Here is a 57,671-nt window from a genome sequence, read left to right as displayed (position 1 = left end):
CCATAAAAATCTCATATTCATTCCTCCCTGCATATGAAACAACTTTCAAGAATGCCTCGGCATTCTTGCTGCGAGGTGCACGTCATGCAATTGCATGACATACTTCTACTGCGCACCTCTGATATCTTAGATGCTCTCACATCTTCATGTGGTCCGCACCATCTCTTTCTTTTCTTCATGTACATTATAGGAACTGCATGTTAAATCAGTTTACAGAGAAATGCTAAATCTTTGTAAAATGTACTCGTTCAGAGCCAGGCAGAATTTTATAAAACAACTGTAAAATAATTACATTTTTAAAGTTGTTTTTAAAATTCTATCTGGCGGATACGCCACACATCACAACTGCTTTTTAGTTGGGACGTTGGGCTCTGGGCGAGTATCTGAATAATTTTAGTTGGGAGGCTGGCTCTGAATGAGCACCTGAACAATTTTAGTCTGGGCGTTGGCTCAAAGCGAGTACCTGAATGATTATTGTATCAAGAGCGTCTCAAATCCGGCTCTCTTAAGTCTTCTCTGTGCCGCCACTGCTTCGTCCAGCATATCATATTCTCCGGAAATCACCCGGTAATATTGTTTCCATTGATCTATATATGCCGGAAATCCACGGTCTTCCAGTGTTTCCTGCTGCCTCGCTGCATTGTTCCGGTTCCGGAACAGTCCGACCTGAATACGGTACTTCGTCTGTTCCACCAGCGTTTCCGGTTCTTTCAGAACTCCGGCATTTTCCAATGTATCCAGGACTCCTGTTGCAATTGCCTGTGCAATATCCTGAAAATTAGAATCAAATAATTCATTATCCGTATCTGAATTGATAAATCCAGCCTCTACAAGTACAGCTGGCATCCGTGTCCGCTTCAACACTACAAGATTCGGTCTTGCTTTCACCCCCAGATCTACAAACCCCACCGTCTCCAATTGTTCATTGATTTCCTGCGCCATCTGATATTTAAGTCCAGACAAATCATAGATCAGACTTTCCACTCCCATTACTTCATTATCTGTCGGATAAGAGTTTCGATGGATCGACAGGAAAAAATCCACTCCTGCCTGATTTGCCTCTACCGCCCGCTCATATGGGGACAAATACACATCTGTTGTCCTGGTGTAAAGTACCTCAATTCCATTTTCCTGAAGAATCTCTCCCACTGTAAGCGTCAGCCTTAATGTATCATCTTTTTCACGGCGCCCCCGATAAACTGCTCCAGGATCACTTCCCCCGTGACCACTATCTAACATCATAGAATATGGCATATTTATTCCTCAAAATCTTTTTATATTATAGTATGACTCAAAAATCAGATAGGTGATTTTTCTAAAATGTGGAAATGTACAGATTTCCAAAAAAATTTCTGCACAGATAAACTTTCACTAGCAATTTCCTTCGAATACTTTTATAGCGCTAAAAAAGGTCCACCGGACCTTTTTGTCGCATGCTTGGCAACAAAAAAACTGCTGCTTCGTCAGATTATCCTTCACAAAGCAACAGTTTTGTTTACTGATTATTTTTACTGATTATTTTTTGCTTATTTATTCTCAATTGCTGTAATCATATCTACTCTGGTCTGGTGTCTTCCGCCTTCGAATTCTGCATTTAACCACTCATCGATGATCATCTTTGCAAGCTCAATTCCGATTACACGGGCACCGAATGCCAGAATATTGGTATTGTTATGCTGTCTGGAAAGTTTTGCAGAATATGGCTCTGAGCAAACAACTGCACGAACACCTTTTACTTTATTTGCTGCCAAAGAGATTCCAACTCCTGTACCACAGATCAGGATACCAAGATCTACATCTCCTGCTGCAACAGCTCGTCCAACTTTCTCGCCGTACTCTGGATAATTACAGCTCTCATATGTATCTGTACCAAAGTTCACAACTTCATATCCTTTTCCTTCCAGGTACTCTACTACCTGATTCTTCATGTCTACTGCTGCATGATCATTACCAATTCCGATTTTCATGACGTTATAGCCTCCTCTTTTCATTGTCGTCTTTTCTTTGACGCCTTTTTATATTATAATAGATAAGATTTCTATTATCAACACAGGTACATCAATTAATACAGAAAGATAACATAAGATTTTTTACACAAGCTTACTTTTAAGCAAGTGCTTGACTTTAATCATCTTACAGCTCAGAAAGAAAGGAACTATTATGATACAATATATTGCCAGCGATGTAGACGGAACTTTACTTCATGGTCACGCAACCACTCTGAATCCAGAATTGTTTGACATTATCCGCCAGCTAAAAGAACATGGGATACATTTTATTGCAGCCAGCGGCCGCCAGTACAAAAATCTCCAACGTCTATTCGCCCCTGTGAAGGATGATATCTCCTATGTTGCAGAAAATGGATCTATGTGTGTACATGATGGCAAGATCGTCTCATTAGGACATATTGATACTGGTCTTATCTACGAAATCGCAGACGCTGCAAAAGAATATGGTCATTGCCACACTTTAATTTCTACAGCCCGAACCGGATATACCGACTCACAAGATTCTGACTACATCGATCATATCCGTAACGATGTTGGTTATGACATGGACGTTGTCCAAAATGTACGTGATATCAAAGAACCTTTTATCAAAATCGCCGTATGTGATTTTGACGGAACTGAAAAACGTCTTCGCGCCTATTTTCAAGAGCGTTTCGCTGATCGGATCAAGATTGTGACCTCTGGAAATATCTGGATTGATTTCATTGCACCGAATGCCAACAAGGGTTCTGCTCTTTCCAATATCGTATCTTCCCTTGGCATGGATCCAAAGAATGGTATCACATTCGGAGATCAGTACAATGATCTGGAAATGTTGCAGCTGTCCAACACAAGCTATGCCATGACGACTGCTGCCACCGGCGTTGCTGATTACGCAACACATACGACAGATTCTGTCGAGAAAACGTTGCGGGAATTTCTTCAAACACTATAAACAATGAATTTATCTAGAACAACCCTTTCACTGCCGGATACAATTTTCTGAACTGCTGATACCGTTCTTCGTATTTCGCTACAAGTTCTGGTTCCGGTTCAATTGTATCCACAACTTTTACAAGCTTTTCGGCAATCGTTTCTACATCTGGATATTCTCCACATCCAACTGCTGCCAGCATTGCACCGCCAAGTGCCGGACCTTCTTCGCTTTCAATCACATCTACTTTTAAGTTCATGACATTTGCAATAATTTTTCTCCACAGTGGGCTTTTTACACCACCACCGCAGATCTTTGTCCGGTCAATCTGAATACCAAGACTTCTTGCCACTTCCAGAGAATCGCGAAGCCCAAATGCTACGCCTTCCAACACTGCCTGTGTCATGTCTGCCCTTGTTGTGTCCATGGACATACCGATAAACATGGCTCTCGCGTCTGGGTCATTATGTGGAGATCGTTCTCCCATCAGATATGGAAGATAAAAAACTCTGTTTTCTCCAAGATTTTTTATGTCCGTCTGCTCTGCGGCATAATCTTTTGTTCCGAGAATTTCTTCATTCCACCACTTATTACAGGACGCCGCGCTCAGCATACAGCCCATCAAATGATAGTGTCCGTCTGCGTGCGCAAATGAATGAAGGGCATTATGCTTATCTACTCCGAATTTTTCACTGGAGATAAAGATTGTTCCTGATGTTCCAAGGGAAATGTTACATCTTCCGTTTCCGACCGTTCCTGTGCCGACTGCCGCTGCTGCGTTGTCTCCAGCACCTGCGATTACCTTTACATTTTCTGAAAATCTCAGTTCTTCTGCGATTTCCGGCCGTAAAGTTCCTACTACTTCGTAACTTTCATGCAATTTTGGCAACTGTTCTTCTGTAATACCACATATATCTAACATTTCTTTTGACCAACATCTGTTTTCCACATCCATGAGAAGCATTCCCGAAGCATCTGACATATCTGTACAAAACGAACCTGAAAGCCGGTAAGCCAGATAATCTTTTGGCAGCATAATCTTTGCGATTTTTTTATAATTTTCCGGTTCATTTTCCTTCATCCAGAGAATCTTTGGCGCTGTAAAGCCTGCAAATGCAATATTCGCTGTATACTCGGATAATTTATCCTTTCCGATGACCTGATTCAAATAGTCAGTCTCTTTTGCAGTTCTTCCGTCATTCCATAAAATTGCCGGACGAATTACCTGATCGTCTTTATCCAGTGCTACCAGCCCATGCATCTGTCCGCCAAAACTGATGCCAGCCACCTGACTCTTATCGCATTCAGATGTCAGTTCTTTTATTCCTTCCATTGACTGCGCAAACCAATCCTGTGGATTCTGTTCTGACCAGCCCGGGTATGGAAAATATAATGGATATTCTTTTGATACAATTTTCTGAATATTGCCGTTTTCATCCATCATTAACAATTTTACCGCTGAAGTTCCAAGATCAACGCCAATATATAACATCACTTTGCCTCCCTCGCATGTTGTTACATCTATCTTACCTCAATTTATAGAACCAAACAACCTTCTTTCTTTGCAAAACGATTGAGCAATTTCCTTTCAAATAATCTCCGCCCGACTTCCTCCGGCTTTTTCCTTTGTCACTATAATTTGTCTGTCAATTCTTTCCTTCAATTCTCCTACATGAGAAATAATTCCAACAAGTTTATTGCCTTCCGTCAATCCAGCCAGCGCTTTTATTGCCTGCTCCAGTGATTCTTCGTCCAACGAGCCAAAACCTTCGTCCACAAACATCGTATCTAGACGGATTCCTCCGGCTCTTGACTGAACTTCATCCGAAAGCCCTAGCGCTAATGAAAGCGAAGCTTTGAAAGACTCTCCTCCAGACAATGTCTTAACGCTTCGTCTTGTGCCATTATAATGATCAATGACATCTAGTTCCAGACCACTCTGGCTTCGATTATTTCCAGCCACAACACTTCTTGCGAGTTCATATTGTCCCTCCGACATAACCATAAATCTTACGTTTGCCCGCTGTAAAATCCGTTCAAAGTACGCCATCTGAACATAAGTTTCCAGCATGATCTTTTCTTTCCCGGAAATGTTTCCATTTGCCGTATTTGACAGTGCTTTCACCAGCGCCCATTTTTGTTCCAAAACTATGATATCTTTCGACTTCTGTTCAATATTCAAAAGAGCTTTTTGATTTGTCGCCAGTCGTAATTGAAGCTCTTTTAACATTCTTTCATAATCAGCTCTTTGTTCCACTAATGTTGTCTTTTTTTCCTGTTCGCGCTCCACAAAAAATTCTCCGAGATTCTCAAGCTGCTTGTTGCATTGCTCCAGTTTCCCTTCTAGCTTTCGCATATCGCCATTCCATTTTTGCAGATTTTTCTGAGCTGCTTCATATTCCGCCCGGCTGTTTCTTTTCACTGTCTGCAGGTTCTGAAGTTCTATCTCAGCCTGTTTCCAGTCTTCATACCTAAGATTCTGCTGTTGCTCTTCAAACTGTTTGTTTTCCATATCTATCTCTGCTTTTAAAGCTGCAATCTGACCAGATATTTTTTCTCGTTCCTCACGTTTCGTAGTAATCTGCTCTTGTATCTTCTGAATCTGATTTTGGAGTAATTGATATCTTTCAACCTTTTTCTTATTACTTTTCATTTGTTCTTGAAGTTTGTATTCTTCATCTGTGAGTCTTTTTTCTTGCTCCTCAATCTGCTTCTGATCCGCCGCCCGTTCTTTTTGAGCATTTACTTTTCCCAATAGTTCAGCCGCCTCCTGGCTGGAAGCCTCCATCTGATTCCTTGCCTGTTCCCATTTTCGCTTAACTTCTTCCAGTTCCTTCTGTGACGGGATATATTCCGTACCACAAGCTTTCTTAGGATGCTCTTTGGAGCCGCACACTGGGCACGCTTCTCCTTCTTTTAAATGCTTTGCCAGCACCCCTGCCTGTCCATCTAAAAATGTCTGATATGCGAGATCATACTCTGTCTTTCTTTCCTTTGCAATCTGAGCTTTATCCACATACTGCTCCTGAATCTCGGAAAGCTTTCCACAAAGTAAATGATACTTCTTTGTATTTTCCACAACCTGTTTTAGTTCTTCTTTTTCAGAATCTAATTTTTCCTTTCGAAACAGTAATTCCGTTTTCCGTTCCGGCTCATTTTCCAATTGTATTTTCTCACTTTCATCATCCTTCAGACGCTTTTGTAACTCTTCTCTTTCAATGTCCTGCGTTTGTAACCTTTCTTTCTCCTCTTTTAGAAATTTTTTTCTTTCTATTATTCTCTTTTTCTTTTCTTCTAGTTCTTGATAAATCGATATCTGTGTCTGAATTTGAGCAATTTTTACTTCCAGCTCCTCTCTATTTTCCTGCTTTTTCTTTTGTCCTTCCCACTCCTGTTGAATTTTTTCACCTTGTTCCTGCACCTTTATATAATCAGCTTCAGCCAATTCAAGCGTACGAATCGTCTGCTCTCTCGTCTGCGCTTTTTGTAAATGCTCTTGTATCTGCTCCAACTCTTTTTGTAGATTCTGAAGCTTGCAATTTATATTTTCCGCTTCTTCCTGATCTAATCCTATCAATTCTTTTATCGCAGCAATTGCTTCTTCCATAGGAAGTTTTGCAAAGTTGATCTCTTCTTTTCCCAACACTCCTTCTAAATATTGATTTACGCTTCTTCTTGCAAATTCCAGCTCATCCGAAAGTTTACCTGATTCCGCTTTCAATTTTTCCTGTAAAATCTGATAACCGCCTGTCTTAAAAATCTCCCGGAAAATTCCCTGTCTTTCTTTTGTATCTGCCAGTAATAATTTTTGAAAATCTCCCTGTGCAATCATCGCGATTTGAAGAAACTGATTTCGATTCAGACCTAAAATTTCAATAATTGCTTTATTCACTTCTTTTTGTTTTGTAACTACACGGCCATCCGGATATGTCAATTCGACCTCTGACCTCTGAAGTGTCATTCCTCCACCTTTTTTTGCCGGCCGTTCATACTCCGGATTTCTCCGGACTTTATATTCCTGCCCCCCATTTTCAAAAAGAAGTTCTACCTCTGTCGGAACCTGCGCATCTGCATATTTTGACCGAAGCATTGCCGGTTCCCGATTCTCACCACTGGCCGCACCATATAATGCATAGACAATACCATCAAAAATTGTCGTTTTACCTGCTCCTGTATCTCCGGTAATCAAATACAATCCACCTGTTCCAAGCCTTTCCATATCCAGTTCCTCGCAACCTGCATACGGTCCAAATGCAGATAGTTTTAATTTTTTCGGTCTCAATTCTTATCCTCCCAGATTTTTTCAATTAACGAATGAATCAATTGCTTCTGTTCTTCATTCATTTCCTGATTATTCTGTTTTTCATATAAATCTTCAAATATATCAAACGGTGTTTTTTCTTCTACTTCCTGCACATCCGCAAATGATTTCCTTCCACGCGTCCTTTGATTGTCATAATCCAATTTCATAAGATTCGGATAAATGACTTGTAATTTCCGTACCGCGTCTGGTATATCTTCTTCATCTGTCAATGTAATATGCATATAACAATTTCTGTCCAGACTGTCATAATAAGATTTTTCCGCCACTTCCATATAGCTTCCTTTTATCTCATACCAGTCATGTAAAGGATTCAATTCTTTTGTTCGAATAACTACATTTCCCTTTTGTTTCATTTCTACGATTGTCACAGACTTTTTGTGGTGAATCTCCGAAAAGGAATATTTTAACGGAGTTCCACAATATCGCACTGTCTCTCTGCTAATCTTCTGCGGTCCGTGAATATGGCCCAGTGCTACATAATCAAAATTTTCGAATACATTTACATCTACATTATCTGTTCCCCCCACAGAAATCTCTTCCGACTCACTTCTCTTCGCCCCAGTTACAAACTGATGTGTCACGATTACATTTCTTTCATCCGGATTTACTTTCATCTGCTCCACTGCAACGCGCAAAGCATCTGTATAGTTTTCCACCTGTTCCTCTTCAAAAAAATGCTTTACGTTTACTGGCTTTACAAATGGTAACAAATAAATATTAACCGGTCCCCATTCATCTGTCAGTACAATCGAATCTGTATTTCCAGAATATGCCGGTGCAACATACACACCACTTTCTCTCATCAATCGACCACCAAATGCAATTCTCTCCGCGCTGTCATGATTACCACTAATTATGAATGTCTGCACTTTTTTTCTTGATAACTGACACAAAAAATCATCAAATAACTGGATTGCCTCTATAGGCGGTATTGATTTATCGTAGACGTCTCCAGCAATGAAAACTGCCTCCGGCTTTTCTTCATCAACGACAGTAAGTATTTTCTTCAAAATATCTCTTTGATCTTCCAGCATCGAAAACTCATTCACACGTTTTCCCAGATGCAAGTCCGATATATGTATAAATTTCATGGCAGCCACACCTCATTCTTATTTTTAATCTCATGTGCTTTTATTATATCGATGTTTTTTTCTGTAATCAACCATTCTCTCTCCTGACTATATCACTCAAAATCTTTCCTGTGTAATAAATACAAAACCCCAGAGTCCTAAAACTCTGGGGCATATATCATATGTGATTTTCATCTTAATTTTTCATCTTAAACTTAATATAAATTTTTGATTATCTTTTCATATCTTCTTAAATGTCCGCAAAGCCTTATTTTATCAGCTTTACGGGCATTTCTCTTTTCGGCTGATACTTCCAAACAGCTACGTTTCATCACGTTTTCTCACGGTCAATCGTGGTAAATATCGTGGTAAAACTTTAAGCTATCATGCTTCTTAATTCTGCCTTGACGTTCTCTATGGACGCATGGGCGTACAGGTTCAGCGTGATACTGATGTTTGCGTGTCCCATGATATACTGTAAACTCTTAGGGTTCATGTTCCTGTTCGCAAGTCTGGTACAGAACGTATGACGCAGGATATGGGGCGTTATCTTTGGTAAGCTGTCCTCATGGCTCTTGTTATATTTCTTTCTCAGATTAGCGAAAGTAGAAGTATAATAGGCATTCGTCATAGGAAAGCCTTTCCCGTTCAGAAAGAGGAAACCACTGTACCCGTCTATCTCTGTCGGCTCTGCCTTTGCCTTGTTTGCCATGACACGCTCAAATGCCTGTTTCACTTCCTCACTCATGGGAACATCACGCACACCGCTTTTTGTCTTTGGTGTTTCGATATAATAGCCCGTTTCCTTGCTGGATAATAGCTGGTGGTCTACATGGATAACGCCGTTTTCAAAGTCTATATCCTGCCTTGTCAGTCCGCACAGTTCCGAGATACGAAGCCCTGTCTTTAACAGTATTACGATTGCGTCATAATACTTTTTATATACCCTGTCCCTGCTGGCAAAGGACAAGAGCCTTTCTTCCTGTTCCTCGGTCAATGCCTGCCGTGGTGTCCTGTCGTCCTCTATGACCTCATTCAGCTTGAAATCAAAGGGGTTCTTCCTCACGAGGTCGTCCGCTATGGCAATGCGGAATGACGCATTTAACGAGCGTTTATAATTGCTTATGGTCTGATAAGCATAGCCCTTGTCTTTCATGCGTAACGCCCATTCCTTAGCGTCTGAAAGGCGTATGCTGTCAATGCTCCTAGCCCCCAGTATATCGCCCTCTAATGTCCGCATGAGCTTTTTCCTGCCCTGTCTTGTGCTTTCCTTTACGTTGGCTCTCTGGGCGTTCTGTTTGGCGTATAGCTGGCACAGCGTCATTTTTCCGCCTGTTGTGTCGATACCGTCCTGTAAATCCCTTTGTATCTCCGTTTCTAATTCCCTTAGGGATTTCCCGTCCCTCTTGCCTTTAGGTACGAGGTCTGTCGGCACAAGTTTCCATGAATAGGCATACCTTGTCTTTCCTGCCTTGTCCACATATTTGTATAAGTATCTTCCGTCTGCTCGCTGGCTCTCTCCTGTCTTTAAGAGGCGACCTTTACTGTCCCGTCTTTTTTCCGACATTTCTTATCTGCTCCTTTCGTAAGAAAGAGCCTTGATATGACTTACTGAAATAATATCACATACAAGGCTCTTTTGCATTAGATTGCGTCTGTTTTATCCATAAATTTCTCAAACTGTTTTTTCTTAATCAAGATACGGTTGCCGTTCATCACATACCAGTCGCCGTGTCGGTTTTCTTCTACCAATCGGCGTAGCTTGTTCTGTCCGATTGTGAAGTATCTTGACGCTTCCTCAATGGTAAGGGTGTATTTTTCCCATACAGGAATATCAATCTTTTCGTTCATCATGCCACCCCCCTACCTGTTCTTTGTGTCATACTGGACGTAGGGTATCAATTCTGTCCTGTCTATCCGCTGTAAATGGGCGGTCAGCTTGCTGGAAAGGGAAGTGCTGTACCTTGCCTTATCTACCATATCCCCGACACGTTCCAGCCCACCTAAAGCGTCATGGGATTCGAGGAAGTAAAAGCCTTTGACAGCGGATATGACACCACCCTCTGTAAGCCACTGTTGCGTTTCTTCAAGGGAATTATGCGGTGTGGGTACATGGAGTTTTAAAAGTTCCACAGCCCCTAAAAAGCGTTGCCAGAAACGGCACGTTTTCCACCTGCTCTTGTTGCTCTCATTCCTGTTTGCTACGACAAAACGCAGGTTGTCCGCCAGCAGTCCGAAAGCCAGTTCCCCAATCTCCAGCGGTCTTGCCTGAAATGCCATAGCAAAGGCATGAGCCTTTTCATCACGCAGTTGCATTTCCGTCCGTTTCCAACTCCCGACTTCATCAAGCGTCCTGTTGTATTTGCCGCACACTTCCTTGTCCTTGTCATAAAAGCGGTAGGAAAGCCCCGATTTTCCAGCCCCGATATAGACGGTCTTTGCGGTGTCAAAATCATCAAACTTGCTCTCGTCAAAATGGTAGCCCTCACTGTTGGCGATAAATTCCTCTTTTTCACATTTCTTCTTTATCTGCTCTATGGTAAAGAACGGCGTTTCGTTCCTGTCGTCAATGGCAACGTCCAGCCTTGTGAAATGGTAGTTTCCAGCCCCATATCTCCTTTCACAGCGTCCGAACATATCCCCAAAGGTCAAGCCGTTGTTATCGAGGATACGGAAAATATCATCACACCCCCTGCCTGTCATCACGAGATAACAGCCCAGCCCTTGTGGGTTGTCCTCTGTCTTTTTTGCGTCGCCCGATACATAAATATCTCCGATTTCCCAACGCGCCTGATACGTCTTAAATTTGACCGTTGCAGGATAGACATTAAAAATATCGGTCGGCAAGCATAAAATGTGCCGTATCACATCTTCTGCCGTTGCCGTATCAAAGACAATGCTGATGTAATCAATCTTGACGGATAAATTTTCATGTGTTGCGATAGTGCATTACTCCTTTCGTACTCCCCGTTTTTTTGCGGGGTAAAAATCGTGTTTTGTCCTTTATTTATCACAGTTTCTAGGTACTATGACATGTATGCGCAGGGCGGTGTTACATATACGCCCTGTACGGAACGCCTACGGCGTTCCTTTTCTTCCTGCACCAGCCCCGTTCTTAACGCTCACGAGCCTTTGGGAGGCTCGTGGCTAAACGGGGCAGGCACAGGAAGAAACACCGTTTTCGGTCGGATAGTCCATGCCTATTCATGCTATCAAAGCGAAAATAACTCTTTTCTATGCCTACTCAAGCGTGTGATTGACCTCATTGTGCTTAATCACTATATCCTCCATGAGAATAACGCCGTTAGAATTACTTGTCAAGAACTTTTTCTTGACTTTTTCGGCTATAATAAGTATGATAGGCTTATAAAGGAACGAAAAAGCCGGGAAAGGAAAAGATATAAGAAGTTATGGAGCATGACACAAAGAAAATAAATTTTTTAGGGGAGAACATACAGACCATAAGAAAACACAGGAAAATGAAACAGCAGGAGCTTGCGGACGCCATCGGTATCAATATGCAGAGCCTTTCTAAGATTGAACGAGGGGTAAACTATCCCACCTTTGACACGCTGGAAAAGATAATGGACGTACTGGAAGTAACACCGAATGAATTGTTGTCGGGAGAATGGAAGTTTGTCCAACAGGCGGAAAAAGAGGTATGCAAGTTTTTACGGACGGAAGAACGCCTAAATGCAGAACTGAAACACGGACACTATGATAACTTCTTTGACAGTGAAGAAGAATGGCTAGAGTATGAGTTGGAGCAGTTGCGGAAATACATCACAGACTATATCAAGGGAGAGGACATACAAGCGTCCGACCTTTACCCTATCAAAACATTTATCCAGCACTTGAAATTTCAGAAAGTATTAGACCGTTATGATGATTTATACAGCATGGATATGTTCGGGGAAAGCACAGACGGACACAAGTACGGTACACCTTATCAGGTTGTAAAGAGGATAAATCCCAACTCAAAAGAAGATATGGAGCTGTTGCGGGAAGTCTTAAAGGACAGCCATTTTGACAACGGGGACGAGTAGCCTTTTTCCTCTTGCAAAAAGATACAGCAAACAAAAAGCCCAGATCAAGAGTGCAAGCACCACTTCTAAAGAAGTGGCAGGCTCTTGACAGGGCTTTTTCTTTTCTGTTTATGGCAGACAAGAGAAAAAAGGATAGCTATATTGTATAGTTTCTCTAATAATTTTAGAGCAATGAATTTATCACAGGTACTTCGTCTTTTCATTGTAAAAGTACAATCGTGGAAAGCACTAATATTGGCACTTTGATTTTGTGCATTATGCACAAAATATGATAGCAACAAAGAGGTCATATATAAAATAGAAACAAAAATAACTTGACATTTAATGAAATATATGTCATGTTGAGGTTAGTAAAAACAGTACGTGACATAAAACTATCAAAAAGTAAAAAAGAGAAAGGAGGTTTATCGAATGAGAGCAAAGAAGTTGAGAACGAAAGTAGTTGGTCTTGTAGCAGCAGTTATGGTTGTCGGCGCTCCACTTACAGCGTGGGCTATTGATGTAGCGGGTGGAGATTTGTACTACAATGGAGGGCAAACAGACACCATTGTATATTCCGAAATTGGGCGTAAAGCAGGTATTAGTCGCAACTACATGGTAAAGGCAACTGTAAAGGTCGGCGGAGATACATATACCAGTGGATTCAAGTCAAACTACGCTTACAAAGATGCAAAGAGAGTTTGGTGGGCGAACGAAACATCTTATTATATTATTATCCATATTAAGTAAAATAGTTCAAACACCTAGGGCGGGGCTATTTGTCCCGCCCTATTTTATACATTTCTTCAAAGAAAGGGGCGTATGTTATGAAAAAATTTTTAAAGATTTTTATTTTCCTTGAAGTCATACTCTTTGCATATATTTTTAATACTTCTATTTACAACATTTATGAAAAGAATAACATTGCTACTGAGAATTTAAAAGGGTATGTTTTAGAAGAAACATCGCCAGAAATTCTCGACAAATTTTATACAATATTTACAGAAGAATATTCTCAAAATAAATTAGAACTCATTAACAATACGCTCACTTCCACAGATAAATCTGTTTATGATTTATATTGCTATCCATTAAATGAGTTTACACAAAAACAGCCTATATCTTCCTCTATTTTGTTTCAATATCATGAATTGCAAAAGGAAGATTTTTTAGATAGTGTTGGTGTATTCTATACAGATTTACCAGCTAACGCAATTAAAGAGATAGCTTCTCAACTGTCCGTCGCAATAAATAACTTTGAAAATGACGCTATTCCGTATAGTATGGTATTAGAATTGAATCTTCTGAATTTTGTAATCTTATTTATTGTACTTCAAATCATATACTGTATTTATACGTCTTATAGTTTGAAAAAAATAGGTATTAAAAAAAGCATGGGCTTTTCTACTATACATATTTTAAAGGAGCAAATTACCAGTGTAATAAAATATTTTGCTGTAATATGTTTAGTATTACTGTTCTTGCTAAATTTATATTACGCATTAACAAACAGATATGATTTTTCTTATTTAGCAACAAGTGTACTGTTCTTTATTGGTGTTTTAGCTATAAATATACTTTGTGTTTTAATTACAAGTATTTTAATTAAGTTTGTTTCTTTAGAGGCAATGATAAAAAATAAGACTTTAAATAGCGGCACAAATATTGTAGTTCAGGCTATAAAAATAATTTTTTCGGTAATAATCGCTATCACTATTATTTCATTGCTGAATCAGGGGAACTCATTTAGACAAAGCCAACAAGCTGTTTTAGATTATAAGTATCTGGACGGATATTATACCGCTAATGGTTTTAATTCATCGGAGTATGATTATGCGTTAGCAAACACAGACATATTAGAAAAATATTCTGAACAAACATTAGAGATGTATAATCATAACCATTCACTACTATGTGATTTTAGGACAGACGGTGGTTTGCAGACATCACGCCCCTATTATGAACAACAGCTTGTTATTGCAAATAGAAATTATCTGAATGAATTTTCAAATATCCAGCTCAGTGGAAAACCATTGGGAGAAGATATATTTAGTGAACCAACAGTATTAGTTCCACATAAATATAAGAATGATGAAAATTCTATTAGCGAATATATTAAGCAAGAATATTTCCGATTGATGAATTACAATCAATTTTATGGAATACCGGGAGAAGAAAAAACTATTGATAAATTTAATGTTGTTTATATAGACGATGATTCTACGATAAAAGTCAATACAGAAAATGGTTTTTCGGATATGGCTAATCCTGTTATCATTGTTGATACGGGCAATTTTGCAGGACTTTACTATTTGGATTCTTTAAATACAAGGTGTTTATTTTTTCAAATGGAGTCAAGAGAAGATTTTTCTTCTTTGTTATCAGAATATGATTTAGAGCAATTAGTTACAGCTGGAACATTACTTACACCTTATTTAATGCAACTTGAAAATGTGACATTCGTTCTTAAAACACTCACTATGTTTACGATTGTCTTTATAGTGTCTTTACTGTTTATTTTGTATATTTCAAATTATGTGGACATTTTTGTAAATCGAAAGAGATATGCGGCAAAAGAGATTTTAGGATTCTCTCATTTTAGGACACTGAAAAATCGGTATATTTTTTGGGGAATCGAAATAATTATATCAGGCGTATTAACTGCTATAAATTATTATTTTGCTTGCCTTTTTGCGATTATACTTATTGACTACATATTCTGCGAATTGCTTTATAGAATTTATATCTCAAACGCTTTATATGAGATTGAAAAGGGGGCATAAGTATGTCATTGATTACATTAAAGAACGTCAAAAAAGAATATGGGAAAAATCAGGTTCTATTTGAAAATTTATCTTTAGAAATAGAAAAAGGCGAATTTGTGGGGCTTGTAGGGAAAAGCGGGGCAGGTAAAACGACACTTTTAAATATAATAGGATTGATTACTGATATATCCGAGGGAACAATCACTATTGATAGTCATAAAAATTTGTCCATGAACGGTAAAAATGCTATGATTTTGAGAAGATATACAATAGGCTATCTATTTCAAAATTATGGACTAATAGAAGATGAAAGCGTGTTGTGGAATTTAAAATTAGCTCTTGAATATAAAAAAGTAAAAAAAGAAGAAAAACTGAAACTAATCAATAAGTATTTAAAGCAATTTGAGCTAAGTGACATGCTTAACAAAAAAGTATATCAGTTAAGCGGTGGAGAGCAACAGCGAATTGCAATTATTAAATTGATTTTGCAAGGAAGTCAGATTATATTAGCTGATGAACCAACTTCTGGACTTGATAAAGAGAACGAATTGATAGTGATGAAACTTTTGAAAGAATTAAATGAAAAGGGCATTACTATAATCATGGTCACTCACAACATGAATTTGTGCGATTGTTTTTCCAGAGTTATAAATGTAGAAAACTTTAGATAGTTTGTTAAAGGGAGATACGCGGTTTTATTATACGTGCAATCTCCCTTTATATTTCGTCATATCAAGACTCATATTCAATTATGGTAAATTCGTGGTAAAACACTTATTTTTTCAAGTGATGAACAGCCCTTAAATGCTGTATTTATGCGGATAATCGGATTTTCTATATCAAGTTTTATCTAAATTTTCATAAGAACATCTTTTCCTGAAATACCTGGTTCTGTCATATGAATTGGATCAAGAATTCGACTCAGTTCCTCTTCATCCATAATATTTTCTTTCAAAATCAAGCTTCTTACAGATTCATTGGAATTAATTGCTTTTTTCGCAATGTCTGCTGTTTTTTCATAACCTACATGCGGACAAATCGCTGTAATGATTCCTACACTGTTTTCTACCAACTGACGACATCTTTCTTCATTGGCCGTAATTCCTACGATACAATTATCTACGAGTGTCTCAACTGCATAGCCAAGCGTATCGATAGACTGGAACATACAATAGAAAATGATCGGCTCAAATGCATTTAATTCTAACTGTCCTGCTTCGGCTGCCATTGTAATTGTCATATCATTTCCAATAATATTAAACGCTACCTGATTAACTACTTCCGGAATAACCGGATTTACTTTACCAGGCATAATAGAGGAACCATTCTGTTTTGCCGGAAGATTAATCTCTCCAAAACCAGCACGCGGACCGGATGACATAAGTCGAAGGTCATTAGACATTTTTGAAAGTGTTACGGCACATGCTTTCACTGCACCGGAAACAGCAACAAAGGAATCCAGATTCTGTGTTGCATCTATCAGATCAAATGCCTGTATAAACTCCATTCCTGAAATTTCTGAAAGGTTAGGAACAATTCTTCTCAAATAATTCTCATCTGCATTGATACCTGTTCCAATGGCGGTTCCTCCCATATTGAGAGTACGCATCTCATCCATTGCCTTGTCCATTCTGTGGATATCTCGCATGATCGCTACTGAATATGCTTTAAATTCCTGTCCCAGACGAATCGGCACTGCATCCTGCATCTGCGTACGTCCCATCTTGATTACATGATCAAACTCTTTCGCTTTTTCATTAAGCGCATCATAAAGACGCAGAAGTTGTTTCTTTAAATTCTGCAACAGATGAAGTGAAGTCATCTTTCCGGCAGTTGGTATGACATCATTTGTCGACTGGCCACAGTTCACATCATCGTTCGGATTTACAATTGTATAATCTCCTTTTTTTCCTCCAAGAATCTCAATTGCACGATTGGCAATGACTTCATTGGCATTCATATTTAAAGAAGTTCCTGCTCCCCCCTGTATAGGATCTACTATAAAATCATCATGAAATTTTCCTTCAATAATCTCATCACAAGCCTGTACAATAGCCTGTGCTTTTTTCTTCTCAAGAATACCGACTTCACAGTTTGTAATAGCTGACGCTTTTTTGATATATGCAAGACTGTTAATAATCTCCGGATGCATATTCAGACCTGTGATGTGAAAGTTTTCTGCTGCACGCAAAGTCTGCACTCCATAATATACCTCTTCCGGAATATCCTTTACCCCAATAGAATCTTTTTCTACACGATAATCCGTTTTTTTCATATCGTCCATAGTTACTCTCCTTTTACCATTCATTCTCCCAGCGAATCATTTTGGTTCGTTTCTTTTAGTTGTCCTTATTATATATACCTGCTATAATATAATCAAATACATATATTTTTATAGATTATATAGCTTAAAAGTTATATTTTCAAAGGGGGATAATATGTTTCAAGGAATGAAATATGTCTATGAAGTATATAAAGAAAAAAGTTTTTCAAAAGCTGCCGCCAGCCTTTTTATTTCGCAGCCTTCTTTAAGTGCAAATGTAAAACGAATAGAAAATCGCATCGGTTCTCCTATCTTTGACCGAAGCACAAAACCCTTACAACTGACAGAGGTCGGCGAACATTATATACAGGCCATTGAAAAAATTATGTATATTGAAAATAATCTGAAAAATTTTATTCGCGATTTAGGAGATTTAAAAACCGGAACACTCAACATAGGCGGAAGTAACTTTTTTTCTTCATGGGTACTTCCTTCTCTTATCGCTGATTTTTCCCAAAAATTTCCTAATATCCAGATTTCTCTCGTAGAGGAAAGCAGCGCGAATCTTTCTCTGCTCCTCCAAGCAGGAAAACTAGATTTAATGATCGATAACTGTATTTTAGATGAGCAGATTTTTGATCACTATGTTTATCAAAAAGAACATCTTTTACTTGCCGTTCCCAAAAGCTACTCCGTAAATACCCGACTGCAAGAATATCAGATTCCTATTGAGACCATTCATGACGGTAGTTTCCTTTCTCCGGAGGTTCTTTCCGTTCCACTAAACAGTTTTGCAAATGAGCCCTTTATTATTCTACGTTCAGATAACGATACCGGTAAGCGTGCTCTAACGATTTGCCAGGAAAACAACTTTACTCCGCATACAATTTTTCGACTAGATCAACAGATGACCGCCTATAATATCGCCTGTTCTGGAATGGGGATCACTTTTATCGGGGATCTCCTGCTCGCAAGCGCACCGGCAACTTCAGAACTTATTTTTTATAAACTTCCCGGCAAGAACTGTAATCGAAATGTATCATTTTACTGGAAAAAAGGACGCTACATCAGCAGAGCTATGGAAGAATTTCTAAAAATTGCTCTCCCTCAATAACACTGGAAATAGAATTTCCTATGAAATAATAAAATCAGGAGCACCCGCCTCACAGATGATCCTGATTTTATTATTATATTTTTACATTCTATATAGCAAGAAGATTCTTGATTGCTTCCATATAAATCAGAACAGCTTCTTCCATCTCGGATACAAGAATATATTCATCTGAACCATGGATACGATAATCTACTCCTAGTTTTTCCGGTCCAAATGCAATAATATTTTTCAATGTTTTTGCATAAGTTCCCCCACCAATTACCATTGGCTCATTTTCCGTATCTCCTGTCACATCAACATACGCTTTGTATAAGGCCTCTACCAGCGGTGACTCTCTTGGGAAAAACAATGGATTCCCGATACTGTTAATTTCAATTCGTCCATTTTCATCCTCTAATTTTCCTTCACACATACTGCGGATATCTTCCTCTTTAAATGTAACCGGAACACGGATATCAATTGTACAAGAGATCACACCATCTTCTGTTTTCACAATTCCGTTACAAAGTGTCAATTCTCCATATGCATCTTGGCATTTTAATCCAACTCCAACTCCATCACAAGAAGTTCCAATATGTGAATTATAGAATTTTACAAAGTCATCTTCGAATCCAACTTGCTCCAGACATTCAAATATCACGCCTGCTGCATTCACACCAAATGTCGGTGTACTTGCATGTGCCGGAACACCTTTCGCTTCAATATGGATTTCTCCATTCTCTTCTGTAACTTTATATTCCTGAAGTTTTGTGTTAGCAAAAGCGGCTTCCAATTTTTCTTTCAGACCATCTTCTGCCGGAATAACTGCTGTGCAGTTATCACATACTGCATTAGATACAAAACCACCATTCATAGCAATAATCTTTGTGTTCTTAGAATACACAGTCATACCCATATGACCTTTTTCTCCATGAATACATGGGAAACTTGCATCTGGAGTAAATCCACAGGATAACTCCTCAGCTACTTCATTATAATGCTGCATACATCTAGAACCTGTTTCCTCATTACATCCCATAATAAGACGAACACGTTTATTAAGTTTTACGCCTGAATCACGCAGTAATTTCATCGCATAAAGAGCTTCCATCACAGGTCCTTTGTCATCTGTAGTTCCACGTCCATACACATAATCACCTTTACGTGTCAATTCGAATGGATTATAGCTCCAATCTCCACCTACAGGTACAATATCAAGATGTCCGGCGATACCAACAATTTCGTCTCCTTCTCCCATCTCTGCATAACCACAATAATTGTCCAAATTCACTGTACGGAATCCCATCTCTTCCGCAATTTGAAGTCCTACGCTAAGTGCTTTAGCTGGTCCTTCTCCAAATGGCTTTCCTTCTTCCGGTGTGCCAAGCTGTGAATCAATTGCTACCAATCTTCCCAAATTAGCAACCATCTCTTCTGATAATGCATGAATCTTTTCTTTCATCTTAATTTATCCTCCAATTTTTTTATTATTATTGTTAAAATTTTTAATTCTATAACGTATATAATCCATGTAGGATCACGTAATAGTCCCCTCGCTCGTTGCATCGTCTTTACGCATCAAAATCGGCTTCAAATACTCCTTCCGGTGTGCGCATTGTCAAAATACCAAGATTAAAATCTTCATCTCGGATTGTAATATGATATTCAAAAACAACTTCCTCATCAAATTTAGACAATAACAAATACTCTCCATTTTCTTTTCTGGCCAACTATTATTATCCTATCATAACTTCCTGTAGAATACAATTTATATGCTACAGCGTTCTCACTTTTCTATTATATTAAAAACCCCAGAAGTGAACCGACCCCCAGAAGTTAGACCAAAAAATCTAACTATTGGGGGTCGGTTCACTAAGCGGTTATCTTTGATATCTTAATAGTAAAGCGGACTAACCGTCTATCAGTAGCACTCTTTTTCTATAATCATATTATCAAGTATCTGTGGAAATGTCAAAAAGTTCTTACCTTATTTCAAATAGCCCTGGCATGCCTATTTTCTCAGCTATTATATTTGCTTTTGAACTTGTGATGTTTGATAACAATTTTGTTGGCAAACTTTTCGATTTTTGCAATAACTCTCCCGTACTCATTTCCAAATTGAAAGCCCTTTTTATTGTTACCAATCCTTTTACTCCTTCTTTCGGCATTTTTATTAAATATAGATCACCATAGTCAACTCCTCTTACATCTTCTCCATCTATATCTTCGATTTCAAATCCTTTTTCCATCCATTTATTAAAATCCGGAATAATTTGATACGGACTTTCCAAATCATAATCACCCGCATCTACCAGATAAACGGTTTTCGCTTCTTTTTCCTGCTTCATCAGAAAGACCAGGTCACCACCATCATCTCCAACAGCAACGATATCTGGCTGATATATATTTACCTGCAAGTCTTTATTCATAGCATCTAATTCTTCAAGCGAATAGAATGTGCAGCCATTCTCTAAGCTCAGACCATCATATTTACATATGAACTCTTTATATACTGCTGGCAGTTTATATTTTTCTTCCTTTAATTCAAATGGTAAAGCCTTACTTTTTTGCAAATTATCAAACAACCTTTTCTCAAATCTTTTTCCGTCATTTACATACATTCTTCCTGATTTACTGAAAGATACTTCCGGTATCATTTCTGTCTTTATACTTAAATTTATAAACTTTGCAATCGGATCAAAATTAATTAAATTATGCGGTTCCGGAAAATTCTTCTCTATATTAAATTCTTCATATTCTTTTATAAAGCTCTTATGTTCGGGCATCTTAATCTTATCAAGTAATGGACTGCCTTCCAAAAACTTCATAGCTATATGATACAAACCATGTATAAATATTGCCACCATCTTTCCCAAAGTTTGAATGTCTTTATCCAGCCCATAAATGTGTTCATTAATCCACTTACATTTTCCCATAAGATCACACAATTCCTGTAATCCGCAATTAACTCCGTCCACATCTTTCTGATATAAATCATAGAAAAATTTTGCTAGTTTTAAATCAAATTGTGTCCGTTTTTTCTCCATAAATGTACTTAATTCTGCCTGCGCTTTCTTTCCCACCTCATCATCATGATATGTCATGGCATAAACCATATTATAATACGGAGCTGAATAACTGTAACTAGCAGGTCCTGCCTCAAACGGCATGATTTTTTCCAACAGCTTGTAATCATTACAAGAATAAGCAATCACAGCTTCGATGAAATTAATTGTCTGTGTTCCTCCGCTATTCGCTCTATTTCTATAAATGCAATTGAAACGATTTTCCTGATAAATCCCATTCAACATATAAGCCATATCACCGGTTATAAAAGCTTTATTTATTCCTGCAAACATAAGTCTATTGCTGCGCAGCAAATTAAAATACATATTCCAGAAGTATCCGTCTGCTTTTCCCAATTCGACTTTCTTTTTAAATTCAGCTATAGCCCTTTCAATATCACTCCAAAGTTCATCTTCACCAGACTCACCCATTATTTTTTCATATTTTTGTTGATAACTTTTTGCTGCCTTTACCATAACTTATCCCTTTCTCAATTCTACAACCCACAATTATCTGACATCTAATTATATTAAATTTCTTTTACCTCTTTTTGAGGAACGCAATTTAATTTTTTTACCATAAATTCAAATATTTCCGCTTCATATCCAGACGAATACAATAACTGAAAGTTATTACATCGATGAATAATAATATACTTTTGTGTATTTCCCCAAAATTCAACCTTAAAAGTTGCTGTCAATATTCCGTTAAAAAATATTCGTTTTATACCTTTTACTTTGAGAAAGTATTCGTTATTTTTTTCAAAAAAATCATACTCTAATGTATCATTGGCATTATGAGTTTTCAGTTGCCGAATTATTTCACTTTGAGACATTTCTGTTTCAAATATCAGATTCTGTCCTGCATTTATATATGTCCCGTTAGAATATTTCGTATATCTCTTCCAACGTGTTACGATAATTATCACCGAGCTAATCAACAATATACAAAAAAATATATAAAAAACAAGCGTACTGTTCATATTACTCCCTTTCCTCGATTTATTTTTGTAATATCAACTGCGTTTATTGATATAGCGATTTTCGTATTTTAATAATTTATAAATCAAGTTTATCTAATTACTATAATCGGAACTCTTCCTTCTGATTTTTAAACTATTATAAATTATCAATCTCAATATCGCACTGCATTTCTTTTGCTTCATTCATCGCCTCGCTTAAAACGGAAATCAAATCTCTTCCATCACTGGTAACAAAATAATTAGACAAATCTGTAATATCTGAACTAATATTATTTCCCCAAGGCGGTGTTAAACTTAAGTCTTCAGCATCCCATATTACATCAGAGGGCGGAAAATTTTTCAGTTCTTTTCTTACTTTACGCAATTCCTCTAGCCCTTCATTTAAATCTTGATTTTTTAAACATCCTTGATATAATTCTCCCATTAATTTGGGATAAACACGCCCCCATTTCCCATGTTCGAGCCGAATACATATCGTAGAAAAAAAAGAATGCAAAAAATCACTTGTTCCAACTTGAAACCAATAATAGCCTACTTTAAACCCTACCGCCATATCATCCCTCCACTATTTGCTATGCAATGCCACCGTTATCTGACTTTTTTTGTAAACTCACAATTTCGTTAAACCATTAAATCGTATTCTCTCGGGCTTTGAGCACCTATAGTTACAAATCGTAACTGCTCCTTTTTACTATAAGCATTTTTTAATATCATATATCCATTGATAGTTGTAGAAGCATATCTTTTCATAATTTTTCTTAAATCATTGAAGATTTCTTTGCTAATTTTATTGTCATACCATATTGTAGATACAGTTGTAGGCACAATTGTATTTTCATCATATAATCCGCCAAGATTAATAGAAACACTCGTTTCATTCAGATATTGAGATATATGTTTATATTTATCAAAGCATATTGATTTGTCATCTTTTATAACAAGATATTGATTTCCTATGTGACTTCCATTGAGAGAAATACCAAAATAAATAGTTTTAGTAATATCATCAATTTTATTCTCATTTCTACCACATTTATAATATTTAACTAAATTAAGTTCTTGAAATTCATAAAATACACTTTCTAAATCTTTTCTTGTTCCAAATACTCTAAAACTTCTTGAAGCCATTTGTTTTTCCCCTAAAGCCAAGTTTGCATTGCGTTTTTCTAAGTATACCATATTGCATAACAAAACTCTATTCTTACCTTTTTATACAACTCAAAACCCCAGAAGCCTAAGCCTCTGGGGTTTTGAGTTAATATTCTGATAACAAATCTCTTGTATATGCGCCAATCTCACGACTTCGTCGTTCGTTCGCGGGCATTCGTAAAATGCCCACTTCCAAGGCGAAAAAAAGAGACTTGCAAGCAAGCTTGCAGTCTCTTTTTTTCGCCTTGATTGGCGCTTTATTCATTGCTTTCGCGTATATTACTCGATGATTGTAGCAACACGTCCTGATCCTACAGTACGTCCACCTTCACGTTTGTGAGGTTCTTAAAATCTCATTATTTTCTGTGATTTTCGTGTCTTTATTGTCCTGTGTTATAGGATTTCTACGCTATATTTCTGTTCTCTTCATTTTTTAGTATCAAAACGGTATCACAGCCAGATTTTCATGAGCTGTCAACTTTCCGGTTGCAGATTCCCACCTTGACTGTTATAATCGAAACATGGGTGCTATCATAACGGTAGGCGGTTAGTCCTTCAGCAGAGGGACTGTGACCCTCTGATTACATAGAAACTCGAAAGAGAATCCACTGGAAAGGAGGGCTAAGCCATGAGTATTGTTGATTTTATAGCAGTAGTGAGCTTCGGCTTAACCTGCTTTGGTCTTGGATATACCTTTGGCAAGGATAATAATAAACCACAAAAATAGCCGCCCTGGTCTGGTAAACTAAGCGGCAATTTTTGTCAAAACATATATCGGACTAACCGTCTATCGGTAGCACTCTTTTTCTATAATCATATTAGCACGCATGTGTGAAAATGTCAAAAATTTTCTTCATTCTTGGTTATTAATCTCCTTGATCAACTGTACTGCCTTCTCTGCATCATCGGTTTTCACGAATATATCCACACCATATATTCCAAATCCAGGTGCCCCATGCATTGCAACATTCGCACCTGCTTCCTGCGAAAAAGCTGCTATTCCATTTTGCTTTAACATTTCTACAAGTTGTTCTGTCTCTACTATATTCTGTGCATTATAAATTTTTGTCCATTCTGCCTTAGATAGGGAAGTTTCCTTTTTCTCCGGAACATTTGACGAATTCTGGTTTCTTTTTCGATCAATAAATGCCAAGAGCCTAAGAACAATAAATGCCACAATAGTAATACCAATCAGAAATCCCACTGCTAATCGTGTTACCTGTGTTTCTGTAGCTCCCATTCTAAATAAACATATGCCATAGATGACTGTAAAAATTCCTGCACATATCACACTGGTGAAAAAATCGCGCCATATAGTAGCACTTTTGGGCAAACATTTATCCCATATTCCATTGTACACCATAATAGAAGCATACAGAATTCCTCCTACCAAAGCAGTTGCTGTCTCTCCTAAAACCAAGCGAATATCCACCGTTAATAACATCTGAATAATAATCGCTAACACACTAATCACAAACATTGATGCAAATGCAAGATTTCCAGCCTTTAATGCTTTTTGTTTCACCCATTCTTCATACACCGCCACTTTGTCCAGTGTTTCTTTCATCTCTTTATTCATAGTCTGGCTCCTTTCTCCATCCAGGAGCTCTCTTATCTCAACATCGTAATACTCAGCAAGTTGAACAAGTATACTGAGATCTGGCATATTTATTCCTGTTTCCCATCTGGAAACTGTTCTTGCAGATACCTCAAACTTCTCGGCAAGCTGCTCTTGCGTAAGATTCTTTTCTTTACGACATTGCTTTAAAAAAGCTCCAATCTTTTTTGTATCCATGTCTCTACCTCTCTTCCACTTACAGCTTACCAATATATAGCAAAATTACCACGACATAAAACGAGAATCCGCTAATTTTCAATCGGACATCATATGTCTAAAACAAATAAACGGTATTTTCACCCGAAAACATTCTATTTTTCTATAAATTAACTTTCTCTTTTATGTCTATCTATAAGCAACAGAATAAACATAACAAACCATATCGCCCATGCAATTAAACAACCAGTTCCTATATACCAAATATCTATAATCATTCCAGCAATAAAAGGAAGTGACATAAGCATCATTCTCTTCCCATATGCCTTACACATAGCATTTTCATCATATTTTTTTCGTTCTTCTGCAGATTTCATATTATAACCAGACAAGAAGTTGGATGCTTGTCCTTTTGACCTATAAAACCATATTCCAAATAAAAGCATAATTACTGCCATTGCAAAATCAAAAATAATATAAATATAGAACATATAATGCTTCCTTTCAGTCGATTCCACAAACTTGAAGTTATTGATCTTCTGAATCCAATCCAAGTTCTTTCAGCTCTTTTTCGTTTTGGATATCTTCAACAGTTTTCTTTCCAGTGATTGCACTGTAGGCTTCTTTGATGCCATTTTTCACTGCCCATTTGATAACGAAATACAGCGCAATCAAAATAACAATTGCGGTTCCTCCACTTATACCTAATTCATTCCACATAATTCAATCCTCCAAATTCCGATTTACCTTCACTTTATTTTACCATAGTGCTTTCTAAAGTGCTATTCTAATATATACAAAAGTGTAAAAGAACGATCTCACACATATACCATGTTTTTCAATATAATCTCTTCTGCACTGGCTTTTATATTATTCATTAACCTAACCCACTTCATCTGATCCTGTGCCTTTAATTCTTCAGTTACACCCTGTTTTTCTGTCATCTGTTCCATAAGCGTTTCCACCTGTTCTCTGACTTCCTGATCGATCTGATTCAGATGTTCATTCAATTTTCCGGTCAATAACATGTATTGATATCTTGCTGATCTGTGTTCTTTTAAGAACTGCTTTCGTAACATTCCATATTTTCCATATGTAGGTTCTTCTTCTCTTAAAACCAGATCCGGCAAATAGTAATCTCCATGCAACGTATAGCTCATTCCATTTTTCTCATCATAAATCTGTTTTTTCATAGTCTAAATCTCCAATCCTTTGTATTTTGTTTTATTTTTCTTACGTTGTTGGTTTTCAATCTGGCTCTTTTGAGTTGCCCATTCCAACTGTTTCAGAACGCTTCCCTTTGGCATTTGCTCCATTCGCCGTTTTTCTTCCAGTGCCCTTTGTTCTTTAATGTCCTGCTGCACCACATCCTCTACAGTTTCCATTCCCAGAATACGCACCACTCTGTCATATCTGTCCGAAATCTCTTGTAAACGTTGATTATCATTTGATAATTTTCCATTTTCTTTACGCACATCATCTAACTGCGTTTGGATATCATCACATTTCTCCGTAGATTTTTGATATTTGTTTTTCCAGCTTTCTATCGTTTTGTTAAGTTCTACAACCTTTCCAGCTAATGCAGCAATCTGATTCTTCATCTTGATAAACAATGGCTTGATTTTATTTTCTCTGTAAGGTACTGCACGTTCAAATGTTCCTGCCTCCGGTAAAAACGTCTTAATCATTCCATATTCTTTTATTTCTTTACTGGCATTATCCATAATCGGCTGCAGCACATCTCGACGCTCTTCCAGACTTTTTACTTCTTTTTCTGCGTCCTCTGCCCTTTGTTCTGCTTCTTGTTTCTCCCTGCTTGCCTGTTCCTTATCGTCTTTTAAAATCTGGATATCTGCTCTGAATTCCGCAATTTGTGCTGTCAGTTCTTCGTTTTCTGCAGTTAGATACTCTTTCTCCTGCTCCAGCTCCTGTACTTCCTTTTTTCGCTCTTTCTTCTTGAAGTTATAAACATCCAAATGTTCCTCATGAGTACCTTTCTGTTCCCATTCAATGCCATGCTGTTTTGCAATCTCTGCCAGGACCTTTTTTTCATGGTTCATCCACTGGTTCAACTCTGTATCATGCTTATTTCCACCTTGAAATCCAAGACTTTTTAATGCCTGTTTCAACGAAACTCTGGTGTCCATTCCTTTTCCTTTCCAATCAGTCACATAAGGAATAAAATCAATATGTAAATGTGGAGTAGACTCATCCTGATGTAGATAACACCCAAATACCCGTAACGTTGCATTCCGCTTCTGGAAGTCCTTTACATATTCATCCAGTATTTTTACAGCCAGATCTCCTTCTGCTGTTCCGACAGCCATATCTTCTCGATTTCCAATTTGAAAAATTACTTCGTGGAACAACTTCTCTTGTTTTCCCTGCCGGATTTTTTCATAGTAATTTGTAATCTGTCTATCTTTTCTTTTCCCGATATTATATCGTTCTACAGCTTCATCAAACAGTTCTTTATAAACTTCTTTTAAATTCTCATTCTGATAGCAAATATTTAGTTGCACTCTGTCTGAATCAACATTTTCTGCTATAAATTCCCTTCTGTTATGAGCCAGAGAACCTGTCCCGATCATACCACTAATTGTTCGTTTCAGCGTCATGTTCGTCACCCCACTTTCTAAAACCAGTGCCAGACATGGCACATAAATTTGTATCTTTACCAGCTATAGTATAAAAAGAAATCTTCGCCGGATACGGCGGTTTTGTTACTTTTGTCAAAAGTAACGCAAAAGCACTTTCGACAGCCGTTCCGTCCATCAAAAGTACCCTTGCGCCCTGCCGGGGGCTATTTTATCTCTTTCGTTACTCTCTCGACTAAATTATTCCGGTATTCTTGCCTGCACATATTCCAGATCTCCACAGTATGGCGTTCCAACCAGATACCATTCTCTTGCTGGATTCATCTCCATTCTTGTCCTTACCCACTTATCATCGACCAGCACCTCAAGACCTTCTCCACAGTGAAATCCCGTATCAATCCATAAGTCCGAGGCTAATAACCCATATTTGTCATTGCTACTGTTATATCCTAATATTCCCTGCTTCATCGAATCGTTCTCCCTTCTTCACAACTATCAAATTTACAGCAACCTCACCGTCCAGCCTCAGCTTTCCGTATGCGCCTTACCAACTTTCTTCTTGTTTACTTCTCACAGGGGCGTGACACGCTCCTGTAAAAAGGTAATCAACACGAACTGTTACCATCGAAAGCTCTCTTGCATTCCTTTTCTGTCCAGATACTCCTGCCGGAACTTTTCCCGTTCTTCTTCTGTTGGCGCAGTTTTGAATTTACTGTATGCCTCACGATTTACCATTGCATCCAGCTTTTTTTCCAGACCTTTTCTTATATCATCTGCTTCCTGTTCCTGATCCAGTAAATGATATTTTATAATCTTTCCAAATAACTCCTCTGGAATCATAACGTTTTTCAAGTTCTCACCTTCTTACAATTTATGTAAGGACGCAACACTGCAATGTCTTTACAGATTGCAACCTTGCATTTTAATTCCGCATTTTCTATATACTCTGCAATGTTGCACCCTTAATTTATTCCGGCTTAACTTTATTTAAATCCCAATACCAGGAATTACCGATTCGTCTTGCCTTAATTCCAAGTTCCTTTTTTGCATTTTCCAGTGTTCTTTTAGAAATATTCAAATCTTCTGCCATATCAAAGATTTCACTGCTTTGCACAGAAGTTGATGTTTCTGCCAGTTCCCTCAGCATCTTTTTTGCCTGTTCCAGTTTATTTACCTTTGGAGCAATTCCACCAAGCACCTCATCTGCTGTGATTTCATAGTCACCTATCCACTCAAATCCGGTTTCTGTCAGGCGAAATGCTTTGGAATGTCCAAATGCAGCCAGATTATTTTTAATCTGAACCACTGCTCTTAAGTCCGGTTCTCCCTCTATTCTTCCTACCAGTAATACGCTTCTGGCTACTGCAAAAAAGTCAATCGAACCCATTCCTCTATATGCAGCTTTATTTCCACCAGCTTTATTCATATGTCCGATTAATAAAATTGCACATTTATACTTTTCTGCCAGCAAGCTCAATCTTTTTGTCATATCCCTTGCTTCATTTGCCCGGTTCATATCCATTGTTCCTCCAAGGTATGCCTGAATCGGATCTAAAATAAGCACTCTCGCACCAGTCCGTTTGATAGCAGTTTCCAGTCTCTCATCTATCATGGAAAGTGATTTTTCTGTTTCATCTATAACCATGATTCTTTCACAGACCGCTTCTGCCAGCTCCAGTCTGGGTTTTACCGTATCTGCCAGCCCATCTTCCGCTGTCTGATAAATAATCTTTACTGGTTCTGTTACTTTCATATCGTTATCCAGACCTTCTCCTTTAGACAATCTCGCTGCAATATTTAATATCAGCGTAGTTTTTCCATCGCCCGGATCACCCTGAATGATCGTTAATTTCCCATAAGGGATAAATGGATACCAGAGCCAGTCCACTGTCTGGGACTGGACATCTGACATCTTTATCATTTTCAATTCTGTTTTATTCTCATTTCTCTGTTCCATAAATTCCTCCATTTTTCAAACTATTCTCGCCAATTATCTGTTGTTCTCTGGAAGAATCCCTGATATAATCAACTTGTCTAGGGTTGACATTTGTGGATTCGTCCCCATTTGTCACATTGCTCCGGTTGTTCGTACTTCCGGAGCTTTTTATATTTTCATCATCCAGCATATCTGCCACCACTTTCTGCTGATCTGGATATAAGTGCCCATAAGTATTCAATGTAATGCGAATGTCCGTATGTCCAAACCTTTCTTTAATCATCAATGGTTGCACTCCCTTATTGATCAGAAATGCCGCATGACTGTGACGAATGTCGTGTACTCTTATCTTTTTTACTCCGGTCTTTTGAACCACCTGTTTTAACTTATGCTGTACCGCTTCATGAACCATTGGAAAAATCCGTTCATCTTCGGGCAACTCATACAGTCTGCTAATATAGTCCTGAATCTCTTTTTTCAGAAATTCCGGTATGGAAATCGTACGGTTCGATTCTTCTGTTTTGGGAGATGTAATCACGTCCTCTCCATGCATACGGTAGTAAGTTTTATTGATATGAAGTAGATTCTTTTCAAAATCAATGTCAGCAGGTGTAATGCTGAGTGCTTCGCCTTCTCTCGCTCCTGTCCAGAATAATAATTCAAACAGCACATAATATTTGCTTCCCGGTTCTATTCCGGTCATAAACTGCCGATATTCTTCAATTGTCCAAAACTTCATTTTCTTTTTTGAAGTCTTTCCCATACGTTTTACTTTGTCACAAGGATTATCTGCCAGATTGTAGATATTCTTCGCATGATTAAACAATGCCGTCATCTGATTCTGTATTGTTTTCAGATAATCATCTGAATATCCTTTTTCAATAATCGTATTCTGCCACTGGATAATCTCTGCTGGTGTGATACTGTTCATCGGTCTGTCCTTAAAATACGGTAACAGTTGAGCATTCATCGTATCTCTTTTGTTCTTGATACTCCTGTCCTTCAATGACTGAGACTTGTCTCGGAAGTAGACTTCTACAAACTCTCCCATTGTCATATCCATGTCTGCTTTCGCTGTTCTTTTATACTCCGCTTCAAAATTTAATGCTTCTTTCTTAGTACGGAATCCTCTTTTTACTTTTCGCTTTTTGGCTCCTGTCCAGTCCTCATAATAAAATGAAACATACCAGGTTCCTCTTTCTTCATCTTTGTATGCTGCCATACTTTCTCACCCCCTTACATTGCAATCTGGGAATATCCATAAAATTTCTTTTCCCAGAATGCCCTCGGTATCTTGCCCGCAACGGTTACATATCCCTGATCTGCAAGCTCTTTGTTCAGTTTGCGAAGCAGCTTGTAAGCATATCCAAGTGAAATCCCCATGCTCTCTGCAACTTCTTCCGCTGTAATCATATAGTTCTGTCTCTGCATATCATTTCCTCCTTGTCTATAATTATCATTTTCACTGATACTATATCATTTTAAATAATCATTGTCAATAATTTTTATCATCATGAATGATATTTTTCTATATTGTTGATTTTTATCATTTGTGATATACTAATCATAGCTTTTAAGGAGGTGGATAATATGCAGGAATCATCTATTTCAGAAAAAATAAAAGAGCTGCGAACTGATCTGAAGATGAATCAAAAAAACTTTTCCGCAGCTATTGGTATACGTCAGTCAACTTTATCCAGTTATGAAAATGGTGTGGTTACTCCCTCCAATGATGTGTTATTGACTATTGCTCAGAAATTTCATGTCTCACTGGACTGGTTATTTGGATTATCTGAAAATAAAGTACAGATTTCTACTCTCAGCGATATTCTTTGGGTTTTACTGCAGATGAATGAATCCAATGAACTCCGGTATGAACTGGATATAAATAATAAACTTCCCGGTGATATAGAAACAGAAACACAGAAATGGTATGCCGGACTTCGCTTTTATGGAAATGATCCTGAACATTCTTTAAACGCAGATATGTGTAATTTTCTTGCTGATCTGCAGGAGAACAGAGAAAGCCTGGAATCTTATTTCACAGGCAAAGATATGTTTGATATGTGGAAAAAGCAGACGTTGGAATACTACACTTCCAAACCTGTCACCCATAAAGAAATTGAAGAACTGGATTTTGAGACACGAATCCGTAAACGAGATGAACTTTTAACACAGAAATTTTCCAATAACGAACAGAAATAGTATCATAACAGTATCACAGGCAGATATGCGAAGATTTTCATTTTCTTCCCATACCTGCCTGTTTTCAATTTATTCGCTATTCTTTACAGCCTTATTTTAAACTTTTTACTCAACAGAAAAACCCCGGAAACCTTACGGTTCCGAGGTATCTTACGTTTGGACACATGTACCTTGCGGTACTCAATATATATTAGTCAGTGATTACTCGATGATTGTAGCAACACGTCCTGATCCTACAGTACGTCCACCTTCACGATATCAGACTGGCGTATTGCGGTGTGCAAATGATGATTTTTCGTGTGATTTGTGGGGGAAAGTCCGGATTTTCCACTGTATCCGTGTGGTTTTTGGGGATTTTGTTATCATGGTGTTATCACTGACTTATCTTTTATAAACGACAATTCCCTTATTATTAAATTTTCTTATTCCATCCCTTTCTTGCTGGAAAACTCTTACTTCATTAAAATTATCTCTTCCTCCAAGTTTAAAAGCACTGCTGGCAATATTCTTTGTATTTAATGGATTAGTTGTGGCATAAACATTTACTTTTTTTATATTATTATTTAAGCTCCTGACTTCATTAACAACGCACCTTACTAATTCAGGACTATCATATCTGTTAACATCATTAGTATTATTACGCGATATTAATAATGTCGGTATATTTTTCTTTATTTCCGGTAATTGGCTCAATGAAAGAGGATATGTATCAGAAATCATTACATTCACTTCATCTGTTTCATGCGAAAAATTTGATTTACTTACTGAAATGGTATCATTTTCTTTTTTATCAAACTCTCCGCAATTATATTTATCGAACGTATCATTCAGCACCAGTTTAAATTGCATATATATCGGCACCTGAATAAGGTTACATTCCGAGTACCCCAATATCTTTGAACATATCCGATACCACCCATATCTGTACTGTTTATAATAGTTTCCTCTATTAAACATATATGTTTTATTCCACTTTCTAATTATAAACAATACTACTATTAAAAAGAAAACACCAATTGCCCAATCTCCACCTTTCCAGGCAAAGTAAAAAATATAATCACATATTTTTTGTGACGCTTCCAGCTTAGGCGGGGTCTTTATTAACTCTGTAATTTTAAATATTCTCGGAGCAAAGAACACACCAACAAGCAACAGAAGTTGTAATATTGGTCTGATATTATTTTTTATCCTTTCATAAATTGATTTCATTCCATTTTACCTCACATATTTTTTTCGGGCAAAGCTTTCCTTTTTGCATTCTCCATATGCTGAATGCTTTACGTCCGGCAATGATATGATATTGTACCCCTTTAGGATCTTCTTTACCAATACGTTTCCAATTTTTTAAATCTATAATTGAATAATGTGGTATATCTTCCGGATGTGTATGCCATTCCCCCCAATATGCATACACACCATTATTTTCATTATACAATTTTTCAAAATATTTTAAATGCCCTTCATCTTTTCTGGTATATCTGGTTCTGGTACATATATCATTTTTTAATGGTTTAGATATATACTCAAGAATTATATTTTCATTATTCAGATTTTCCCGTCCGACTATAATTCCACCTTTCTCTGGATCATAATCATTCTTCTGGATCTGACTATATATTTCTTCCAATATTTGATCGCATATCTTTATTTTTCTGTTTTTACTTTCCGTTACAATCATTACATACACCACAATTAATATTTACAAATTGCTTACCAGTCAATATTTTAATCTGTTCCTGTTGTCGCAAATATCGGCCAGATGTTTCCAGATTATGTTTTTCCAGATAGTCACTATCTCCTTTTAAAGATATCAGTAAATTGTCATCGAGGTTTTCTTCAAAAATATTTTTGACCATCTTTAAACAAAGTAACATTGTTTTTAGTGAAACCAAATTTCCATATGGCACGTAAGTCTTTCCACACCCTCCCGCACTTTCCGTTATAATCTGTCCCCTCATGCAGTACGATGTTTTGTCATATAGTTCTCCTGTTTCTTCATCCCGGTCAAAAAAACATTCATAACATCCACAATTTCCATATTTTATATATGCAGCATGATTTCCAATACCATATACTTCATTCCACAAATAAACAACCGGCACTTTGATTTTGTTATTTTGTATCCATGAATTAATCCAACGATTTAAATTATGATTTCCTGCCGCTGAGATAATCAGATTATAGTCTTCAAAATTAATATCTTCTTCTGTAATTGCATCTTCAATTCTTTCCGCCAACGTCGTTATCTTTACTTCCGGAATATTTTTTTGTATATATGTGTTCAAAGCTTCGCACTTGTAACGATTAACATATTCCATTCCCAACACATGCCTGAATATATTTTCTTCCGTCAACTTCTCATAATCAACAATAGTAAGATCCTCATATCCTGCTTTTGCGAGCTCGCATATAACATGTCCACCAATCGAACCGCAGCCTATTATAAGTATTCTTTTTTTATAGTTTTCGCTGTCCTGTTCTGTTACACGCTTCATCAAAAACTTTTTATCAGCTTTTTCCATAAGCAACGGCTGCAATTCTTCTACTTTTTCCAGAGAAGTCTCTTTTAACATGCCACCTTTTATATACATTCCTACAAAATGTGTCTGTCCTGATGGCTGATGAATTTCAAACACAATAATTCTATCTTGTCGAGAACGTGGCATAATTGAAGCAAGTTCTCCCTCCGGCACAAAATGTAAAAGAGCATTCAAATAATCTATCGACAGTTTTTTTCTTATGTCCGGTGGGAAAATATATTTTTCAGAATATATTACAAAATATGCTATATTCATGACTGGCGTTTTTTCCAGATTCCAACGTTTTAAACTTTCAACATTTTCTCCAATATAAATCGGTGCTTTTTTGCATCTCTTTATATACTCTATCTGTTTTTCTTTTTTCCTTTTGGAACTTTTTTTAATGCCCCCTTTTACGATACGATTTTTTCTATCTGTTTCTACTGCCAAATGTGCAATTCTGCAATCTTTCAGTTGAGCCCAGTATAATTCAAATTCATTTATAAAATCGTTTTTATTTTCTCCAGAAAAACCTTGTTTCAAAATTGTCTGTGCACGCAATAATGATTGCATCATAATTCCAGGTAAATTCTGATCTATCAAAATACCTTCCGTTTCAAACAAACACAGTTTTCCTTTATTATCTATATGCGGCATATAAACAAGTTCATTATAATCTGCAACATATATATCCACTAAATCTCTATACCATTTTTCCGGAACTGCTATATATACAACAAACGATTCTCTTTCATTTATTACCAGTTCTCCCTGCAAAACTGTCTGATAGACATTTTCAAATAATTTAGCCTCTTTTATAATGCTTACATTTTTTATAACATCACTTTCCTGTAAGATTCGTTTGAGTTCTTCTGGTGAAAACATCTTAATCTACTCCTGATGCACTTGTTGAAGGTATAAAATTCATTTGTTTTTTGGCTGCATTTTTCTTTTCCGGAATCGGGAAATCATCTCCAAAAATTTTACTCAGCATCTTACACTGTTCCACTTCATCTGTTTCACTTTTTACAGCTTCCAGATCATCAACCAAATCATCAATCTTTTCTTTAAAATCTGTCATATAATTATCTGACATCTTTCTGAAGAGATTAACATCGGATTCAAAGTTCAATGAAGAAGGCAAATTGTATTCTATAGTATACATTAATCGTCCATTTTCATTCACTTCTTTAAACACAAACAGCTTTTGAATTTCTTTTGCAAAACTAATCACAGCCTGTAAATCATCATAACAATATTTTTCTTCTATATAATCATATTTTTTTGAAGCTTCAAAATGATCTACAGCAATTAACGTAATTGCTATGCTTGGTGGTTCTGCATTTCCTGAACTACTGAATTTCTTATTTTTCCAACGTTTTATATATCTTACTACTCTGCGAAATTGTTCGCGATCTTCTTTGTTATCGTCACCTTTATATTTATCATTAACATATTCTACAAGCCCGACCGGATCAGATTTCTCCCAGCATGTTTCTTCTGAATCCCTGTTTTTTCCACGTGCAAGATATAACTGACTGTCAGAATCATCTTTGTCTTCATAAACGTAAGTAACTAAATCCACATGATATGCAGCTTCGCCATCTTTCTTGTATGTTACTGTCACACATGGTTTTTTTATTTTTGCGCCATACTCAGTATGATTTTTTAACAGATCTCTTATTTTCTCTTTCAGGTCCATTGGTTCATAATCATCACGATTAACATGAAAACGTAAACCTACATCTATATCATATTCTTTATCCAGTGGTTCAACCCCCAGATGCATACTATAACTCCCCTGATTGTACTCATCAAATGCAGGCATATCGTCATCATTTCTTAATATACCTAATAAAATATCTCTTTTTTCTTTCAGTTCACTTTTAACGTCATAATCCATTTTTATTACTTTGTTAAATTCTTTAAAATATGTCTGCAAACTCATTTTCCGCGCTCCTTCCTTAGCACTCTCTTTTGTTGAGTGCTGATAATTATCAGTATATCATTCTTTTCCGATTAAAACAAGTTACACTAATCACTGAAATTATTTTTCAAATCTCCAAGCTATATTGTTCATTCTGCAAATAATCCTCCAGTTGATGCAATTTATCTTCTCGGAATTCTTCATCTTTTTTCATTTTCTTTATTGTGCATTCCCACACAATTACTACTTTGACTTTTTTACGCATCAATTCTTTTCGAACACATTCATCCCTCTTTATATTTGCGTCAAACTTTTTCTGCCAGAATTCTACCCTTGATCTTGGCATGTAAGCATATTTGCATCCCTCGTGCCTGTGCCAGAAACACCCATGTACAAAAATTGCTGTATTATATTTTCTCATGTATATATCCGGATGCCCCGGCACACTTTTTGAATTCACGCCATATCTGTAACCTCTGGCAAACAATAATTTTCTCAGATATATTTCCGGCTTCGTATTCTTGGAATGTATCGCTGCCATATTTTTGCTACGTTCTTCCGGACTCTTGATGTCCATATTATCCCTCGATTTCCTGTATATACTTCACAAAACGTGCAATGGTCCAGATTCTGTCCCGTCTGTCTTTCGGATAAGATACAATATATGGTTCCGGAACTACTAATACTACATTTTCAGCCTGCATCTCATCCATCTGTGCTCCTGAGATTCCCTGTTGTAACGTACAAAGATATTTGGGTGAATCTTTTAATCTGTTCGCCTCATTCAAGACCTGTCTCCAACGATCTTTACATATAGTTTTAGCTGCAAGCGTTACTAGTTTCTGAATATCAAAACTGCTGTTATGGTATGCCTCTCCTGAAGGAAATATAAAATCTGGTTTCTTGTTTCCTTCTGTCACCGCCTGAGCTGAATACTGAATGGCATTTCCATCAAATATCGCAGCAAGATGATGTTCAAGACTTTTTCCTGCTCTGCTCTTTCTTCTGTTCAAGACCATATTTGCAACTTTTACAAATTCATCCACATCTGAAAATCCCTTAGTTATAATGTCTCCATATCTTGCATACTCCAGAGCACGAAACAGCGTATACTCCATATTAGTCCAGTCAATTATTTTCCTGTCCGGATTTGTCTGTATATATTCAATATGATCATAAGCTCTGTCCTGTATATATCTTGCAGTAGCTGACATTTCTTCTGACGTTGGAAAATCCACCTCAAGATTTGCTATAAATTCCTGAATTGCTATTTGTTCCTGTGTTTCTGCCCGGACATTTTCAACATTTATCAAACTGTTTGTTTCTGTCGGACTGATGCCAAACGCATTAAGAAATTCCTCAATTTCCTCTTCTGTATCCAAGAAATATCCACTGTAGTTTTCTTCTGCCTGTTTTGTAAAAACAAACAACGAACCTGTCTGATTTATATGCAGGAACGGAAATCCTCGTCCAAATCTTGTTATTCTAAGTTCGTTTTTACTTGCATAATAAGTAAAACAGCTTTCCGTTTCAAAATCATTCTGCCATTTTATTTTTACAGTCCTTTTAGGTATTCCCTCCTGTTCAAGCTGTTCTCTGGAGAACAACATTTCCATCGCAGTTTTTGAAATCAGGATTCCCGACTGATGAGCACCGGTCGCACCTGTATCATTTGCCGAAAGAAATTTGCAAAAGCTTTTTTCACTGTTTAACACTGATGTTATCGCAATTTCCGCATAGCCTGCTGACATTTAAATCACCTTCCTCTGTATATCCTGTTCTTTCTCATTATCCATTGTTTCAATGTTGTTAACTATCAGTTTTGCAACTTCTCCCATTAATGGAACGACTACAGAATTTCCAAATTGCTTATATGCCTGTGTATCCGAAACAGGAATCTTAAATGTATCCGGGAATCCCTGCAATCTTGCACATTCTCTCGGAGTCAACCTTCTCGGATTCTTTCCTTCCTGTGCAATAAGCACTTCCGATCCATCTTTGTAATACCTGGCACTCAATGTCCGGGACACTCCATCCAAAGGGGCTATTCCATATCCAAATCCATTACCGGCTGCCCGATGCTTTGCTGCGTAATTCTGCAGATATGTCCACAATTTATCAGACAATGTGTATTTATCTGCAACTTCTTCATCAAGAATATCTCTCATAACAGGTTTTGGAACACGTGGTGTAAGATTAAACTCAAAATCAATTTTATCTCCATAGCGTTCTCTGTCAAATCCTACAATTAATATTCTCTCTCTGTGCTGAGGAACATAATTCTGTCCATCCAGAACTTTATAGAAAATTTCATAGTCCAACTCTTCCAGTGACTCTCTGATTACCTGAAAAGTTCTTCCTTTATCATGGCTGCATAAATTTTTAACATTTTCAAGCATAAATGCTTTTGGTCTTTTTTCTTTCAATATCCTGCAGACATCAAAAAACAATGTGCCCTGTGTTTTATCCTCAAATCCAGTAGCTCTTCCCATACTGTTTTTCTTTGATACCCCGGCTATTGAAAAAGGCTGACACGGAAATCCGGCAACCAGAATGTCATGATCCGGAATATCTGCAGCATTAACTTTTGTAATATCCCCTTCCGGCTGTTCTCCAAAATTTGCAAAATAGGTCTGCTGACTGTATTTGTTCCATTCACTTGAATAAACACATTGACCGCCGGCCCGGTCAAATGCAATACGCATACCACCAATCCCGGCAAAAAGATCAATAAATGTAAATTTTTTCTCTTTTCCTGTATTCTTCTTCTTTTTTACATCACTCATATAATATGCTACTGCTTCTCTGACACAGTCCTGCATACTCAGTTCATTCTTTTCTGAATAAGAATTCAATTCATTATATAACTCATCGTCTACTCTTATATGTACCTGTCTCATTCTCATCACTCCTGGGAATATATTTATACCTGTTTTTTCCCTATTATACTCTAATGCAATTTAAAAAGCAAGCGAAAATACGAACATACTTTCGTTTGCTTTTTCCCTTTTATTGGTTATCCACTACTATGAATATATAATTTTCATGACACTTTCTTCTGCAATATTCTTAATATTATTCATCCTCCTCACCCATTCCACCTGATCCTGCATCTTCAGTTCTTCTGTCACTCCCCACTGTTCAACCATCTGCTCCATCAGTATCTCGACTTTTTCTCTTGCTTCCTTATCAACCTGATTTAAATGCTCCGTCAGTTTCCCGGTCAGTAGCAGATACTGATACCTTGCACTCCGGTGTTCTTTCAGAAACTGCTTTCGCATCATTCCATATTTTCCATATGCAGGTTCTTCCTCATTGATTTCCAGATCCGGCAGATAATAATCTCCATGCAGTGTGTAGCTCAGTCCGTTCTTTTCATCATAAATCTGTTTCTTCATATTCTTACAACTCCATTCCTCTGTATTTCGTTTTATTCTTCTTTATCTGTGCATTGTGTTCTTCACTTCGTTCTCTTGCCCATTGTATGCGGTCGCCTATTTTTTTCGGCATTTGTTCTTTCTGTTCTTTCTGTTTTTTCGCTTCAAGTTCCGCCTGCATCCGGATATCGTCCTGCACCAGTCGTTCTACCATATCTTTCCCCAACATGCGTAAAAGTCGGTTATATCTGTCTGCAATTCCCTGCAGTATTTCTTTCTCACCTGACAATTTCTGATAATCTTTCTGAACTTCTGCCAGTTCACTTTTTGTATCTTCGTACTCCTTCTTTTTCTCCTGAAACTTACTTTTCCAGTTATCTCTTTCTCTGGTGAGTTCTTTCACCTGTGCAGCCATTGCACCGATTTTATTTTTCATTTCAACAAACAATGGTTTGATTTTCTTCTCCCGATAAGTTACCGCACGTTCCAATGCTGTAGCTTCCGGTAAAAATGTTTTGATCATTCCATATTCTTTTATTTCCTTACTGACATTATCCATCACCGGTTGCAGAAATTCTCTTCTGTCTTCCAGTTTTTTCAATTCTGTTTCTGCTTTCTCAGCACGTCTTTCCGCTGTTTCTTTATCTTTCTGGAACTGAATTTTTTCTTCTTCCAGAAGCTTAATATCTGCCCTTGCGTCCGCAATCTGAGAAGTCAGACCTTCATTCTCTGCTGTCAGATTTTCTTTTTCCTGTTCCAGTTCCTGCACTTCCTTCTTACGCTCTTTCTTTTTGAAATTGTAAACATCCAGATGCTCTTCATGTGTACCTTTCTGCTCCCATTCAATTCCATGTTGCTTTGCGATTTCCGCCAGTACTTCCTTTTCATGGTTTATCCACTGATTCAGTTCTGTATCATGCTTATTTCCGCCTTGAAATCCAAGACTTTTCAATGCCTGTTTCAGTGAGACTCTGGTATCCATTCCTTTTCCCTTCCAGTTGGTCACATAAGGAACAAAGTCAATATGCAGATGCGGAGTAGCTTCGTCCTGATGCAGATAGCAGCCAAATACCCGAAGTGTCGGATTCCGCTTCTGGAAATCTTTTACATATTCATCCAGTACCTTTACAGCCAGATTTCCTTCTGTTGTTCCCACCGCCATATCCTCACGATTACCAATCTGGAATATCACTTCATGGAACAGCTTCTCCTGTTTGCCCTGTCGGATTTTTTCATAATAATTTGCAATTTGCCGATCCTTTCTTTTCCCGATATTGTATCTCTCCACCGCATCGTCAAACAACTCTTTATAAACTTCTTTTAGATTCTCATTCTTATAACAAATGTTCAATTGTACTCTGTCCGGATCTACATTTTCTGCTACAAAATCCCGTCTGTTATGAGCCAGTGAACCGGCTCCGATCATGCCACTGATTGTTCGTTTCATCATAAATTTTCTCACCTCTTTTCTGTTTGAGTGCCAGATATGGCACATAATTTTTATTTACGCCAGACATGGCGATATTTAAGAAACTTTCGCCGGATACGGCGGTTTTGTTACTTTTGTCAAAAGTAACGCAAAAGCACTTTCGACAGCCGTACCGTCCATCAAAAGTCCCCTTGCGCCCTGCCGGGGGCATAACGTCCTTATGGACGTCTGTTCTGCACCGACTGAAACGAATCGTAGACCTGTTTATTCCGATATTCTCGCCTGCACATATTCCAGATTTCCGCAGTAAGGTGTCCCCACCAGATACCATTCTCTTGCCAGATTCATCTCCATTCTGGTCTGTACCCATTCATCATCTACCAGCACTTCCAGTCCTTCTCCACAATGAAATCCTGTATCAATCCATAAGTCTGATGATAATAATCCATATCTTCCATTGCTGCTGTTATATCCTAATCTTCCCTGTTTCATCATTGTCTGCTCCTTTCCAGTTTGTAAACGGAATTTGTAAACGGGGCTCAAAAGATTTTAAAAGTTAACTTTTTAAGTTTTTCCTTCAAGTTCCGTTTACATCGTTTACAATAATCTTTACTCAAACGGTATCTCCAACTGTTCCGGTACTTCCATGAATCCGTCTTTGTCTTTTTTCTCAATACCTTCTATTCGTTTCCATGACCGCTGGATGCCATATTCCTTTCCAAAACGGTGAGTACCGTGTTGTTTCCATCCTTCTATTGCATTATTCATAATATTTGCGATTTCTTTGCTTTCCCATTGTTTCATCTCACCTGTCCGATGCAGTGCATCATCAAACAAAAGCTTTGTACATACATAATCGTCTTCATAGTCATCAAGAAACGCCTGGATAATTCCTGCATTTGTATCTTCCGGCATAAATTCTTTCTGCAGTTTCTTCGCTTCTTCCTCAATCTCTTTTGTAAAACTGAGGTATACATTTCCCTGTTGATAAAGCACCATAGCCTCTGCCCATGCCTGTACAATATAAGCTCTGCTCTCTTCTTCATTGTCTAGAATATGAACTTTTGCTTTTGTTATATCTGTCATAACTGGGGCAAATCTCCTGTTTCCGGTTCTATCCAATGGAAGAAAATTTAGGTCATTCGATGTTCCACAAAATACACACTGTCGTGGTCTGTCCTCTGGATAAACCTCATAAGGAACTTTGTAAGTTTCTTTCTGTCTGCTTAGAAACGATTTTATCTGTTCAATGTTCTTTGCAGTAACAGTTGCTTTCATTTCTCCCATCTCTATAATCCAATGGTTCTGTAATTTCCGATAAATATTTTCATCATCCAGGTGATCCAGATTGTCACTGAACCAATCGTCATTTATTGCCAGATATTTAAAAAATGTAGATTTTCCAGCTCCCTGACTTCCTACCAGGCAAAGCATAATATCATACTTTATTCCTGGTTCATATATCCTGGATATTGCTGCCAGCATATGCATTTTCATCACGCCAGTCGTATAACTGTTCTTTTCAGCTCCAAGAAACCGTGGAAGTAAATTCTCAATACGTGGAACGCCATCCCACATTAGGCTCTCCAGATAATCTCGAATCGGATGATACTTATTTTCATTGGAAACAATATCTACTCCTTTTTTTATTACTCGTTCACTAGTAATCTCATAATTATCTTCCAGATACATCTTTAGATTACTATCGTCCGTATCTGTCACTGTGAGGCTCTCGCTTCTCCGTTCCCAAGGCACCTCTTTCACAATGTCCATTCTTCCGGAAAGTTCATTCCTCTTAATTGCTTTTTTCAGCACTGGATCATTTTGAAGTGCGGTTACACAATTTCTGATTGTCTGCTTTGTTCTTCCCTTATCCGTATGCTCCAGCATATTATTGACATCTTCTGTTGTAAGCATCTCCTCGTTCACAATATCTTCTAATTCCATCAATGACTTCTCGCTGATATTCGTTAATTCTTTCTTCAATTCTCTCAACCTCCTTCCTCTTCATCTTGAAAAACTCTACAATTTCTTCTCCTGCTCCAAACATCAGCACGTCCAGATAGTCATTTATCTTTCTTTCATTTGCCAATGCCTCCGTAAACAATTCATGCCACTCTTCTTCTGGTTCTGGTCTGTAAAACTCTTTCCAGAACTGAATCCATTTCAGATATCTGATCAGCACGTCTGTTGCAAGTTTCAACCACTGCTCCAGTTTTTCTCTGATCATCACAACTTTAGGTTTCTTTGATATCAAAGTATTCCTGCTTTGGTGCGTCCTTTTGTATTTGTTTCTGTCTTCGACTTTTATATCCAGTCCAAAATCTTCTATCAGCTTTTTCGCAGCTTCATACTGTGATATTCCAAATAACCTTGCTGTAAAATCTATTGCATCACCACCCACTCCACATGCAAAGCAATGATAGATTTTATCTGCCTTCATACTTGGGTGTCGGTCTTTATGAAACGGACAACATGCCATTCCATTTCCCTTTACTTTAATCCCGTAATGCTCTGCAGCCTGTCTCGCTGTCACACATCCTTTAACCTGTTCAAATAATATCACTTCTACCTCCTGCCCCTCCGGGCAAGTCTCTGATGAACAGACATTCGGGAATTGTTGTATCTTTCAATTCGTGATATACTGAATCTGCCAAGATGGTATATCAGTGAATCTGATTATCAGAGAACTTGCTCAGATATTTTGTCTGGGCTTTTTCTTTTTGTCTGTCAGTAGTCATAGCTTTTACTCCTTACACAAATCTCCTTGTAGGAATAATAATGATTTCAAATTTGCTCCCATCCTCTAATTCAAGAAGAATCACATAATCTGAATCCCGATCTGCTAAAATGGAACTTATTTTCAACTTTTTACTGTAGTTAATTACATCAAATATTTTTCCGACTACTTTCTTTGTTTTCATTTGCGTCTTCCTCCGTATTAACGTTTGTTGTCCAGCATCTCTGCTACTTTTTTCTGCTGTGATGGGTACAGATGCCCATAAGTATTCAGTGTCATCTGAATATCTTTGTGTCCCAGCCTTTCCTTGATAATCAGTGGTTCTACTCCCTGATAGATTAGATATGCCACATGACTGTGCCGGATATCATGCACTCTGATTGGTTTTACACCAGTCAATGCTTCATATTTCTTGAGACGTTTCTGCAGTGTTCTCGCTACAATCGGAAACAACCTCTGATCTTCCGGAAATCCATAATGTTTTTTCGCATACTTCTTCACCTCTTCCTTAAGAAAATTCGGAATATCAATGGTACGGACTGAATTCTCTGTTTTTGGAGTATCGATCACATCTCTTTTCCTGATCCGGTTATAAGTCTTATTGATATGCAGGAGATTACCACTCATATCAAAGTCCGAAAGATTCAATGCCAGAAGCTCTCCTTCCCTGATTCCTGTCCAGAACAGAATTTCAAATATCAGATAATCCTCACTCCCCGGCTCAACCCCGGCGATAAATCTGTCATATTCTGCTTTCGTCCAGAATTCCAGCTTATTTGCATCCGATTTCCCCATCTTTTTTACTTTCTTACATGGATTTTCCTTCAGATTGTAAATTTTCTGTGCATGATTAAACAGTGCATTTAACTGATTCTGGATCATACGCTCATAAGTCTTGCTGTATCCTTTTTCCTGAATGGCATTCTGCCACTGGATAATCTCTGCCGGTGTAATTTCATTCATTTTTCTTGTTCCAAAATACGGAACAATGTGTTTGTTCATCATGTGCTGCTTATTACGGATTGAATTTTCTTTCAGTTCATTCTTTTTATCTTCAAAATAAACTGAAATAAAACTGTTCATCTCCATTTTCATATCCGCCGCAGTCTTTCTTATGAATTCCTTTTCATAATTCAATGCTTCTTTCTTTGTCTTGAACCCTCTTTTCAACTTCTGCGTTTTCTTTCCTGTCCAGTCAATATAACGGAAGCTCACATACCAGGTTCCCTGTGTTTTGTCTTTGTAAGCTGACATCTTAAACCCTCCTTCATACTGCTCTCTGAGAGCATCCATAAAATTTTGTTTCCCAGTAGGGACGTGGAATCTTTCCACGAACTGCCACATATCCTTCCTTTGCCAGTTCATCATTGAGCTGCTTTAGAATAGAATATGCTTTACTGCGTTTCACGCCTAATTCTTCCATGACATCATCAACAGTCATCATATAATTAGTTCTCATATCGTCCTCCTTTCCAGTCACTTTTGTGACTCTTTTATTGTTCTCTTATAATAATTCACTTTTGTGAATTTGTCAATAAACATTTGCGAATTTATTTTTTCCATTCCATACATATTTCTTGCGTATCAGCAATTTATTAAATCTCACTCTTTTGTATCATTCACTTTTGTGCTAGAATAGAAGCACAAATATTATTAAGGAGGCAGCACATTATGGTAGGTAAGAAAATCCGGGCATTCCGGGAATTCAGAGGATACAGTCAGATACAATTAGCCGAGCTGTCCGGCATTAACGTAGGTACGATCAGAAAATATGAACTGGGAATCCGGAATCCAAAACCAGATCAGTTAGAAAAGATAGCAACTGCATTGGGATTAAATGTAAGTGTTTTTCTGGATTTTAATATTGAAACAGTCGGAGATGTACTCTCTCTGTTGTTTTCTATTGATGATTCAGTGAACCTCTCACTTGCAGAAACACCTGATCAGAAGGTTTCACTGACGTTCGATAATCCTACAATGCAGGACTTTTTCAGGAAATGGTGTCAATTTAAAAATGTCTATGAAAAGGAAAAAGCTGAAATATTAGCTATCGAAAATGAAGATAAAAGACAGGAAGAATTGGATAAGCTGAACGCTACCCAAGAAGAATGGAAACTGCGTGCTATGGGAACTACGATAGGTTGTCATACCATCGTTAAAAAGGGCACTGAAGGTAATGAGATCAAGACATATGATCTGACTTAATCCACAGGCAAATCTCTGATTTGTGGATAAATCCACTTTATCTGTTATCATATTTGCGAAAATTATATATTTTGTTATCATTCTGTTATCACAAACGGTTGTCAGGACACTCTCCCGGCAACCGTTTTTCTATACTGTTCGTTATTCTTTTCCACTCTTTTGTACATTTCCAGGCAACAGAAAAACCCGTAGAACCGAAGTTCTACGGGTATCTTACGTTTGGACACAACGTTATCTTGCGATAACAAATCTATATTCAGATTGTATTACTCGATGATTGTAGCAACACGTCCTGATCCTACAGTACGTCCACCTTCACGATACTTTAATCCCGTTTTATCTCATATTTTTTATGGTTTTCTCTCCAAAATACAGTGAAAAACAGCTGAATTGCACCACCTATTTTGATTTGCCTGATTTCTTGGCACCGTTTTGGCACCGGAGAATACTCAAACCGATTCTCTTCTGTAGATACTAGATACTTCTCTACCAACTTTATATTGCACCGGTAATTTTTAACTGTTATAATCGAAACATGGGTGCTACCATAACGGTAGGCGGTTAGTCCTTCTCCAGAGGGACTGTGACCCTCTGATTACATAGAAACCTGTAAAGGAATCCAGTGGAAAGGAGGGCTAAGCCAATGAGTATTGTGGACTTCATAGCAGTAGTGAGCTTCGGCTTAACCTGCTTTAGTATCGGATATACATTAGGCAAAGATAATCATAAACCACAAAAATAACCGCCCCAGCCTGCAAACTGAACGGTTATTTTTGTAATCAATAAGTATGTGGACTAACCGTCTATCGGTAGCACTCTTTTTCTATAATCATATTAGCACGCATCTGTGGAAATGTCAAAAATTTTCTTCTTTCTCAACTACATCTATTTCCATACATTTTTACAACCTATTTCAAGTGTTCCTCAAAAATTGATTCGAGTTCCTTATTCCCCCTCAAGAATTCATACTCTTTCTTATTTTCAATTTCCGAATACAATTCACGAACAAAATTTTTTCCAAGTCCCGAAAAAGCTTTTCCCTGTGCAGTATCTTCATACCTGTAATACAAAGGGGATTGTGTCATATTCCAAGGCTTCTGTGATTCACTTAATAATCGCTTAATTAACTGGATACATTTTTCTACATCTTTTCGATATCCAGCAATCAGCAGATATGGAACTGTGTTGCCATAATTCCATAGTCCAAACAATGATATCATGTGATCTGTAATCTCAGCAATTTTCTCTGCTTTATCATGATTTCCTGTCTCTTCTTCCATTTCTATTAACTTATACAAGTAGCTTTGGATATTGATAACTGCCTGTAGCAATTTCCCTTCTAAGAATAATGCAGCAGTATCTGTTCCTTCCTGATGTGCTAATACACTTGTTTTCATAATCGTTGCATCAATTACAGTATCAGGAATTTTTTTCAAAAGGGCATTTGCTTCTTCATATTTCTCCATTTGGACATATTTTGTTGCAAGTATAAAAACGCTTGAATTTCTCACTCTTTCATCCTGACTATCTGCTGTTCGTTCCAGCCACTCAATGATAACTGTATTATATTCCATTCGTTCTTCGTCATTAAAATCTGACAAAGTCAAAGATGCGTTCAGAACAGTTGCGATCTTATAAATTAATAAGTCGCAATGAGGATACTCCTGTATTTTACGAGATGCCATCTCGAAAGCCTCTGTAAAGCTGTCCAATGAAACTTCCGAAAGTTCATTCACAAATTGTCCAATCTCTTTTTCTGTCAATTCTTCATGAAACGAAAACAATTCATTCATATCAATTTTCAATAGTCGTGCCAAAGCTGGAAGTAATGAGATACGGATATATGGTAACGCTGTATCAGCTCAAAGAATATCTGTAAACTTGGGTGCTGCCCCTTGTTCTCAATGTTCGCAAGGTAGCGCGGCGAGATAAACATTTCGTCGCCTACTTTCTTGCGGCTTTCCTTGCGTCCTTCACGCGCTGCCTTTATCGCTGCCCCAAAAGCCTTGAAGTCGTATTTTGGTACTGGTCTTTTTGCCATAGTTATTCACCCTCTTACATTTTACTGTTCCCCTTTCTTCTTGGATATGTCTACATAGTTCTATCAGTTAGCCAAAATAATTCATATATATATATGTTGACAACAAGCTGCTTTTGTATATAATATTATATAAAAGGGGGGGAATGTTTATGTTACATAGCATGCGTATTCGATAAGCATTGAAATCAAAAAAGATTTTTCCCATTTTCAATATGGGCTTTTTTGTCATGCTTATTTTGCGTATGCTATACAACAAAACTAACGACGTATAGACATAGTATAAAAACTATGCCTTAATTTTGTTGTAGTATTATATGTATAAATGCAGGTCAATGCTCATGTTGAGAATTGACCTGCATTTTTTTGCGCAAAAGGAGAAATATTATGCTTGAAAAATATTGGATAAAATGTCCAATTTGTAACGGAAAGACGAGGGTTCAAGTATTTTATAATACGGTATTAAGAAATTTTCCTCTTTTCTGCCCTAAATGTAAATTAACGCATATCGTTGATGTTGAAAAACTAGAAATCATAATCAAAAACTCTGAAAAACAAACTTTTTAATTTTGAAAAGGAAGGATATTTAAATGAAACACTTACCTAAAAGTACACCTACGGAAATATTGAATGACCCATACGGATTTACTTACAAAGAAATGTCGGAAGTAATTGGAGAGGATAAAGCAAGAGCCTTATATACGGAATTGTATAAACAGCCATTTCACAAAGAAAATCTATCAATATCAACAAAAAAAGTCTATAAAAGTAGCGATACTGAAAAGTATGTTTATGAATTGAAAGATAACAGGTATATTGAAACGGTTTTTATTAAACGGCGAGATGGTGGGACTGTTTGCGTAAGTACGCAAGTTGGTTGTTCTGTTGGCTGTATTTTTTGTGAGTCCGGACGCAATGGTTTTGTTCGTAATCTAACACCGTCTGAAATTGTGCAGCAGGTTGTATTGATACGTCAAAAAGTAAATCGTATCGTTTTTATGGGAATGGGAGAACCTTTATTCAATTACGACAACTTGATTGCAGCAATCCATATTCTTCGAGATAGAAATGGACTTAACTTTCCAACCGACGGCATTACCGTATCAACAGTTGGTCCAGTTAATCAATTAAAAAAATTGCGCGAAGAACATCTAAAAATTCAGTTGACAATATCTTTACATGCAGCAACACAGGCTGCGAGAAACTGTATCATTCCTCATATGCACATGTACGCTATTGAAGATGTTGTTAAGCAAGCATTGTCCTATTCTCAAAGGCATAATCGAAAAGTGGTATTTGCGTATTTGCTTTTACCAGGTATAAATGACCGTTCCTCAGATATAAGGCAACTTGCAAAATGGTTTAAGGGCAAAAATGTTATGATTAACGTGCTGCAATACAACCCGACGAGTAATTCAAAAATTAGAGCACCACAAAAACAAGAAATGGTTGCGTTCAAACATCAATTAGAGCAAACAGGACTTGAAGTTACCATGAGAGTTTCTCATGGTAGAGAGATTAAAGCAGCTTGTGGACAGTTAGCTAATACATATAATAAAGCCAAAAAACAACAGAAATAATTTAATTAAAAGAGCCAGACGCACAGACGCAGAGCCGATAATATGCAGTTTGAAATACTGCTGTTATCGGCTCTTTTTTGATTTTAATTTGTGCCCCTAATAACCATATTGGAGCAAAATCAGAACTGTTGCTTGTCGTTCTTTGATTTCCGCAGCAGCTTTGAAAAATCAAAGCCGCCGTTTCTTTTTATCTTCTAATGAAATGACGCGGTATCACTGTTAAAAGCGGCGGCTAAAGGAGGTAGCCGCCATGAAGCACATACCCTATCGACAAAATCCGACGGTCATTGACATATCAAAAAAAGCCCGACCACCGCCGGGAACCTCTCTACCCTTGACTATGAACTGTCTAATCATCTAAATACTGCTTACAATACCTATACGCCTGTCCGGGCTTTTCGGACAGGCGTATTTTGCTGCTCAAAAAATTTTTTGAAAAAATTTCAAAAAATCTTCGGCGTTTTTCAAAAACGCCGTATTGCCCCGCGAAAAGGGGGAAGCACCACCAACTTTCCAACGAGAAAGGAGGTGAGAATGTGGAACCTAATAGCAGGGAGTTTTACAAACAATGTGCTTTTCAGAAGTTTCAACACCATTTCTTCTGCACTAGCTTTTATATTATTCATCAGTCTAACCCACTTCGTCCGATTCTGTACCTTTAATTCTTCAGTTACGCCCTGTTTTTCTGCCATCTGTTCCATAAGCATTTCCACCTGCTCTCTGCTCTCCTGATCAATTTGATTCAGGTGTTCCGTCAGCTTTCCAGTCAACAACAAATATTGATATTTTGCTAATCTGTGTTCCTTCAGAAACTGTTTCCTCAGCATTCCATATTTCCCATATATCGGTTCTTCTTCATTCAATACCAAATCCGGCAAATAATAATCTCCATGCAAAGTATAGCTTAATCCGTTCTTTTCATCATAAATGTGTGTTTCCATAATCTTATCTCTCCATTTCTCTGTTTTTTGATTTAGTTTTCTTACGCTGCTGATTCTCCATCTCGCTTTTTTTCATTCCCCATGCCAATCTTTCATGAATATTTCCCTTCGGCATTTGTTCCATCCGTCGCTTTTCTTCCAGGACTTTCTCGTTTTGAATATCCTGCTGTACTGCTGTATCTACAGTTTCTATTCCAAGAACACGCACAACACGATCATACCTATCAGAAACACCTTGTAATATATCTTTTTCTTCTGACAATTTCTGATTATCTTTACGTATATCATCCAGTTCTCTCTGAATAGCATTATATTTTTGTTTCACCTTTTGATATTTTCTCTTCCAACCTTCCACCTCTTTCGTAAGTTCTTTAACCTGAGCCGCCATTACAGCAACCTTATTCTTTATTTGAAGAAACAGTGGTTTAATTTTTTTATCTCGATAGGTTACTGCCCGTTCTAGCGTGCCCGCCTCCGGCAGTAACATTTTAACCGTTCCATATTCTTTGATTTCTTTGCTCACACTATCCATAATCGGTTGTAGCTGTTCTCTGCGATCTTCCAGGCTTTTTAGTTCTTTTTCTGCGCTCCCTGCCTTTTGTTCTGCTTCTTGCTTCGCCTTGATTGCCTGTTCCTTATCGTCTTTTAAATTCTGGATATCTGCTCTGGATTCTGCAATTTGTGCTGTTAATTCTTCTTTTTCAGCAGTTAGATGCTCTTTCTCCTGCTCCAATTCCTGTACTTCCTTTTTCCGTTCTTTTTTCTTGAAGTTATAGACATCCAGATGTTCCTCATGAGTACCTTTCTGTTCCCATTCAATTCCATACTGCTTTGCAGTCTCTGCCAGAACTTCTTTTTCATGATTTATCCACTGATTCAGTTCCGTATCATGCTTATTTCCACCTTGAAATCCAAGACTTTTTAATGCCTGTTTCAGTGAAACTCTGGTATCCATTCCTTTTCCTTTCCAGTCCGTCACATAAGGAATAAAATCAATATGGAGATGTGGAGTAGCCTCATCCTGATGCAGATAGCAACTAAATACCCGAAGTGTCGGATTCCGTTTCTGGAAATCTTTTACATACTCATCCAGTACGTTTACAGCCAGATCTCCTGCTTCTGTTCCAACAGCCATATCTTCTCGGTTTCCAATCTGGAAAATCACTTCATGGAACAACTTTTCCTGTTTTCCTTGGCGAATCTTTTCATAATAATTTGTAATCTGCCGATCTTTTCTTTTCCCGACATTATACCGTTCTACAGCTTCATCAAACAGCTCTTTATAGACTTCTTTCAGATTCTCATTCCGGTAACAAATATTTAATTGCACTCTGTCTGGATCAACATTTTCTGCTATAAAATCTCGTCTGTTATGAGCCAGAGACCCTGTCCCGATCATACCACTGATTGTTCGTTTCATCGTCATATTCCTCACCCCGCTTTCTAAAACCAGTGCCAGACATGGCACATAAATTTGTATCTTTGCCAGCTATAGTATAAAAAGAAATATTCGCCGGATACGGCGGTTTTGTTACTTTTGTCAAAAGTAACGCAAAAGCACTTTCGACAGCCGTACCGTCCATCAAAAGTACCCTTGCGCCCTCCGGGGGTACAGAGACCTTTACTCCGGTATCCTTGCCCGAATATATTCCAAATCACCACAATACGGTGTCCCTACAAGATACCATTCTCTTGCAGGATTCATTTCCATTCTGGTCTGAACCCATTCATCATCAAGCAACACTTCCAGGCATTCTCCACAGTGAAATCCTGTATCAATCCATAGATCTGATGATAATAATCCATATCTTTTGTTATAACTGTTATATCCTAATCTTCCTTCTCTCATTGTGCCAATCTCCTTTCATCTACCGTTTCCGCAGGGGCGCCCTGAATCAGGGCTCCCTTTTGAAAATTCTCTTCTACGCCAGTCAACTCCCGACTACACCTTACCAACATTCTCCTTGTCTGCTATCTACAGGTGCGTGACACGCTCCTGTAATAAAGTGTTCAGAAAGAACCTTTACCATCGAAAGTTCTCCGGTATTCCCCGTCTGTCCAGATATTCCTTCCGGAACTTTTCTCTTTCTTCTTCCGTTGGTGCTGTTTTGGATTTGCTGTATACTTCACGATTCACCATTGCATCCAGTTTTTTCTCCAATCCCAACCGTATTATTTCTTCACCATCGTAGTTATCCATCAAAAAATATTGCAAGAGCTGAAAGAATAACTCGTATGGAATCTGTACACTTTTATTTTGCATCTATTCTCCTTTCAAGGTAGCAAGATCCCCTCTTCTTAAGAAATGGTAATCTTGCCATCTTCCATTTTTATTCTGGCAACATCCAATACCATTGCTTTCCACGTTTTACGGAATCAATTTCAAGTTCCCGTTTGGCGTTCCATAGCGTTTTACTTTTGATTCCTCTGGCTTCTGCTTCTTCTGCAATTTTCTTCTGAGTCATTCCTCCATTTGCCAGTATCTCAAGGAGAAATTCTTTTGCTTTCCGACTTTTCTGTCCTCTTCCGTCTCCATTAAGAAGTTCATCGGCACTGATATCATATTCTCCAATCCATTCAAACCCATTATTCTTATCCAGTCTGAATGCAATGGACGTTCCTTCCGGTGCAAGAGAACTCTTCGTATGACATACCACTCTTACTTCCGGTTCATCTTTCACTCGCCCGACAATCAGAACACTTCTTGCAGCAGCCTGAAAATCAATGGAGCCAAGTCCTCGATAAGAAGATTTGCCGTTGCTGTTTTTGTTCATATGACCGATTAAAATAACTGCACAGTGATATTTTTCTGACAGCACTGCGATACGCTTCATCAGTGGTCTGATCTCATTTGCCCTGTGCATATCTACGTCCGCTCCCAGAAAGCCCTGTATCGGATCAAGAACAACCATTTTTGCTTTTGTCTGCACGATTGCTTCTTCCAATCTGACATCTGCCATTGTCAGTGGCTGGTCACTGTCATCAATCACCAGCACCTTTGAACAATCTGCACCTGCAGCAAGTAATCTGGGTTTGATAGTATCTCCAAGTCCATCTTCTGCTGTCTGATAGATTACATTTACAGGTGACACAGAAGACTGTTCCTGCATATTATCTTCAGCATCTAAATCTTCATTCTCACTATCGACTTCATCACTTCGTTTTTCTTTTGTTTTCGTTTTATCAGTAACAGGAAGAATCGGCTCTCCTCTGGTCAGTTTTGCAATAATCTGAAGTACCATCGTTGTCTTGCCTTCTCCTGGATCTCCCTGTATAATGGTCACTTTTCCATAAGGAATAAACGGATAAAGCAGCCATTCTACCTGTTCCACCTCTACTGAATCCATATTGATCAGTTTCAGTTTTGGTTCTATTCTACAATTCTCAATTTTATTTTTTTCATTCATATTCATTCCATCATCTCCTCCTGCCCTTCCGGGCAAGTCTCTGATGAACAGATATTCGGGAATTGTCGTATTTCCCGATTCGTGATATACTGAATCTGCCAAGATGGTATATCAGTGAATCTGATTATCAGAGAACTTGCTCAGATTATTTATCTGGGCTTTTTCTTTTGCCTTTTCAACATTCATCTCTTTCTTCTCCCAATCCGGTAACAGCATTTCCATTTTCATTATCCAGAAGATTTGCAATCTTTCTCTGCTGATTTGGATAAAGATGTCCATAAGTGTTCAATGTGATACGAATATCTTTATGACCTAATCTGTCCCGAATCAATAACGGTTCCACACCTTTCTCAATAAGATAAGCCACATGGCTGTGCCTGATATCATGCACTCGAATTTTCTTCACTCCTGCCAGCTCAATCTGCCGTTTCATCTTATGCTGTACCGCTTCCTGAACAACCGGAAATAATCTTTCTGTATCCGGCATTCCGTAATGACCATCTACAAATTCCTTAATTTCCTCTTTCAGAAATTCCGGAATTTCGATTGTCCGAAAGGACTGTTTTGTTTTCGGTTCTGTGATAATATCCTGCATTCCTGTCCGGTAATAAGTCTTATTGATACTAAGCTGATTCTTTTCAAAATTGATATCAGCTTTTGTAATCGCAAGCAGCTCCCCGATCCTGCATCCAGTCCAGAACAGCATCTCAAACATAAGATAATATCTTGTTCCCGGCTCCATTGTCTGTATAAACTGTTTGTACTCGTCCAGTGTCCAGAAGTTCAAACTTCTTGAATCTGAATTTCCCATTCGTTTCACTTTCTTGCATGGATTAACCGGCAAGTCATAGATTTTAGCTGCATGTGTAAACAGACTGGTCAACTGATTCTGAATCATTCTCAGATAAGAATCTGAATAGCCTTTTTTCTGAATTTCATTCTGCCACTGAATAATCTGTGAAGCCTTGATTTCACTCATCATCTGATTTCCGAAGTATGGAACGATATGCTGTTGCATCATATATCTTTTATTTTTGATTGTTCGATCTTTCAGATCATTTTGTTTGTCTGAAAAATAAATCTCAATAAAATCGCTCAGCTTCATATCCATACTTCGCTCATTGCTCAACTTTTTGCTTCGTTCAAACTCCAATGCTTCTCGCTTTGTTTCAAATCCACGCTTTCTGCGTTTTTTCTTCTCACCCATGACATTTGTCTCAAACCACTGGGCTGTCCATTTTTTTGTGTCTTTTTCTCTGTAAGCCATATTGATCCTCCCTAATTTTCTGCTATTTCATAGCCATACATCTTTTTTGCCCAAAACGCCTTTGGTATTCTTCCAGCCATCGTAATATATCCCTGTGCAGATAATTCTTTATTCATAGCTTTCACCAGTTTATAGGCATGAGATTTTGAGCAGTTTAATTCCTGTGCCACTTCATCAGCACTCATCATATAATTGTAACTTGCCATATTGCCTCCTCCTTTCCTCTCCAGATATAGAATACGTTTACTGTATTTCTATATCTGTACGATTTTCGTAAATTGATAATATCATGTATTTCTATCGTTGTCAATATTTCGTAAACACATTTTTACGAACTTCGTACACTATTTTTTCTTTATTTTATTCCACGTCTGTGTTATGATATTTTATAGATTTATGTTTTTCGTAATTTTCTAATATATGAAAAAGGAGGATTCTATGGGTGACGGTAAAAATTTAAAGAAATATCTTGATGAAAAAGGCACAAATGTCCGCAAAATTGCAAAGGCAACCGGAATCAGTGCTACAACCTTATATTCAATTATTCAAAAAGATTCCAATATTCGATTTGATTTTGCATTAAGACTTGCGAATGAATTGCAAATTGATGTGAATGAGATATGTTCTGCCAGTCCATTTTCTGGCACAATTAAGGAAGAAGAGATTTATCCTACACTTCCAGACGGTTTGAACGGAGCATTAGACGCAAGTCGTGTAAAGACTTACTTAAAAAATTCTATGTATCCGCTGATGTACCTTTTCGGTAAGAACAGTATGCCTGATGTAGATAATCTGCTTACATCGTTCTATCAGCTTGATGATGAATCCAGACAGGAAGTTGTGGAAACTATCCGTCTGAAATTACAATATCATCGTGATCCAGAACGTGCTGAACAAATCAAACAGATCAAAGGCTGGTAAAAAAATACTCCTGTGAATAGCAAACATTCGCAGGAGTTTCTTTTTGGCACCGTTTTGGCACCGCTGGTCTTATTTTTTAATTATAAATTTATCTGTATTTCATCTTGCTGATAAATGTTTCACTATTACTAACCTGATAAATTTACGAATAATTCTTTTCTTAGAGTACAGAAAAACCCCGGAAACCTTACGGTTCCGGGGTATCTTACGTTTGGACACAATGTACCTTGCGGTACTCAATATATATTAGTCAGTGATTACTCGATGATTGTAGCAACACGTCCTGATCCTACAGTACGTCCACCTTCACGGATAGCGAAACGAAGTCCCTGCTCCATAGCAACTGGGTGAATCAGTTCGATTGTCATCTCTACGTTATCTCCAGGCATGCACATCTCTGTTCCCTCTGGAAGCTCGCAAACACCTGTTACGTCTGTTGTTCTGAAGTAGAACTGTGGACGATAGTTGTTGAAGAATGGAGTATGACGTCCACCCTCGTCTTTTGTCAGTACATAAACCTGAGCTGTGAATTTCTTGTGGCATGTAACTGAACCTGGTTTACAAAGAACCTGTCCTCTTTCGATTTCTGTTCTCTGGATACCACGAAGAAGAGCACCGATGTTGTCACCAGCCTGAGCTTCATCAAGAAGTTTACGGAACATTTCAACACCTGTTACAACTGTCTTCTTAGTATCTTCGTGAATACCAACGATTTCTACTTCGTCAGATACATGAAGAACACCACGCTCTACTCTACCTGTAGCAACTGTACCACGTCCTGTGATAGAGAATACATCCTCTACTGGCATAAGGAATGGCTTATCTGTATCACGCTCTGGATCTGGGATATAAGAATCTACAGCATCCATGAGTTCCATGATCTTGTCTCCCCACTCTGAGCTAGGATCTTCAAGAGCTTTAAGAGCAGATCCCTGGATGATCGGTGTGTCATCTCCTGGGAACTCATACTCGTCTAACAGCTCACGGATTTCCATCTCAACGAGCTCAAGAAGCTCTGGATCGTCAACCATGTCACATTTGTTCATGAATACAACGATGTAAGGAACACCTACCTGACGAGAAAGCAGGATGTGCTCTCTTGTCTGAGCCATAACACCATCAGTAGCAGCTACAACAAGGATAGCTCCA

Annotated in this window: 61 protein-coding genes and 1 pseudogene (2 of these 62 cut by a window edge); 11 read left to right on the top strand and 51 right to left on the bottom strand. The window is 37.7% G+C overall.

Annotated features, from left to right (window positions below; translation table 11 throughout):
- From LI164_RS02915 to rpiB, 3 genes are all read right to left on the bottom strand, one after another.
- Positions 1-15: the 5' portion of a hypothetical protein gene (locus LI164_RS02915; RefSeq protein ID WP_117606421.1), read on the bottom strand. It extends 243 nt beyond the left edge of the window; 15 of the gene's 258 nt are visible here — the first part of the coding sequence; the start codon lies at positions 13-15; its stop codon lies beyond the left edge, outside the window.
- Between the two features lie 456 nt (positions 16-471).
- Positions 472-1,254 (bottom strand): N-acetylmuramoyl-L-alanine amidase, encoded by a 783-nt coding sequence (locus LI164_RS02910; protein WP_040015377.1) that lies wholly within the window; start codon positions 1,252-1,254, stop codon positions 472-474.
- 272 nt (positions 1,255-1,526) lie between these two features.
- Positions 1,527-1,967 carry a ribose 5-phosphate isomerase B gene (rpiB, locus tag LI164_RS02905; RefSeq protein WP_040015376.1) on the bottom strand — a complete coding sequence of 147 codons (441 nt, stop codon included), beginning with the start codon at positions 1,965-1,967 and terminating at the stop codon, positions 1,527-1,529.
- 193 nt (positions 1,968-2,160) lie between these two features.
- On the opposite strand from rpiB, the gene LI164_RS02900 reads away from it, so the two are divergent.
- Positions 2,161-2,943 (top strand): Cof-type HAD-IIB family hydrolase, encoded by a 783-nt coding sequence (locus LI164_RS02900; protein WP_005331950.1) that lies wholly within the window; start codon positions 2,161-2,163, stop codon positions 2,941-2,943.
- Between the two features lie 13 nt (positions 2,944-2,956).
- Here the strand turns inward: LI164_RS02900 and xylB are convergent, their stop codons facing one another.
- From xylB to LI164_RS02870, 6 genes are all read right to left on the bottom strand, one after another.
- Positions 2,957-4,414, bottom strand: coding sequence for a xylulokinase (gene xylB, locus LI164_RS02895; RefSeq protein ID WP_005331948.1), 1,458 nt, complete (start codon positions 4,412-4,414; stop codon positions 2,957-2,959).
- A 96-nt stretch (positions 4,415-4,510) separates the two neighbouring features.
- Positions 4,511-7,204: an AAA family ATPase gene (locus tag LI164_RS02890; protein WP_227086714.1), complete on the bottom strand. Its 2,694-nt coding sequence runs from the start codon at positions 7,202-7,204 to the stop codon at positions 4,511-4,513.
- Positions 7,201-8,337 (bottom strand): exonuclease SbcCD subunit D, encoded by a 1,137-nt coding sequence (locus LI164_RS02885; protein ID WP_005331944.1) that lies wholly within the window; start codon positions 8,335-8,337, stop codon positions 7,201-7,203. The genes LI164_RS02890 and LI164_RS02885 overlap by 4 nt, the downstream gene beginning before the upstream one ends.
- Positions 8,338-8,692: 355 nt before the next feature.
- Positions 8,693-9,883, bottom strand: a complete 1,191-nt coding sequence (locus tag LI164_RS02880; protein WP_101629279.1) for a site-specific integrase — start codon at positions 9,881-9,883, stop codon at positions 8,693-8,695.
- Between the two features lie 77 nt (positions 9,884-9,960).
- Positions 9,961-10,167 (bottom strand): excisionase, encoded by a 207-nt coding sequence (locus LI164_RS02875; protein ID WP_101629282.1) that lies wholly within the window; start codon positions 10,165-10,167, stop codon positions 9,961-9,963.
- A 12-nt stretch (positions 10,168-10,179) separates the two neighbouring features.
- Positions 10,180-11,229: a replication initiation factor domain-containing protein gene (locus tag LI164_RS02870; RefSeq protein ID WP_257963366.1), complete on the bottom strand. Its 1,050-nt coding sequence runs from the start codon at positions 11,227-11,229 to the stop codon at positions 10,180-10,182.
- A gap of 497 nt (positions 11,230-11,726) precedes the next feature.
- Here LI164_RS02870 and LI164_RS02865 point away from each other — a divergent pair, with 497 nt between their 5' ends.
- The 4 genes from LI164_RS02865 to LI164_RS02850 all read left to right on the top strand — a co-directional run bounded on the left by LI164_RS02865 (position 11,727) and on the right by LI164_RS02850 (position 15,777).
- The gene (locus LI164_RS02865) at positions 11,727-12,362 is read left to right on the top strand and encodes a helix-turn-helix domain-containing protein (RefSeq protein ID WP_101629280.1); all 636 of its coding nucleotides are present in this window, start codon (positions 11,727-11,729) and stop codon (positions 12,360-12,362) included.
- A gap of 411 nt (positions 12,363-12,773) precedes the next feature.
- The gene (locus LI164_RS02860; protein ID WP_227086713.1) at positions 12,774-13,091 is read left to right on the top strand and encodes a hypothetical protein; all 318 of its coding nucleotides are present in this window, start codon (positions 12,774-12,776) and stop codon (positions 13,089-13,091) included.
- Positions 13,092-13,168: 77 nt separating this feature from the next.
- The gene (locus LI164_RS02855) at positions 13,169-15,124 is read left to right on the top strand and encodes a hypothetical protein (RefSeq protein ID WP_101629281.1); all 1,956 of its coding nucleotides are present in this window, start codon (positions 13,169-13,171) and stop codon (positions 15,122-15,124) included.
- Between the two features lie 2 nt (positions 15,125-15,126).
- Positions 15,127-15,777, top strand: coding sequence for an ATP-binding cassette domain-containing protein (locus LI164_RS02850; protein WP_009243732.1), 651 nt, complete (start codon positions 15,127-15,129; stop codon positions 15,775-15,777).
- Positions 15,778-15,956: 179 nt separating this feature from the next.
- Here the strand turns inward: LI164_RS02850 and LI164_RS02845 are convergent, their stop codons facing one another.
- Entirely contained in the window at positions 15,957-17,390 is a 1,434-nt protein-coding gene (locus tag LI164_RS02845) for an aspartate ammonia-lyase (protein WP_040015375.1), read from the bottom strand.
- Between the two features lie 154 nt (positions 17,391-17,544).
- Between LI164_RS02845 and LI164_RS02840 the strand changes: the two genes are divergently transcribed.
- Complete coding sequence (locus LI164_RS02840) at positions 17,545-18,483, top strand: LysR family transcriptional regulator (RefSeq protein WP_227086712.1); 939 nt, start codon at positions 17,545-17,547, stop codon at positions 18,481-18,483.
- 88 nt (positions 18,484-18,571) lie between these two features.
- Here LI164_RS02840 and LI164_RS02835 read toward each other — a convergent pair whose 3' ends face one another.
- The 16 genes from LI164_RS02835 to LI164_RS02760 all read right to left on the bottom strand — a co-directional run bounded on the left by LI164_RS02835 (position 18,572) and on the right by LI164_RS02760 (position 31,397).
- A complete protein-coding gene (locus LI164_RS02835; RefSeq protein WP_005331938.1) occupies positions 18,572-19,924 on the bottom strand; it encodes a M20 family metallopeptidase in 1,353 nt (450 codons plus the stop codon).
- A 109-nt stretch (positions 19,925-20,033) separates the two neighbouring features.
- On the bottom strand, positions 20,034-20,192 hold the full coding sequence (locus tag LI164_RS02830) for a hypothetical protein (RefSeq protein WP_005331936.1): 159 nt from the start codon (positions 20,190-20,192) through the stop codon (positions 20,034-20,036).
- A gap of 252 nt (positions 20,193-20,444) precedes the next feature.
- A complete protein-coding gene (locus tag LI164_RS02825) occupies positions 20,445-22,004 on the bottom strand; it encodes an SMI1/KNR4 family protein (RefSeq protein WP_215683683.1) in 1,560 nt (519 codons plus the stop codon).
- Between the two features lie 53 nt (positions 22,005-22,057).
- A complete protein-coding gene (locus tag LI164_RS02820; RefSeq protein WP_005331933.1) occupies positions 22,058-22,510 on the bottom strand; it encodes a hypothetical protein in 453 nt (150 codons plus the stop codon).
- 136 nt (positions 22,511-22,646) lie between these two features.
- Positions 22,647-23,063, bottom strand: a complete 417-nt coding sequence (locus LI164_RS02815; RefSeq protein ID WP_005331932.1) for an immunity 70 family protein — start codon at positions 23,061-23,063, stop codon at positions 22,647-22,649.
- Between the two features lie 68 nt (positions 23,064-23,131).
- The gene (locus LI164_RS02810; protein WP_005331930.1) at positions 23,132-23,689 is read right to left on the bottom strand and encodes a hypothetical protein; all 558 of its coding nucleotides are present in this window, start codon (positions 23,687-23,689) and stop codon (positions 23,132-23,134) included.
- 823 nt (positions 23,690-24,512) lie between these two features.
- Positions 24,513-25,454 carry a helix-turn-helix domain-containing protein gene (locus LI164_RS02805; RefSeq protein WP_227086711.1) on the bottom strand — a complete coding sequence of 314 codons (942 nt, stop codon included), beginning with the start codon at positions 25,452-25,454 and terminating at the stop codon, positions 24,513-24,515.
- 149 nt (positions 25,455-25,603) lie between these two features.
- Positions 25,604-25,924 carry a DUF3784 domain-containing protein gene (locus LI164_RS02800; protein ID WP_008373534.1) on the bottom strand — a complete coding sequence of 107 codons (321 nt, stop codon included), beginning with the start codon at positions 25,922-25,924 and terminating at the stop codon, positions 25,604-25,606.
- A gap of 37 nt (positions 25,925-25,961) precedes the next feature.
- Complete coding sequence (locus LI164_RS02795; protein WP_008373533.1) at positions 25,962-26,153, bottom strand: DUF6019 family protein; 192 nt, start codon at positions 26,151-26,153, stop codon at positions 25,962-25,964.
- Between the two features lie 98 nt (positions 26,154-26,251).
- Complete coding sequence (locus LI164_RS02790; protein ID WP_117754057.1) at positions 26,252-26,626, bottom strand: TnpV protein; 375 nt, start codon at positions 26,624-26,626, stop codon at positions 26,252-26,254.
- A gap of 3 nt (positions 26,627-26,629) precedes the next feature.
- Positions 26,630-28,051, bottom strand: coding sequence for a plasmid recombination protein (locus LI164_RS02785; protein WP_118224604.1), 1,422 nt, complete (start codon positions 28,049-28,051; stop codon positions 26,630-26,632).
- Positions 28,052-28,270: 219 nt separating this feature from the next.
- Positions 28,271-28,498, bottom strand: coding sequence for a DUF5348 domain-containing protein (locus LI164_RS02780; protein WP_227086710.1), 228 nt, complete (start codon positions 28,496-28,498; stop codon positions 28,271-28,273).
- A gap of 150 nt (positions 28,499-28,648) precedes the next feature.
- Positions 28,649-28,882, bottom strand: a complete 234-nt coding sequence (locus LI164_RS02775) for a complexin-2 (protein WP_330384890.1) — start codon at positions 28,880-28,882, stop codon at positions 28,649-28,651.
- Between the two features lie 115 nt (positions 28,883-28,997).
- Positions 28,998-29,999 carry an AAA family ATPase gene (locus LI164_RS02770; protein WP_173770107.1) on the bottom strand — a complete coding sequence of 334 codons (1,002 nt, stop codon included), beginning with the start codon at positions 29,997-29,999 and terminating at the stop codon, positions 28,998-29,000.
- Positions 29,971-31,188: a site-specific integrase gene (locus LI164_RS02765; RefSeq protein ID WP_117468400.1), complete on the bottom strand. Its 1,218-nt coding sequence runs from the start codon at positions 31,186-31,188 to the stop codon at positions 29,971-29,973. Before LI164_RS02765 ends, LI164_RS02770 begins: the two co-directional genes overlap by 29 nt.
- 14 nt (positions 31,189-31,202) lie before the next feature.
- Positions 31,203-31,397 carry a hypothetical protein gene (locus LI164_RS02760; RefSeq protein ID WP_055053915.1) on the bottom strand — a complete coding sequence of 65 codons (195 nt, stop codon included), beginning with the start codon at positions 31,395-31,397 and terminating at the stop codon, positions 31,203-31,205.
- 159 nt (positions 31,398-31,556) lie between these two features.
- Here LI164_RS02760 and LI164_RS02755 point away from each other — a divergent pair, with 159 nt between their 5' ends.
- Positions 31,557-32,171: a helix-turn-helix domain-containing protein gene (locus LI164_RS02755; RefSeq protein ID WP_070100139.1), complete on the top strand. Its 615-nt coding sequence runs from the start codon at positions 31,557-31,559 to the stop codon at positions 32,169-32,171.
- 381 nt (positions 32,172-32,552) lie between these two features.
- On the opposite strand, the gene LI164_RS02750 is transcribed toward LI164_RS02755, so the two are convergent.
- The 15 genes from LI164_RS02750 to LI164_RS02680 all read right to left on the bottom strand — a co-directional run bounded on the left by LI164_RS02750 (position 32,553) and on the right by LI164_RS02680 (position 45,622).
- Positions 32,553-33,380, bottom strand: a complete 828-nt coding sequence (locus LI164_RS02750; protein ID WP_072446966.1) for a hypothetical protein — start codon at positions 33,378-33,380, stop codon at positions 32,553-32,555.
- A complete protein-coding gene (locus LI164_RS02745) occupies positions 33,364-33,849 on the bottom strand; it encodes a Mov34/MPN/PAD-1 family protein (protein ID WP_118045941.1) in 486 nt (161 codons plus the stop codon). The genes LI164_RS02750 and LI164_RS02745 overlap by 17 nt, the downstream gene beginning before the upstream one ends.
- Positions 33,830-35,575 (bottom strand): ThiF family adenylyltransferase, encoded by a 1,746-nt coding sequence (locus LI164_RS02740; protein WP_227086709.1) that lies wholly within the window; start codon positions 35,573-35,575, stop codon positions 33,830-33,832. The genes LI164_RS02745 and LI164_RS02740 overlap by 20 nt, the downstream gene beginning before the upstream one ends.
- Position 35,576: 1 nt before the next feature.
- The gene (locus LI164_RS02735; RefSeq protein WP_118045944.1) at positions 35,577-36,638 is read right to left on the bottom strand and encodes a nucleotidyltransferase; all 1,062 of its coding nucleotides are present in this window, start codon (positions 36,636-36,638) and stop codon (positions 35,577-35,579) included.
- A 106-nt stretch (positions 36,639-36,744) separates the two neighbouring features.
- A complete protein-coding gene (locus LI164_RS02730; protein WP_118045946.1) occupies positions 36,745-37,194 on the bottom strand; it encodes a very short patch repair endonuclease in 450 nt (149 codons plus the stop codon).
- A 1-nt stretch (position 37,195) separates the two neighbouring features.
- A complete protein-coding gene (locus tag LI164_RS02725; RefSeq protein WP_227086708.1) occupies positions 37,196-38,368 on the bottom strand; it encodes a type II restriction endonuclease in 1,173 nt (390 codons plus the stop codon).
- Complete coding sequence (dcm, locus tag LI164_RS02720; RefSeq protein WP_118045949.1) at positions 38,369-39,517, bottom strand: DNA (cytosine-5-)-methyltransferase; 1,149 nt, start codon at positions 39,515-39,517, stop codon at positions 38,369-38,371.
- Positions 39,518-39,643: 126 nt separating this feature from the next.
- Positions 39,644-40,015 carry a TnpV protein gene (locus tag LI164_RS02715; protein ID WP_227086707.1) on the bottom strand — a complete coding sequence of 124 codons (372 nt, stop codon included), beginning with the start codon at positions 40,013-40,015 and terminating at the stop codon, positions 39,644-39,646.
- A 4-nt stretch (positions 40,016-40,019) separates the two neighbouring features.
- Positions 40,020-41,444: a plasmid recombination protein gene (locus LI164_RS02710; protein ID WP_304515581.1), complete on the bottom strand. Its 1,425-nt coding sequence runs from the start codon at positions 41,442-41,444 to the stop codon at positions 40,020-40,022.
- Between the two features lie 243 nt (positions 41,445-41,687).
- Positions 41,688-41,915 (bottom strand): DUF5348 domain-containing protein, encoded by a 228-nt coding sequence (locus LI164_RS02705; RefSeq protein WP_118699468.1) that lies wholly within the window; start codon positions 41,913-41,915, stop codon positions 41,688-41,690.
- 117 nt (positions 41,916-42,032) lie between these two features.
- A complete protein-coding gene (locus LI164_RS02700; protein WP_147585635.1) occupies positions 42,033-43,370 on the bottom strand; it encodes a virulence-associated E family protein in 1,338 nt (445 codons plus the stop codon).
- Positions 43,315-43,989, bottom strand: coding sequence for a CHC2 zinc finger domain-containing protein (locus tag LI164_RS02695; protein WP_227086705.1), 675 nt, complete (start codon positions 43,987-43,989; stop codon positions 43,315-43,317). Before LI164_RS02695 ends, LI164_RS02700 begins: the two co-directional genes overlap by 56 nt.
- A 187-nt stretch (positions 43,990-44,176) precedes the next feature.
- A complete protein-coding gene (locus tag LI164_RS02690) occupies positions 44,177-44,347 on the bottom strand; it encodes a hypothetical protein (protein ID WP_227086704.1) in 171 nt (56 codons plus the stop codon).
- A 17-nt stretch (positions 44,348-44,364) separates the two neighbouring features.
- Entirely contained in the window at positions 44,365-45,417 is a 1,053-nt protein-coding gene (locus tag LI164_RS02685) for a site-specific integrase (protein ID WP_147585617.1), read from the bottom strand.
- 13 nt (positions 45,418-45,430) lie between these two features.
- On the bottom strand, positions 45,431-45,622 hold the full coding sequence (locus tag LI164_RS02680; RefSeq protein WP_009243123.1) for a helix-turn-helix domain-containing protein: 192 nt from the start codon (positions 45,620-45,622) through the stop codon (positions 45,431-45,433).
- A gap of 212 nt (positions 45,623-45,834) precedes the next feature.
- On the opposite strand from LI164_RS02680, the gene LI164_RS02675 reads away from it, so the two are divergent.
- Positions 45,835-46,368 (top strand): helix-turn-helix domain-containing protein, encoded by a 534-nt coding sequence (locus tag LI164_RS02675; protein ID WP_118045960.1) that lies wholly within the window; start codon positions 45,835-45,837, stop codon positions 46,366-46,368.
- A 908-nt stretch (positions 46,369-47,276) separates the two neighbouring features.
- On the opposite strand, the gene LI164_RS02670 is transcribed toward LI164_RS02675, so the two are convergent.
- Positions 47,277-48,161 carry an XRE family transcriptional regulator gene (locus LI164_RS02670; protein WP_227086703.1) on the bottom strand — a complete coding sequence of 295 codons (885 nt, stop codon included), beginning with the start codon at positions 48,159-48,161 and terminating at the stop codon, positions 47,277-47,279.
- 41 nt (positions 48,162-48,202) lie between these two features.
- A pseudogene (locus LI164_RS02665) lies at positions 48,203-48,409 on the bottom strand (helix-turn-helix domain-containing protein); the annotation flags it as partial.
- A 384-nt stretch (positions 48,410-48,793) separates the two neighbouring features.
- Between LI164_RS02665 and LI164_RS02660 the strand changes: the two are divergent.
- Positions 48,794-48,973 carry a cysteine-rich KTR domain-containing protein gene (locus LI164_RS02660; protein WP_002588768.1) on the top strand — a complete coding sequence of 60 codons (180 nt, stop codon included), beginning with the start codon at positions 48,794-48,796 and terminating at the stop codon, positions 48,971-48,973.
- A 23-nt stretch (positions 48,974-48,996) separates the two neighbouring features.
- Positions 48,997-49,986: a 23S rRNA (adenine(2503)-C(2))-methyltransferase RlmN gene (rlmN, locus tag LI164_RS02655; protein WP_002569187.1), complete on the top strand. Its 990-nt coding sequence runs from the start codon at positions 48,997-48,999 to the stop codon at positions 49,984-49,986.
- 464 nt (positions 49,987-50,450) lie between these two features.
- Here rlmN and LI164_RS02650 read toward each other — a convergent pair whose 3' ends face one another.
- The 7 genes from LI164_RS02650 to LI164_RS02620 all read right to left on the bottom strand — a co-directional run bounded on the left by LI164_RS02650 (position 50,451) and on the right by LI164_RS02620 (position 55,807).
- On the bottom strand, positions 50,451-50,927 hold the full coding sequence (locus LI164_RS02650) for a TnpV protein (protein ID WP_008793036.1): 477 nt from the start codon (positions 50,925-50,927) through the stop codon (positions 50,451-50,453).
- Between the two features lie 4 nt (positions 50,928-50,931).
- The gene (locus tag LI164_RS02645) at positions 50,932-52,347 is read right to left on the bottom strand and encodes a plasmid recombination protein (protein WP_015541741.1); all 1,416 of its coding nucleotides are present in this window, start codon (positions 52,345-52,347) and stop codon (positions 50,932-50,934) included.
- 201 nt (positions 52,348-52,548) lie between these two features.
- On the bottom strand, positions 52,549-52,776 hold the full coding sequence (locus tag LI164_RS02640) for a DUF5348 domain-containing protein (protein ID WP_008373546.1): 228 nt from the start codon (positions 52,774-52,776) through the stop codon (positions 52,549-52,551).
- Positions 52,777-52,950: 174 nt separating this feature from the next.
- Positions 52,951-53,190, bottom strand: a complete 240-nt coding sequence (locus LI164_RS02635) for a hypothetical protein (RefSeq protein ID WP_008793133.1) — start codon at positions 53,188-53,190, stop codon at positions 52,951-52,953.
- Positions 53,191-53,257: 67 nt separating this feature from the next.
- Positions 53,258-54,340, bottom strand: a complete 1,083-nt coding sequence (locus LI164_RS02630) for an AAA family ATPase (protein ID WP_055152729.1) — start codon at positions 54,338-54,340, stop codon at positions 53,258-53,260.
- Between the two features lie 169 nt (positions 54,341-54,509).
- Complete coding sequence (locus tag LI164_RS02625; RefSeq protein ID WP_004850597.1) at positions 54,510-55,601, bottom strand: site-specific integrase; 1,092 nt, start codon at positions 55,599-55,601, stop codon at positions 54,510-54,512.
- Between the two features lie 11 nt (positions 55,602-55,612).
- Complete coding sequence (locus tag LI164_RS02620) at positions 55,613-55,807, bottom strand: hypothetical protein (protein ID WP_008373537.1); 195 nt, start codon at positions 55,805-55,807, stop codon at positions 55,613-55,615.
- A gap of 232 nt (positions 55,808-56,039) precedes the next feature.
- Between LI164_RS02620 and LI164_RS02615 the strand changes: the two genes are divergently transcribed.
- On the top strand, positions 56,040-56,522 hold the full coding sequence (locus LI164_RS02615; RefSeq protein WP_008790928.1) for a helix-turn-helix transcriptional regulator: 483 nt from the start codon (positions 56,040-56,042) through the stop codon (positions 56,520-56,522).
- Positions 56,523-56,779: 257 nt separating this feature from the next.
- Here LI164_RS02615 and tuf read toward each other — a convergent pair whose 3' ends face one another.
- A protein-coding gene (gene tuf / locus LI164_RS02610; RefSeq protein WP_005331928.1) for an elongation factor Tu crosses the window boundary here: on the bottom strand, positions 56,780-57,671 show its 3' portion. Its footprint extends 302 nt past the window's final position; the window shows 892 of its 1,194 coding nt (coding positions 303-1,194); its start codon lies beyond the right edge, outside the window; it ends in the stop codon at positions 56,780-56,782.

It is taken from the genome of Dorea sp. 210702-DFI.3.125, assembly GCF_020560945.1.
GTDB lineage: Bacteria > Bacillota > Clostridia > Lachnospirales > Lachnospiraceae > Dorea > Dorea formicigenerans.
Note: the sequence above shows the minus strand (reverse complement) of the source record. Positions and strands in the feature narration are given on the sequence as shown.

Coding starts and splice junctions, on each gene's coding strand:
- LI164_RS02910 (WP_040015377.1), bottom strand. CDS start 1,254: ATGCCATATTCTATGATGTTAGATAGTGGTCACGGGGGAAGTGATCCT.
- rpiB (WP_040015376.1), bottom strand. CDS start 1,967: ATGAAAATCGGAATTGGTAATGATCATGCAGCAGTAGACATGAAGAAT.
- LI164_RS02900 (WP_005331950.1), top strand. CDS start 2,161: ATGATACAATATATTGCCAGCGATGTAGACGGAACTTTACTTCATGGT.
- xylB (WP_005331948.1), bottom strand. CDS start 4,414: ATGTTATATATTGGCGTTGATCTTGGAACTTCAGCGGTAAAATTGTTA.
- LI164_RS02885 (WP_005331944.1), bottom strand. CDS start 8,337: ATGAAATTTATACATATATCGGACTTGCATCTGGGAAAACGTGTGAAT.
- LI164_RS02880 (WP_101629279.1), bottom strand. CDS start 9,883: ATGTCGGAAAAAAGACGGGACAGTAAAGGTCGCCTCTTAAAGACAGGA.
- LI164_RS02875 (WP_101629282.1), bottom strand. CDS start 10,167: ATGAACGAAAAGATTGATATTCCTGTATGGGAAAAATACACCCTTACC.
- LI164_RS02865 (WP_101629280.1), top strand. CDS start 11,727: ATGGAGCATGACACAAAGAAAATAAATTTTTTAGGGGAGAACATACAG.
- LI164_RS02860 (WP_227086713.1), top strand. CDS start 12,774: ATGAGAGCAAAGAAGTTGAGAACGAAAGTAGTTGGTCTTGTAGCAGCA.
- LI164_RS02855 (WP_101629281.1), top strand. CDS start 13,169: ATGAAAAAATTTTTAAAGATTTTTATTTTCCTTGAAGTCATACTCTTT.
- LI164_RS02850 (WP_009243732.1), top strand. CDS start 15,127: ATGTCATTGATTACATTAAAGAACGTCAAAAAAGAATATGGGAAAAAT.
- LI164_RS02845 (WP_040015375.1), bottom strand. CDS start 17,390: ATGGACGATATGAAAAAAACGGATTATCGTGTAGAAAAAGATTCTATT.
- LI164_RS02840 (WP_227086712.1), top strand. CDS start 17,545: ATGTTTCAAGGAATGAAATATGTCTATGAAGTATATAAAGAAAAAAGT.
- LI164_RS02835 (WP_005331938.1), bottom strand. CDS start 19,924: ATGAAAGAAAAGATTCATGCATTATCAGAAGAGATGGTTGCTAATTTG.
- LI164_RS02825 (WP_215683683.1), bottom strand. CDS start 22,004: ATGGTAAAGGCAGCAAAAAGTTATCAACAAAAATATGAAAAAATAATG.
- LI164_RS02820 (WP_005331933.1), bottom strand. CDS start 22,510: ATGAACAGTACGCTTGTTTTTTATATATTTTTTTGTATATTGTTGATT.
- LI164_RS02815 (WP_005331932.1), bottom strand. CDS start 23,063: ATGGCGGTAGGGTTTAAAGTAGGCTATTATTGGTTTCAAGTTGGAACA.
- LI164_RS02810 (WP_005331930.1), bottom strand. CDS start 23,689: ATGGTATACTTAGAAAAACGCAATGCAAACTTGGCTTTAGGGGAAAAA.
- LI164_RS02805 (WP_227086711.1), bottom strand. CDS start 25,454: ATGGATACAAAAAAGATTGGAGCTTTTTTAAAGCAATGTCGTAAAGAA.
- LI164_RS02800 (WP_008373534.1), bottom strand. CDS start 25,924: ATGTTCTATATTTATATTATTTTTGATTTTGCAATGGCAGTAATTATG.
- LI164_RS02795 (WP_008373533.1), bottom strand. CDS start 26,153: ATGTGGAATGAATTAGGTATAAGTGGAGGAACCGCAATTGTTATTTTG.
- LI164_RS02790 (WP_117754057.1), bottom strand. CDS start 26,626: ATGAAAAAACAGATTTATGATGAGAAAAATGGAATGAGCTATACGTTG.
- LI164_RS02785 (WP_118224604.1), bottom strand. CDS start 28,051: ATGACGCTGAAACGAACAATTAGTGGTATGATCGGGACAGGTTCTCTG.
- LI164_RS02780 (WP_227086710.1), bottom strand. CDS start 28,498: ATGAAGCAGGGAATATTAGGATATAACAGTAGCAATGACAAATATGGG.
- LI164_RS02770 (WP_173770107.1), bottom strand. CDS start 29,999: ATGGAGGAATTTATGGAACAGAGAAATGAGAATAAAACAGAATTGAAA.
- LI164_RS02765 (WP_117468400.1), bottom strand. CDS start 31,188: ATGGCAGCATACAAAGATGAAGAAAGAGGAACCTGGTATGTTTCATTT.
- LI164_RS02760 (WP_055053915.1), bottom strand. CDS start 31,397: ATGCAGAGACAGAACTATATGATTACAGCGGAAGAAGTTGCAGAGAGC.
- LI164_RS02755 (WP_070100139.1), top strand. CDS start 31,557: ATGCAGGAATCATCTATTTCAGAAAAAATAAAAGAGCTGCGAACTGAT.
- LI164_RS02750 (WP_072446966.1), bottom strand. CDS start 33,380: ATGAAATCAATTTATGAAAGGATAAAAAATAATATCAGACCAATATTA.
- LI164_RS02745 (WP_118045941.1), bottom strand. CDS start 33,849: ATGATTGTAACGGAAAGTAAAAACAGAAAAATAAAGATATGCGATCAA.
- LI164_RS02740 (WP_227086709.1), bottom strand. CDS start 35,575: ATGTTTTCACCAGAAGAACTCAAACGAATCTTACAGGAAAGTGATGTT.
- LI164_RS02735 (WP_118045944.1), bottom strand. CDS start 36,638: ATGAGTTTGCAGACATATTTTAAAGAATTTAACAAAGTAATAAAAATG.
- LI164_RS02730 (WP_118045946.1), bottom strand. CDS start 37,194: ATGGACATCAAGAGTCCGGAAGAACGTAGCAAAAATATGGCAGCGATA.
- LI164_RS02725 (WP_227086708.1), bottom strand. CDS start 38,368: ATGTCAGCAGGCTATGCGGAAATTGCGATAACATCAGTGTTAAACAGT.
- dcm (WP_118045949.1), bottom strand. CDS start 39,517: ATGAGACAGGTACATATAAGAGTAGACGATGAGTTATATAATGAATTG.
- LI164_RS02715 (WP_227086707.1), bottom strand. CDS start 40,015: ATGAAGAAACAGATTTATGATGAAAAGAACGGACTGAGCTACACACTG.
- LI164_RS02710 (WP_304515581.1), bottom strand. CDS start 41,444: ATGATGAAACGAACAATCAGTGGCATGATCGGAGCCGGTTCACTGGCT.
- LI164_RS02705 (WP_118699468.1), bottom strand. CDS start 41,915: ATGAAACAGGGAAGATTAGGATATAACAGCAGCAATGGAAGATATGGA.
- LI164_RS02700 (WP_147585635.1), bottom strand. CDS start 43,370: ATGGAATTAGAAGATATTGTGAACGAGGAGATGCTTACAACAGAAGAT.
- LI164_RS02690 (WP_227086704.1), bottom strand. CDS start 44,347: ATGAAAACAAAGAAAGTAGTCGGAAAAATATTTGATGTAATTAACTAC.
- LI164_RS02685 (WP_147585617.1), bottom strand. CDS start 45,417: ATGTCAGCTTACAAAGACAAAACACAGGGAACCTGGTATGTGAGCTTC.
- LI164_RS02680 (WP_009243123.1), bottom strand. CDS start 45,622: ATGAGAACTAATTATATGATGACTGTTGATGATGTCATGGAAGAATTA.
- LI164_RS02675 (WP_118045960.1), top strand. CDS start 45,835: ATGGTAGGTAAGAAAATCCGGGCATTCCGGGAATTCAGAGGATACAGT.
- LI164_RS02670 (WP_227086703.1), bottom strand. CDS start 48,161: ATGAATGAATTGTTTTCGTTTCATGAAGAATTGACAGAAAAAGAGATT.
- LI164_RS02660 (WP_002588768.1), top strand. CDS start 48,794: ATGCTTGAAAAATATTGGATAAAATGTCCAATTTGTAACGGAAAGACG.
- rlmN (WP_002569187.1), top strand. CDS start 48,997: ATGAAACACTTACCTAAAAGTACACCTACGGAAATATTGAATGACCCA.
- LI164_RS02650 (WP_008793036.1), bottom strand. CDS start 50,927: ATGGAAACACACATTTATGATGAAAAGAACGGATTAAGCTATACTTTG.
- LI164_RS02645 (WP_015541741.1), bottom strand. CDS start 52,347: ATGAAACGAACAATCAGTGGTATGATCGGGACAGGGTCTCTGGCTCAT.
- LI164_RS02640 (WP_008373546.1), bottom strand. CDS start 52,776: ATGAGAGAAGGAAGATTAGGATATAACAGTTATAACAAAAGATATGGA.
- LI164_RS02635 (WP_008793133.1), bottom strand. CDS start 53,190: ATGCAAAATAAAAGTGTACAGATTCCATACGAGTTATTCTTTCAGCTC.
- LI164_RS02630 (WP_055152729.1), bottom strand. CDS start 54,340: ATGAATATGAATGAAAAAAATAAAATTGAGAATTGTAGAATAGAACCA.
- LI164_RS02625 (WP_004850597.1), bottom strand. CDS start 55,601: ATGGCTTACAGAGAAAAAGACACAAAAAAATGGACAGCCCAGTGGTTT.
- LI164_RS02620 (WP_008373537.1), bottom strand. CDS start 55,807: ATGGCAAGTTACAATTATATGATGAGTGCTGATGAAGTGGCACAGGAA.
- LI164_RS02615 (WP_008790928.1), top strand. CDS start 56,040: ATGGGTGACGGTAAAAATTTAAAGAAATATCTTGATGAAAAAGGCACA.